Source organism: Paracoccus sp. SCN 68-21 (genome assembly GCF_001724535.1).
Lineage (GTDB): Bacteria > Pseudomonadota > Alphaproteobacteria > Rhodobacterales > Rhodobacteraceae > Paracoccus > Paracoccus hibiscisoli.
On sequence record NZ_MEES01000033.1, the window covers coordinates 1 to 46,652 of the forward strand.

A 46,652-nucleotide genomic window follows, 5' to 3' on the forward strand; every position below is an offset into this window, starting at 1 on the left:
TCTGCGCGTCGGTCAGCCAGTAAAGATTGCTCATCGATCGGGTCTCCTTGCGGAGCCTGAATCACGACAAATGCCTGAAATCAATGGGTCTGGAACCTAAGCCCCTGCGCGACCCCCGCGCGCAGGGGCAGCGCAGAGATGCGGTCAGACCATGCCCAAGGCGGCCTTGTACATGTCCAGGATCGCCTCTTCCTCGGCGATGTCGTCCTTGTCGCGGCGGCGCAGGGCGATGATCTGCTTCATCACCTTGGTGTCATAGCCGCGGGCCTTGGCCTCGGCCATCACCTCTTTCTGGCGTTCGGCGATGTCCTTCTTTTCGGCCTCCAGCTGCTCGAACTGTTCGATGAACTGGCGCAGCTCGTCTGCCGCCACTCCATAAGCCTGATCGTCCTGCATCGGATTCGTCCCCTCTTGCGCATGTGCCCCGCGTGTTAGGCGGTCTTGTCGGGCGGTGCAATCGCCGCTAGGGGACGGGCGCGGCACCCCGCCTGCCTGTCGCCAAAGGAGACGACCATGACCCTGTTCGACTGGATCATCTGGACCGGCGCCGCGCTGACGCTGCTGGGCCTGGGCGCGCTGGTGTGGTGCATCTGGACCGTCAGCCGCGCCCGCGCCAAGGGCCTGGACGACGAGGCTCTGCGCGTCCGCATGCGCGGCGTCCTGGCGGTGAACATGGCGGCCCTGGCCGCATCGGCCATCGGCCTGATGATGGTGGTGATCGGCATCATCCTGGGCCGCTGAGCTCTGGGACCGGACTTGCCGGCCGCCTAAGCCTTGACACATTCGCGAATTGGAATACATCCTGTCCAGGCGACGGGATGAAAGGACACATCATGAACCCGGACTGGATCCTGGGACTGATCGGCGGGCTGATGATCGGCGCGGCGGCGGCCCTGTATATGCTGGGCAACGGACGCATCATGGGGGCCAGCGGCCTGCTGGGCAGCGTGATCGACGGCACGGGCCGCGCCAACCTGGCCGAGCGGCTGATCTTTCTGGCGGCACTGGTGGCCGTCCCCGCGGTGATGGTCGGCACCGGCGCGGCCGAGGCCTCGGCGCCCGTGGCGGGCCTGGGCATGCTGGCGCTGGCGGGGCTGCTGGTGGGCTTCGGCACGCGGCTTGGCAGCGGCTGCACCTCGGGGCACGGGGTCTGCGGCATCTCGCGGTTGTCGCTGCGGGGGATCGTGGCGACGCTGATTTATCTGGGCACGGGGGTGGCTGCGGTGCTGATCGCGCGCCTGATGGGGGGTGCGGCATGACGCGGCTGGTGATCGCCGCCCTGTCGGGCGGGCTGTTCGGCGCGGGGCTGGTGGTGTCGGGCATGACCGACCCGGCCAAGGTGCAAGGGTTTCTGGACCTGTTCGGTGCCTGGGACCCGACGCTGGCCTTTGTCATGGGCGGCGCGGTCGTGGTGATGTTTCTGGCCTGGCGCATCGCCGCAGCCCGCGACCGGTCGGTCAGCGGCGCGCCGCTGCCCGCGATGCCCGAACAGCGGCTGGACGGGCGGCTGATCGGGGGGGCTGCGCTGTTCGGCCTGGGCTGGGGTCTGTCGGGCCTGTGTCCGGGCCCGGCGATGGCGTCGCTGTCCTTCGGCGGGCCGTCGGTCTGGGTGTTCTTTGCCGCGATGGTGGCCGGCATGGCGCTGTTCGGCCTGTGGAGCCGCCGCGCATGAGGGTTCTGGTCCAGCGCGTCGCCCAAGCCTCGGTCTTGGTCGATGACCAGGTCGTGGGGCGCACTGGGCCGGGCCTTCTGGTGCTGGCCTGCGCGATGCAGGGCGACGACCCCGCCACGGTGGACCGGATGGCCGGGCGCATCGCGCGCCTGCGCATCTTTCGCGACGATCAGGGGCGGATGAACCGGTCGCTGCTGGACACCGGCGGGGGCGCGCTGGTCGTTAGCCAGTTCACCCTGGCCGCGGACACACGCAGCGGCAACCGCCCCGGTTTCTCTGCCGCAGCCGACCCCGACACGGGCCGGGCGCTGTATGAACATCTGGCGCAGGCACTGCGCGATCTGGGGATCGCCACCGAAACGGGGCGCTTTGGCGCCGACATGCAGGTGTCGCTGACCAATGACGGTCCGGTGACGATCTGGCTGGACAGTGCGGATCGGGGTTGACTTTCGCGTCATTCTGCCCCATCTCACCCTCATCGCCGTCCGCTGCCGCGTGAGCAGCCCTTGGGCATAGCCCGAGACGCCGACACCCATTCCAGTTTCCCATTCACGCGGGGAGGCAGCAGGCATCCTCGTATCGCGCCTGCACCCCTGCCATTGGCTGCGCGCTGTCGTGCGGCCCCTGCCCTTGCGTCCGATACGGGGGACGCATGGGGACGAAAGATCCTATGGAACAGAACAATACCCGCCTTCGCCCGAATCGTGGTGGCAAATCGACTCCCGCCCGTGCGCCGATCCAGGCCAACGAAGGCCGCCGCGCCCCCGCGCGCGAACCGGTCATCACCGGACCCTTTGCCGATATGGGCATCGACCACCGCATCAACGCGAACATCATCGCGATGGGCCTGACCACGCCTACGCCGATCCAGGAACAGGGCATCCCCGCCATCGTGCAGGGCCGTGACGTGCTGGGCCTGGCCCAGACCGGCACCGGCAAGACGGCGGCCTTCGGCCTGCCGATGCTGACCCGCCTGATCAACTATGGCAAGAAGCCTGACCCCAAGACCTGCCGCGCGCTGATCCTGGCGCCGACCCGCGAGCTGGCCACCCAGATCGCGACGAACATCGACGCCTATGCCGAAGGCACCCCGATCCGGTCGTTCCGCGTCGTGGGCGGCGCCTCGATCAACACCCAGACCGAGCGTCTGTCGCGCGGCGTGGACGTGCTGATCGCGACGCCGGGCCGCCTGATGGACCTGATCGAGCGTCGCGCGATCAGCCTGGAGGCCACCACCTATCTGGTGCTGGACGAGGCCGACCAGATGCTGGACATCGGCTTCATCCACACCCTGCGCAAGATCGCGCGGATGCTGCCGCGCGAGCGTCAGACGCTGATGTTCTCGGCCACGATGCCCAAGCTGATGTCCGAGCTGTCGGACACCTATCTGACCAACCCGGTCAAGGTCGCCGTGAACCCGCCCGGCCAGGCCGCCAAGAAGATCGACCAGGGCGTGCATTTCGTCAGCCAGGGCGACAAGGCCAAGCTGCTGGCCGAATACATGTCCAAGCACACGCAGGAAATGGCGATGGTCTTTGGCCGCACCAAGCATGGCTGCGACAAGCTGGCCAAGCTGCTGGACAGCTGGGGCTTTGCCGTCGCCGCGATCCACGGCAACAAGTCGCAGGGCCAGCGTGAGCGCGCCCTGGAGGCGTTTCGCAAGGGAGAGACCAAGGTCCTGGTCGCCACCGACGTGGCCGCCCGCGGCCTGGATATCCCTGACGTGGCGCATATCTATAACTACGACCTGCCCAACGTGCCGGAAAACTATGTCCACCGCATCGGCCGGACCGCGCGTGCGGGTCGTGACGGTCGCGCCGTGGCCTTCTGCTCGCCCGCCGAGTTGGGAGAGCTGCGCGCCATCGAAAAGGCCATGAAGAACACCATCCCCGTGATCGGGGGCGATGTGCCTTCCGCGGCGGCAGCCGCTGCGGCCGGTCCCGCAGGCGGCCCGCAGCGCGGTCGTGGCAAGCCGATGGACGGGGGTGCGCACAAGCGCCCGGCCCGCCGCCCGTCGCGCGCACCCAAGAGCCGCACGGCCTGATCCTCGCCGCGAAGGCGATCCCAAGACAGCCGCCGGGGCGCGATCCCCGGCGGCTTTCGCTTGTGGCGGGGCTGTCGCGCGGGTATGGCCCACGGCGTCATGGCAAAGCTCTATTTCAACTATTCGACGATGAACGCCGGCAAGAGCACCTTGCTGCTACAGGCATCCTACAACTATCGCGAACGCGGCATGGACACGCTGCTGCTGACGGCGGCGCTGGACGACCGCGCGGGCCAGGGCCGCATCGCCAGCCGCATCGGCATCGCGGATGAGGCCGCCTCGTTCGACAGCGCGACCGACCTGATGGCGCTGATCGCGGCCAGCCTGCCGCGCCCGGCCTGCGTCTTTATCGACGAGGCGCAGTTCCTGACCCGCGACCAGGTTTGGCAGCTTGCCCGCGTGGCCGATGATCTGGGCATTCCGGTCATGTGCTATGGCCTGCGCGTCGATTTCCGCGGAGAGCTGTTCCCCGGATCGGCGGCCCTGCTGGCCCTGGCCGATGACATGCGCGAGGTCCGCACCATCTGTCATTGCGGCAAGAAGGCCACCATGGTCATCCGCCAGGACGATCAGGGCCGCCCCATCACCGAAGGCGCGCAGGTGCAGGTCGGCGGGAACGAGACCTATGTTTCTCTGTGCCGGCGTCATTGGCGCGCGGCGGTGGGGGCCTGATCACGTTTTTCGCGGCGCTTTCAACGCGCGTTGCGGGCACGCAGAGGTTGATGTAACCATTGCGGAAAACAGGCAAGGGGACACATCATGCGCACATTCCTGATCTGGATCGCCGCGGCGCTGGCCATGGCGGCCCCCGCGCGGGCCTTTGATACCGCGGCCACGTCGGCCTGGGTCTATGACGTCCAGTCGGGAACGGTCCTGATGGAAAAGAACGCCGACGTGCCTCTGCCCCCGGCCTCGATGTCCAAGCTGATGACGCTGACCATGCTGTTCGAGGCCCTGCGCGACGGTCGCGTGGCGATGGACACGACCTTTCCCGTTTCGGAAGAGGCATGGCGGATGGGCGGCTCCAAGATGTTCGTCGAACCCGCCGACCGTCCCACCGTCGAAGAGCTGATCTATGGCATCATCATCAACTCCGGCAATGATGCCTGCGTCGTGGTGGCCGAAGGGCTGGCCGGCAGCGAGGACGCCTTTTCCCGCCTGATGAACGAACGCGCCGCCCAGCTGGGCCTGACGCATACCACGCTGACCAACAGCTCGGGCTGGCCCGACCCCGGCCACCGCATGTCGATGGAGGATCTGGGGCTGCTGGCGGATTACATGATCCGCGAATTCCCGGACCTCTATCCGATCTTCGCGATGACCTCGTTCAACTACAAGGACCGGGTGCCCTCCAATGCCCGCAACCGCAACCCGCTGCTGGCCATCGGGGCGGCGGACTGGACTGCCGACGGGCTCAAGACCGGGCACACCCAGGAGGCCGGATACGGTCTGGTCGGCTCGGCCATCCAGGACGGGCGGCGGGTGATCTTCGTCATCAGCGGGTTGCAATCGGACCGCGCGCGGGCCGAGGAATCGGAACGTCTGGTCAATTGGGCGTTTCGCCAGTTCACCATGCAGAGCCTTGTTCCTGCAGGGGAAACGGTGGTCAGCGCGCCCGTCTGGCTGGGCACCGCCAGCCGCGTTGGCCTGACCACCGCCAATGGCGTGAACGTGCTGGTCCCCGCGGGCGTCCAGGACAAGGTCCGGGTCGAGGTCGTTTATGACAGCCCCATCCCCGCCCCCATCGCGCGCGGCGACCGCTTGGGCCAGCTGGTCGTGACCATCCCCGGCACCCGCGACACGGTCACGCCGCTGATCGCCACCCAGGACGTTCCCGAGGCGGGCTTTCTGGGCCGCATGAAGGGCGCCGTGATGCAGCTGGGTCAGCGCGCCATCACCGCCGTCACCGGCTGATGCTGATCAGCCTGGAAGGCATCGACGGCTGCGGCAAATCCACCCAAGCCCGCCTGCTGACCAACGCGCTGCGCGCCGAGGGCCGCGACGTGGTGCTGACCCGCGAGCCCGGCGGCAGCCCCGGCGCCGAGGAGATCCGCCGCCTGCTGGTCGAGGGTTCCGGCGAACGCTGGTCGCCCGAGACAGAATGCCTGCTGTTCACCGCCGCCCGCCGCGATCATCTGGAACGCACCATCCGCCCCGCGCTGCAGGCTGGCCGCGTGGTGGTGACCGACCGCTTTGCCGACAGTACCCGCGTCTATCAGGGCGCGGCGCGGGGTGATCTGCGGGACATGGTCGACCGGTTGCATGCGCTGATGATCGGGGTCGAGCCGGACCGGACCTTCGTCATCGACATCGACCCTGCGACGGGGCTGGCGCGGGGCAACGCGCGTGGCGGCGCCGAGGATCGGTTCGAAAGCCTGGGCCTGTCGTTCCAGCAGCGTCTGGCGACGGGGTTCCGCGCGCTGGCCGCCGAATATCCCGACCGCGTGCGCCTGATCGACGGCAGCGGCAGCGCGGATGACGTCTCCGCCCGCATCCTGGCCGCGCTGTGAAGACCGCCCCCGACGACATTCCCGAACCCGACCGGGTTCCCGGCGCGCCCCATCCACGCCACGCGCCCCGCGTGATCGGGCAGGATGCAGCGGTGGCGTCTTTCCTGCAGGCCGCACAGGGCGAGAGGCTGCATCACGCATGGCTGCTGACCGGGCCGCGCGGCGTGGGCAAGGCGACGCTGGCCTGGGCCATCGCGCGCTGGCTTTTGGCCGATACCGGGCGGGCCGATCTGTCCGTTGACCCCGACACCCCCGAGGCCCGCCGCATCGCCGCCCTCTCCGAGCCGCGCCTGGCCCTGATCCGCCGCCCCTGGGACGACAAGACCAGCCGCCTGCGCGCCGAGATCACCGTGGACGAGATCCGCCGGCTGCTGTCCTTCTTCCACCTGTCGGCCGCCGAAGGGGGGCGCCGCGTCGCCATCATCGACGCCGCCGATGAGATGAACACCGCCGCCGCCAACGCCCTGCTGAAGGTGCTGGAGGAGCCGCCCTCCGACGCCCTGATCCTGCTGATCGCGCATCAGCCCGCGCGGCTGCTGCCCACGATCCGGTCGCGCTGCCGCACGCTGCGCCTGTCGCCGCTGCCGCCGCGCCAGATGTCCGCGATTCTGTCCGACATGGGCCTGAACGAGGATGCCGAGGCGCTGTCGGCCCTGTCCGACGGATCGGTCGGAGAGGCGCTGCGGCTGGCGGGTCAGGGGGGGCTGGACCGCTATCAGGCGCTGGTCGATCTGTTCGTGACCCTGCCCCGGCTGGACCGGGTGGCCGCGTCGAAATTCGCCGACGGCGCAGCGGGGCGCGCGGGCGCCGATGGCGATCCGTTCGACCTGACGATTACCGTGCTGGACCGCTTCGTGACACGGCTGGCGCGCGCGGGTCTGATGGGCGCGCCCCTGCCCCAGGCCGCGCGCGGCGAGGGTGCGCTGATGGCGCGCCTGTCGCCCGACGATCACGCCGCCCGCATCTGGGCCGAGGCGCAATCCCGCCTGTCGGCGCGCGCCCGCACGGGTCGGGCGGTCAACCTTGACCCTGCCGCGCTGGTCATGGATATGGTGCTGGAACTGGCGCAGCTGCCGCCCGCGCAAGCGTCCCTGACCAAGGCCTGACCGATGACCGATGCGGCCCTCCGGCTGACCGACAGCCATTGCCACCTGGATTTTCCCAATTTCGACGGCGAACATTCCGCCCTGATTGACCGCGCCCGCGCCGCGGGCGTCGGGCGCATGGTCACCATCTGCACCCGCCTGCGCCAGGAGCCCGCCGTCCGCGCCCTGGCCGACGCCCATGACGGCGTCTTCTACGCCGCCGGCACCCACCCGATGAGCGTCGCGTATGAGCCAATGGCCACTGTCGATCAACTGGTGGCCCTGGCCGAACACCCGAAATTCGTGGCCATCGGGGAAACCGGGCTGGACTATCACTATACCGCCGACAGCGCGCAGGCCCAGCAGGACAGCCTGCGCATCCACATCCAGGCCGCGCGCCTGACCCGCCTGCCGCTGATCATCCACGCCCGCGACGCCGATGACGACATGGCGCGCATCCTGGCCGAGGAACACCGCGTGGGTGCCTACAGCTGCGTCATGCACTGCTTCAGCTCGACCCCGGTGTTGGCACAAGCCGCGCTGGATCTGGGGTTCTACCTGTCGATGTCGGGCATCGCAGCCTTTCCGCGGTCGCAGGATCTGCGCGACATCTTCAAGGCCGCGCCCCTGGACCGCATCCTGGTGGAAACCGACAGCCCCTATCTGGCTCCGCCCCCCCATCGCGGGCGCCGGAACGAGCCCGCCTATGTCGCCCATACCGCCGCCGTGGGCGCGGACCTGTTCGGCCTGACCCTGCCCGATTTCGCCGCCCGGACCGAGGCGAATTTCGACCGCCTGTTCTGGAAGGCCGCCCGATGACCGACACGATCCGCGCCACGATCCTGGGCTGCGGATCGTCGGGGGGCGTGCCGCGCCTTGGCAACCGATGGGGCGATTGCGACCCGGCGAACCCCCGGAACCGCCGCCGCCGCTGTTCGCTGCTGGTCGAACGCGACGGGCCGGGCGGCACCACGCAGGTGCTGATCGACACAGGCCCCGATCTGGTGCCGCAGATGCTGGACGCGGGCGTGGCGACGCTGGATGCGGTGGTCTATACCCACGCCCATGCCGACCATGTCCACGGCATCGACGACCTGCGCCAGTTGGTCTTCAACGCCCGCCGCATCCTGCCGCTCTGGGCGGACGACCCCACGGCCGAGGCGCTGACCACCCGTTTCGGCTATGTCTTCCAGACGCCCGAGGGCAGCCAGTACCCCCCCATCTGCGCCCTGCACCCCATAACCGGCCGCATCACCATCGACGGGCCGGGCGGCGCGATCACGCTGATCCCCTTCCGTGTCCAGCACGGAGAGATCACCGCCCTGGGCTTTCGCATCGGCGGGCTGGTCTATCTGCCCGACGTGTCCGACATACCCGACACCGCCTGGCCGCTGATCCAGGACGCGCCGGTCTTCGTCATCGACGCCCTGCGCCCCGAGCCTCATCCCAGCCACGCCCATCTGGACCTGGCGCTGAACTGGATCGCCCGCGCCCGCAGCCCGCGCGCCGTGCTGACCAACATGCATATCGAGATGGACTACGCCGCCGTCGTCGCCCGGACCCCGCCCCATGTCGAACCCGCATTCGACGGCATGCGGATCGTGACCACCGCCCACAGCCCCGACCTGCCCCCCGCCGCATGAGCGTCCTCTTCACGATCATCCTGCCGGTCTTCCTGATCGTGGGCTTCGGCTATCTGGTGACCTGGCGCGGCTGGTTCAGCGCGGCGGGCGTCGACGGGCTGATGAGCTTTGCCCAGAATTTCGCCGTGCCCGCGCTGCTCTTCGTGTCGATGGCCCGGCTGGATCTGGGGACCGAATTTCGCGCCCAGCTGCTGATCCCCTTCTATGCCGGGGCCTTCGCGGCCTTCGGTGCGGGCTGGGCCGGGGCGCGCTGGCTGTTCCGCCGCCCCCCGGTCGATTGCGTGGCGATCGGCTTTGTCTGCCTCTTCTCGAACACGCTGCTGCTCGGGGTGCCGATCACCGAACGCGCCTATGGCCCCGACGCGCTGGCGGGCAATTGGGCCATCATCGCGCTGCATTCGCCTATGCTCTATACGTTTGGGATCACGGTGATGGAATTCACCCGCGCCCGCGGCAGCGGCCTGTCCGTCGGACGCGTGGCGCTCAAGGCGCTGACGGGGGTGCTGCGGACGTCCCTGGTGATCGGCATTCTGGCGGGGCTGTCGGTGAACCTGCTGATGCAGGCAGGCCTGGCGCTGCCGCAGGGGTTCTGGGACGCGGCCGACATGATCGCCCGCGCGGCACTGCCTGCGGCGCTGTTCGGGCTGGGCGGCGTTCTCTATCGCTATCGCCCCGAGGGCGACATGGCGACCATCGCGATGTGCTGCGCCGCCTCGCTGCTCGTCCACCCGGCGATCACCTTCGGCACGGGATGGCTGCTGGGCCTCGACCGCGACGGCATGCGCTCGGCGGTGCTGACCGCGTCGATGGCCCCCGGGGTGAACGCCTATCTCTTCGCCAACATCTACGGCGCCGCGCGGCGGGTGGCGGCCTCCAGCGTCCTGATCGCCACGGCCCTCTCGACCCTGTCCGTCTGGATGTGGCTGGCGCTTCTCCCTTGACATGACGCGGGGGTCCGGGTGGCCGCAGGCTCCCCGGCGGGGGGTGCGGGGGGCTGGCCCCCCGCCGTCGGCACGCGCAACGCCCCCAGAGGCTCCTCCAACGCCCGCTCCTCATAGCCGAAATGCGACCGGATCGCCCGGTCCAGCACCGCGAAATCCGCGGCGCAGCGTGCGAACCCCTCCGCCCCCGGCGACGCCGCCAGATCGCGCGCCGCCTCGTGCAGGGCGCCGATCAGCCCGTGGATCACCGCATGCTCGGCCTTCAGCCGCGCGATGACCGGCGCCAGAACCGCGCCGCCCCGATCGGCCAAGGCGGGGAACATCCACTGCTCCTCAATGTCATGGTGGTTCTGCAGCAACGCGCAATCACGCCCGCAGGCGGTGCCGAACAGCGCCATGTTGCGCGCCAGCTGCGTCCCCGCCACTGCCGGTGCCAGATCGGCGGCATTCCCGCTGCCCGCCCTGATCGCATCCAGCAGCCGTGCCACCGCGTCCAGCTCGGCCCGATACATGTCGTGGATCGTGGCCAGACGGCGGCCATGGGCGCGCTCGGCCCGCGTGATCGCGGGATAGACGGGCGGCGCGGGCCGCGCGTCCTCGTCCTCCAGCTCCTCGGGCGTCATCGCGGCGTGACGCCCCGGATGCGCTCGGACCGGCGGCGCAACAGCTCGACCGTGGTCAGAAGCGCGATCGAAAAGATCACCAGCAGCGTCGCCACCGCCAGGATGGCAGGGCTGATCTGCTCGCGGATGCCGTTCCACATCTGCCGTGGAATGGTTTGCTGCTCGGGCCCGGCGATGAACAGCACCGCCACCACCTCGTCGAAGGACGTCACGAACGCGAACAGCGCCCCCGACACCACCCCTGGCAGGATCAGCGGCATCGTCACCTTGAAGAACGTGGTCCGCGGATTGGCCCCCAGGCTGGCCGCGGCCCGGTTCAGCGACTGATCGAAGCCAACCAGCGTCGCCGTGACCGTGATGATCACGAAGGGAATGCCCAGGGTCGCATGGGCCAGGATCACCCCCAGATAGGTGCCCGCCAGCCGCCCGCATTGCGGGTCCAGCCCGATCAGGGTCAGCAGCTCACAGGGGTTCGAGTAGAAGAAGAACATCCCCGTCGCGGTGATGATCAGCGGGACGATCATGGGCGAAATCAGGATCGCCATGATCGCGCGGCGGAACGGCATCTCCGGGCGCGACAGGCCCAGGGCCGCCAGCGTCCCCAGCACCGTGGCCACGATGGTCGAGAACACCCCGATGATGATCGAGTTCTTGGCCGCCTTGATCCAGTTGGCGTTGTTCCAGGCATCCGACCAGAAGGCCCAGCCCTCGGCCTGCGGGTTCTGCATCCCGAAGGTCAGCAGGCTGGAATACCACCGGGTGCTGTAGCCCTCGGGGTCAAAGGACAGCATCCGGTCGGTGAAGGTGAAATAGGGCTCGGCATTGAAGGACAGCGGGATGATCACGATGATCGGCGCGATCAGGAAGACAAAGATCAGCGCGCAGATCGTCAGGCGGGTGTAATGCCACAGACGCTCCAGCGGGCTGGCATAGGTCGGAACGGCCATGCGTTTACCCCAGTTTCAGGTTGTCGACGCCGACAAGGCGATCATAGAGCCAATAGAGCACCAGCACCGCGCCCAGCAGCAGGGCTGCCAGCGCCGCGGCCATGGACCAGTTCAGCGTGCCCGTCATATGCGAGGCGATCATGTTCGAAATCAGCTGCCCCGACGATCCGCCGACCAGCGCGGGCGTGATATAGTACCCGACCGCCAGGATGAAGACCAGCATGGCCCCCGCCCCCAGCCCCGGTAAGGTCTGCGGGAAATAGACGCGGCGGAACGCGGTCCAGCTGGTCGCCCCCAGGCTGCGCGCCGCGCGGACATAGGACGGGTTAATCGTGCGCATCACCGAATACAGCGGCAGGATCATGAAGGGCAGCAGGATATGCGTCATCGCGATGATCGTGCCGGTCTGGTTATAGATCATCTGCAACCGCTGCCCGCCGCCGATCACGCCCATCCAGACCAGGATGTCGTTGATCACGCCCTGCTGCTGCAGCAGAACCATCCAGCTGGTGGTCCGCACCAGCAGCGACGTCCAGAAGGGCAGCAGCACCAGGATCATCAGCAGGTTCGACTGCCGCATGGGCAGCGTCGCCAGCAGGTGCGCGATGGGAAAGCCCAGAACAAAGGTCAGCGCGGTGATCACCGCCGACAGCCAGAAGGTCCGCCAGAACAGGGTCACATAGATCCGCTGCTGTTCGGCGACCTGCTGGACGCGGCCCTCATCGTCGCGGGTGCGGTCCACGGCGGCCAGATAGAAATTGGCGGTGACGGGGGTCGAGGCCTCGCGCATCACCGACCACAGGCGCGGATCGCCCCAGGTCTCGTTGATCTCCAGCAGGGCCTCGCGGTAGGGGGGCTCCAGCCCGCCGCGGACCTGGCGGCCCGTGGCGGTGAACAGCGACCGCGTGCCCGGCATGTCGTAATTGACCCGCGTGCCCACCACGCCGATGCTGCGCGCGTCGGCGCTGGCGACCAGATCCTGGGCCAGCGCGGCCCACGCCGCGTCGTTGGGGTCGGTGCCGCGTTCGGTGGCCGCGAACCAGGCTGAGACCTGGGGCATATTGGCCGAGAATCCGTCATTATAGAAGGACCGCTGCAGCATCTGCCCGATCGGCACCACGAAGGTGATGACGACAAAAGCCAGCAGCGGCAGGACCAGCAGAAAGGCCCGCCTGCGCGCGCGGCGCTGGCTGCGCACCAAGGCGCGGGCCAGCGGCTTGCCGTCGGCGGTGGTCAGCAGCCCCTGCCCCACCCCGGATGCGGTGGTCGCGATGGCGGCATGTGGATCAAGTGCGGCGTTCGCCATGTCGTCCCCGGCAGTCAGGGCCGCCACCCCTTGATGGGGCGGCGGCGTTTCGGATCAGGAGGAGGCCAGCCAGCTGTTGAAGCGTTCGGTCAGCTCGGCGGCATGATCGGCCCAGAATTCCGGGTCGTCCATCACGGCATTGGCCAGCGCCTCGGGGCTGGTGGGCATGTGCGGGCCCATCTCGGTCACGCCGTCCTGATAGAGACCGACCAGCGAGGCCGAGGATTTCCGCGCCGGACCATAGGCGATATAGCGCGCCTGATCGGCCAGCCGCTGCGTGTCGGTGGCGAATTTCAGGTATTCCATCGCGGCTTCGGGATTGGGCGCATCGACCGGGATCACGAACATGTCCATGTCCATGTACTGCCCGTCCCAGATGATCTCGAAGGGCTGGTTCTCGGCCACCATCGCGTCAAAGACGCGGCCGTTATAGACGGTGGTCATGCTGACCTCGCCATCGGCCAGCAACTGCACGGGCTGGGCGCCGGCCTCCCACCAGACAGTGTCGGCCTTGATCGTGTCCAGCTTGTCGAAGGCGCGCTGCACGCCCTCATCCGTGGCCAGCTGGTCATAGACCTCGGCGGCGGGGACGCCATCGGCGATCAGCGCCAGATACAGCGTGCGCTTGGGGTTTTTGGGCAGGCCGCGCTTGCCGGGGAAGGTCTCGGTGTCGAAGAAATCGGCCGCCGTGGTGGGCGCGTCGCCCTCGAACTTGGTGGTGTTATAGCTGATGACCGTGCCCCAGACGATGTTGGCCACGGCGCAATCCAGCAGCGCGCCGGGCACGAAATCGTCCACCGCGGGGGTTCCGTCAGGGGCGGCGGGCAGGCTGGCGGGGTCGATCTCGACCAGCGCGCCCTCGTCGCACAGGCGGATCGCGTCGCTGACCTCGACGTCAAAGACGTCGCCGCTGACGTTGCGCGCCTCGACCTGCGCGCGCAGCGGCGTGGCGGGGTTGTCGGCGGCGAGCATGTTGACGCGGATGCCCGTCTCGGCGGTGAAGGGCTTGTTATAGGCCTCGACCTGGCTGACCTCATAGGCGCCACCCCAGGAGACGACATTGACCTCCTGGGCGGTGGCTGCAAAGGCGAACCCGCCAAGGGCGGTCGACAGAATAAGCGTGGTTTTCACGGTGGTTTTCTCCCGGTTGGATGGTCTCGGGCTGTTGCGCCCGTTGTCATTGGCCCCCTGCGGGGCGATCCGGGCGGCGCGTGGCCGCCCGGGACAAGGCGGGATCAGCTGGCCAGCCAGCTGTTGAACCGCTCGTTCAGCTCGGCGTCGCGGTCGACCCAGAATTCCAGATCGGAGCCCAGCGCGCCTTCCATGTTCGCCTCATAGGTGGGCAGGTTCGGGCCCATCGGCTGATCGGTGCCCTCGATATTGCCGACCATCGCGGCGGCCGACCGACGCGGCGGGCCATAGCTGATGAATTCGGCCGCGCGGGCCTGGGGTGCGGGGGCGGTGGTCCAGGCGACGAATTCCAGCGCCTGTTCCAGGTTCGGCGCGCCGGTGGGGATCACCCAGCCCTCCATCTCGTAGATCTGGCCGTCCCAGATGATCTCGAAGGGCTGCCCGTCGGCCTGGGCCGCGTTGAAGATGCGCCCGTTGAAGGCATAGGCCATGCTGACCTCGCCATCCGCCAGCAGCTGCGGGGGCTGGGCGCCGGCCTCCCACCAGATCACGTCGGTCTTGATCGTGTCCAGCTTTGCAAAGGCGCGATCCACGCCCTCAGGAGTAGCCAGCACCTCATAGACCTCGGCGGCGGGCACGCCATCGGCCATCAGCGCCAGCTCCAGGTTGAACTTGGCGCCCTTGCGCATGGTGCGCTTGCCCGGGAAGGCGGCCGTGTCAAAGAAATCCGCGGGGCTGGCGGGCTTGGCCTCGGGGAATGCGCTGTCGTTGAAGGCCAGGACCATCGAATAGACGTCCGTGCCCACAAAGCACTCGGTCACCGCGCCCTCGATGAAATCGTCCATCGCCGCGGTGCCGTCCTCGGCGGGCAGCAGGATGGCGGGGTCGATCACCTCCAGCGCGCCCTCGTCGCACAGACGCACCGCATCGGCATATTCGACGGATGCCACGTCGATGCTGACATTGCCCGCCTCGACCTGGGCCTTGATGGGCGTGGCGGGGTTGTCGGCGTCGGACATGACGACGCTGATGCCGGTTTCGGCGGTGAAGGGCTTGGCATAGGCCTCCAGGTGGCTGTTGCCATAGGCACCGCCCCAGGACAGCAGGTTCACATCAGCCAGCGCCGGTCCGCCGACCAGGCCGATCGCGGTGCTGAGGGCCAGAAATCGTTTCATTGCAAGGTCTCCGCTTGGACAGTCAGATCGGGTCGAGGGCGCGGGCATCCTGCGGATGCCAGCCGATGCGGATCACCTGGCCGGGGTCCAGACGGGTCTGGCCGATGGTGTTACGCATCTTCATGACGAAATTGTCGCTGCCCGCCACCTTCAGGCGGGCGCGCAGGATGTCGCCCATATAGATCACCTCGACCACATGGGCCTCGATGGTATGGGCGCCGGGGGGCATCATCTCGGGCTTGAACTCGACCCGCTCGGGGCGGATCGAGACGGTGGTGCGCTGACCCTTCTCGCGGATGTTCACGGCGGTGGCGTCGATCACCCCGCCGCCGTCCAGCCGGACCAGGGCCTTGTCGCCGTCCAGCTGCTCGATCACGCCGGGCAGGGCGTTGTTCTCTCCGATGAAGCTGGCGACAAAGCTGTTCTCGGGGCGCTCGTAGAGGTCCGAGGGCGCGGCCAGCTGCTGGATGCGCCCGTCATTGAAGACGGCGATGCGGTCCGACATAGTCAGCGCCTCGCCCTGGTCATGGGTCACATAGACCACGGTGATGCCCAGCCTTTCGTGCAGATGCTTGATCTCGAACTGCATATGCTCGCGCAGCTGCTTGTCCAGCGCGCCAAGCGGCTCGTCCATCAGCACCAGCTCGGGGTCAAAGACCAGCGCCCGGGCCAGGGCGATGCGCTGCTGCTGGCCGCCCGACAGCTGGGCGGGGCGGCGATTGGCGAACTTGCCCATCTGCACCATGTCCAGCGCGCGGGCGACGCGCGTGTTGCGCTCGGCCGAGGACATGCCCCGCACCTCCAGCGGAAAGGACAGGTTCTCTCCGACAGTCATGTGGGGGAACAGCGCATAGTTCTGGAACACCATGCCGATGCCGCGCTTGTGGGGCGGCACCTGGTTGATCGGGCGCCCATCCAGGCGGATCTCTCCGTGGGTGGCGGTCTCGAAACCCGCCAGCATCATCAGGCAGGTCGTCTTGCCGGAACCGGACGGTCCCAGCATGGTCAGGAACTCTCCCTTGGCGATGGAAAGATTCAGGTCTTTGACGACAAGCGTCTGTCCGTCATAGCTTTTTTGCACATGCTCGAAGGCGACGAAAGCGTCGCCGTGGCGGTCGTCCAGCAAAAGGCGCTCTCCCTGTTGTCGTTGGTTATTCAGCGCAAGGGAGAGGTTACGCGCCGCCATCCGCGGCTGGCAACACCAATTACGACATTCCATGACGCGAACGCGTCGCGCCCGGCAACCCCGGGGGGCGCACCGGGCGCGGACCTGCACGACATGCAGGGAAGCCGGGGCGCTGCCTGTTAATCAGGCAACGCGCAAAGCTCAATCGGGGCGCTTGGGGCCCTTGCGATGCGGCTTGGCGGCCGGGGCCTTGTCGGCGCGCGGCTTGGCCCAAGCCGGTTTCGGGCCTTTGGCGGCGCCGGCGGCGGCGGGCTTCTTCTTCCAGGCTTTCACGGCGCCATGGGGTCCGGCGTCGCGCGGGTCGGCGGCGGGGGCCTCATCAGGGACCCAGCCTCCGCGCGCGGCCTTCACCCGGCTCTGATGGCCCTCGTCCGACGCGACAGGCTTGGCGCGGGGCGCGGGCTTGCGGCCTTCGGACCGGTTGTCGGTGCGCGGTGCGCGCGGGGCGCGTTCGATGGGCGCATCCAGATCCGGGGCGCCGTCCATGCGGCGCATGGTGACCTCGTCGCTGATCTCGATGAAATCGCCGAACCGGCTGGCCTGGTCGGCCGCGATCTGGACATAGGACAGGTCCTGCTTGACGCGGATCGCGCCGATGCCGTCGCGGGTGATGCCGCCCGCATCGCAGATCTTGGGCAGCAGCCAGCGTGCCTCGGCCCGACCCGAATGGCCGACCGACAGCGTGAACCAGACCGATGGTCCGAATTCGCGCTGCGGCCGCGGCGCCATGGGCGTGGGCGGGGCATGGGCCTCGGACAGCTCCTCGGCGGCGGGGCGGCCTTCGCGCCACATGCGCAGGAAGGCGGCGGCCACCTGCTCTCCGCCGAACTGCTCCAGCAGCTGGGCGGCCAGGGGCGCATCCTCGCCCGCGGGCTCGTGCAGGCCGGGGTGGTCCAGCATGCGCTGATCGTCGCGGGCGCGCACCTCATCCGCGGTGGGGGCATCCAGCCATTCGGCGGTCACCTTGGCGTTCTGCAGCAGGCGCTGCGCCCGCCGGTAATCGGCCGAGGGCACGATCAGCGCCGAGATCCCCTTGGACCCCGCGCGCCCCGTCCGGCCCGAGCGGTGCAGCATCGTGTCGGGGTTGGTCGGCAGATCGGCATGGATCACCAGCTCCAGCCCCGGCAGGTCGATGCCGCGTGCGGCCACGTCGGTGGCGATACAGACCCGGGCACGCCCGTCGCGCAGCGCCTGCAGGGCGTGGGTCCGCTCCTGCTGGGACAGCTCACCGGACAGGGCCACGCATTTGAAGCCGCGGTTCGACATGCGCGCCAGCAGGTGGTTCACATTGGCCCGCGTCTTGCAGAAGACGATGGCGGTCTGCGCCTCATGGATGCGCAGCAGGTTGAAGATCGCAGGCTCGCGGTCGCGGGCGGTCACGGTATAGGCGCGATAGGCGATGTCGCCGTGCTGGCGCGCCTCGCCCATGGCGGCGATGCGCAGGGCGTCGCGCTGGAAATCGCGGGCCAGCTTTTCGATCGCCGAGGGCACCGTGGCTGAGAACATCAGCGTGCGGCGTTCGACCGGTGCGGCGCCCAGGATGAACTCCAGGTCCTCGCGGAAGCCCAGGTCCAGCATCTCGTCGGCCTCGTCCAGGACGGCGGCGCGCAGGTCCGACAGATCCAGGCTGCCGCGGTCGATATGGTCGCGCAGGCGGCCCGGCGTGCCGACCACGATCTGCGCGCCACGCTGCAGGGCGCGCTTTTCGTTGCGGTAATCCATGCCGCCGACGCAGGTGGCGATCTGCGCGCCGGTCCCGGCATACAGCCATTCCAGCTCGCGCGCGACCTGCAACGCCAGTTCGCGCGTCGGCGCGATGGCCAGCGCCAGCGGCAGCTGACCCTCGATCATGCGCGCGCCGTCCAGCAGATCGGCGCCGATCGCCAGGCCAAAGGCCACGGTCTTGCCCGATCCGGTCTGCGCCGAGACCAGCACGTCGCGGCCCGCAGCCTCCGGCGCCAGAACGGCCGTCTGCACGGAGGTCAGGCTCTCATAGCCCTTGTCGGCCAGCGCCGCCTGAAGGGGCGCCGGGATATTCAGTTCAGTCATGTGATTCGCCAAATGCGGGGACGCCTTGATCGGCATCCGGTGAGCGGCACCCAAAGTCGCTGCGACCGGCCCACCCTGCACCCGCCGCCCCGGACAAGCAGGGCCAAAGGCGGTCTGTTACGCCACCCGCGCGCCAAAGTCCACGCCCAATCACGGCCCGGTCGACGCGGCCTCCTGGCGGGCCGCGATCTCGCGGCGCATGGCGCGACGCACCTCGGCCGCGCGCCAGCGGGCGCGGTCCAGATCGTCCTGCGGATCGGCGGGCGGCACGGGCAGCGGCCTGCCCCGCTCATCGACCGCGACCATGGTGAAATAGCAGGAATTGGTGTGCCGCCGGGTGCCGCGGCGGATATGCTCGGCCTCGACCCGGATGCCGACCTCCATCGACGTGCGTCCGGTATGGTTCACACGGGCGCGGAACGTGACCAGTTCGCCCACATGGATCGCCTCCTTGAAGGTGACCTGATCGACTGACAGGGTGACGGCGTATTCCCCCGACCAGCGCGACGCGCAGGCATAGGCGACGCGGTCCAGCAGCGCCAGTAGGGCTCCGCCATGCACCTTGCCGCTGAAGTTCGCCATGTCCGGCGTCATCAGCACCGTCATCTCCAACCCGCGTCTGTCCATCTTCGGCCCCGTGGCAACCCTGCGCCCGCATCCTGAAACAGCAACGCGGCGCATGCCAGCGCAAATCCGGCCCTTACGGATGAAGCGCCCGATCCTGCGCCAGCATCGCGGCCTGGGGGCGGTTGCGGGCGCCCAGCTTGCGGCACAGGGTCTTGACGTGCAGCTTGATCGTGACCTCCTGGAGGTTCAGATCGTTGGCGATTTCCTTGTTGGACTTGCCTTCGCACAGGCCCGACAGCACCTCTGATTCGCGCTGCGTCAGCCCGTCGGCGGGGCGCGACGGGGCGGCGGCCATCAGGTCATAGGGCGCAAACACGCCGCCCGCGGCGATGAACTGGATCGCCGCGGCCAGCGACTTGGCCGACAGGGTCTTAGGCAGAAAGCCCCGCGCCCCCGCGTCCAAAGCCTGCCGCGCCACCGCCGGAGAGGCAGAGCCTGTCAACATCGCCACAGGCCGCGCGCCCATGGCGGCACGCATCCGCGACAGGCCGTCCAGCCCCGGCATGTCGTAATCAAGCAGCACCAGATCAAAGGGCGCATCATCGGCCACCCGGTCCAGCGCCTCGTGCAGCGAGCTGACGCCCGTGACATCCTCGAACCCTTCGGCGGTCAGAAAGGCGCAGACGGCCTCGCGCACGAGGCTGTGGTCATCGGCAAGCAATATCCTCATGTCATCCTCGCTGCTGTCGGGCGGGCCTCGGGACCGCCCATGCGCCCGCCCATCTTACGGACCGGCGCCCGCCTGTCGACGCGGTTCAGCCTCCGGCACGACCGTTTCGGGCGCATAACTGTCAAGCATTTGCCGAAACTTGCGCAGATCTGCGGCAATCTGACCGCTGGCGCATCCCGCGGTCAGGTCACGTTCCAGCGCGATCAGACCTTGATGCATCTCGGCCAGCCCCAGCACCGCCGCGCTGCCCGCAAGGCGGTGCGCCAGGGCGGCGCCGCCCCCGTCTGACAGCTGGTCCAACCCCTCGCGCAGCTCGGCCACGATACGCTGGCGCAACGACCCCGGATCGCGGCCCGATGCCACAATCAGGGCATCCAGATCATCCGCAGGGGGCGCGGGCCGCAGCCCTTCGATCATCGAGACCAGATCGGCGCGCGACAGCGGCTTGACCAGGGCGCGGTCCATGCCCGCCTCGCGAAAGCGGGCCAGATCTTCGGGCATGGCATGGGCGGTCAGGGCGACGATGGGGCTGTGCCGGTTGGCCCCCTCGGCCCGGATTTGGCGGGCGGCGTCGATGCCGTTCAGGCGGGGCATGCTGATATCCATCAGGATCAGGTCGAACCGCTCATCCTGCGCCATCTGCACGCCGACCAGGCCGTCCTCTGCCTCAAGGACATGGCACCCCTGCCGACGCAGCATCTCCCGGGCGACCAGGCGGTTGATAGCGTTATCCTCGACCAACAGGACCTTGAGATCGCCCGAGGCCACCGGGGCAGGCGCGGGCAGGTCGGGACGCTGTGGCTGGGCCTTGGCTGGCGGCAGATGCAGGCCGACACGGAATGCCGTGCCCTGCCCCGGCTCACTGGCCACGTCGATCTCTCCGCCCATGGCATCGACGAGGCCCTTGACGATGCTGAGACCCAGCCCCGTCCCCTCGACCTTGCGGTCAAAGGTCGACCCAAGGGTGACGAACTCGTCAAAGATGCGGCCCAGATCCTCCTCGGGGATGCCGATGCCGCTGTCGGTCACGCGCAGCTCGATCTGGCCCGGAGGGCCGGTGCGGTCCAGATCGACCCTGATCGTGCCGTTCTCGGTGAACTTGATCGCGTTCCCGACCAGGTTCACGACGATCTGCTCCAGCCGTGCGGCGTCACCCACCACCAGGCCCTGATCCGCCCCCTGACAGTCCAGTGTCAGGCAGTTGCCCGCCGCGCGCGCCTGCGCCTGAAGGCCATCCACCGCCGCCGCCACCACCGCCCGCAGATCCACCGGCGCCGCCGCCAGGACCAGCCGCCCGCCCCGCGCCCGCGACGTGTCCAACACGTCGTTCACATGGCCCAGCAGCATCCGGCCCGAATGCTCCATCGCCTGCAGATACTGGCGCTGGCGGTCGTCCAGCGGGGTCAGGGACAGCAGGTCCAGAAGGCCCAGGATGCCGTTCAGGGGGGTGCGCATCTCATGGCTCATGACGGCGATCATGCGGGTCTTGGCCTGCTCTCCGGCAACGGCGCGGTCGCGGGCCTCGATCATTTCCGCCTCCTCGGCGGCGCGGCGCGACACGTCGCGGACAAAGCCCACCAGCAGCGGCCCATCCTCGCCCTCGGCGACCGAGATCGACACCTCGACCGGGATGATCCTGCCGGATTTGTGCCGCGCGGTCGCCTGGATGATGTCGGGGCCGCCATCGCGCGGGCGGGCGCGCCGGTCGCGCACCTCGGCCAGCAGCGCGCGCACCGCCGCGCGCTGATCGCGGGGGGTCAGCAGATCGACCATGTCGCTGCCCATCGCCTCGGCCGGGGAATAGCCATAGATGCGCTGCGCGGCGGCGTTGAAGCCCAGGATACGCCCATCGGGTCGGGCCACCAGAATGGCGTCGATCGACGCCTCGAACAGCGACTGCATCCGGCTGCCGACGGCTGCGATGCGGCGGTTGCGTGTATCCGCGGCACGCACCATCAGCGACAGGATGACCACGCTGAGGGCCAGCACCAGAAACAGCGGCACGACCAGCAGCGACAGCGTGGTCATGGCCCGGGCCACCCCCTCGCGGCGTTCGGCGGACTTGTCTGCAAAGATGCGCACCCCCTCCAGCGAGACGTGCCGGATTTGCGCAATGCCCGGACCCATCGCTGCGCCCATTACGGGCAGGGCCGCGCGCAGGGTGGCGTCGTCGCCGTCGATCGCCGGGATCTGGGCGTCCAGCATGGCCTGCAGCCCGGCCAGCGCCTCGGCCATGCCGGGCTCATTGCGCAGCCGCTGATAGGTGCGGCCGCTGCGCAGGGTTTGGATGCGCGGATAGAAGATGTCGAAACGACGGCGCAGATCGCGGGCCAGCGCCGGATCACCGGTGGTATCCACCTCCATCAGCAGGATCGCACGCTGCAGGGCCAGGGCCTCGACCTCGGACTGGGCCAGGAACCATTGGGTGCTGTCCGTGGCGGCGGTGCCCATCTCCTCGATCTGGGCGCGGGCATCCTCCTGCAGGGTCCAGACGGTCACCCCCATCGCCAGGATCACCAGCGCAAAGACCGCGGGCAGCAGCCGGACGCAGCATCGCATGCGTGGCACCTGCACATCCCTGCCCACGGCGTCGATCATCTGGACACCGACAGCCGGTCCAGTTGCCAGATGCTGCGGGAATAGACGACCTCGGACTGCAGAGCGGCGTCCGAATCATAGGGATAGACCACCCAGAGCGGCCCCTTGTCGCGCACGGACATGACCTGGCCGTCCACGTGATAGGCCACGATCGGGTATTCGGCGGTGACCTCGTCCACAGGGATCTGGACGGCGTAATCGTTGATGGCGGTGGCGGCGACGACCCCGTCGGTGATGCCCGCATCGTCCAGCAGCGCCTGCAGCGGCACGCCGGTGAAGGTCGGCGACCCTTCGGTCCAGATGGTCGAGGTCGCAAAGCTGACCGCGCCCAAGGCCTCCAAAGCCGCCAGGTCATAGCCGCGGCTGCCCTCGGGCCCCGTGACGGTCAGCATGGGTTCATCCGCCAGGGCGGGGCCGGTCAGGGCCAGCAGCAGGGAGAGGGTCAGTCGCTTCATCGGTAAGCCTCATGATGCAGGGTTTGGACAGCCCCCAGTCTGGCACGCAGACCGTCCCCGGCGGTCGGAGCGTCGCATAGTGTCCTATCCGAAAGGATAGTTTGCCACGGAAAGCTTTCTAAAATCCTAGCGATCGCGGCCCGCTGGAGGGCGTCCTATCCGATCGGATAGGGGCTATCCCTTCGTCGTGATCAGCTGCGCCTTTTGCACCCCGCCACCATGCTTCCGACAGCGGGACCGGCGGGGCGCGATCTGCCACAAGGGGGCAAGACCGCAGCAGGAGTGACGATCATGATCCACCAGCTTCCCCATCAGGCCTTCCGCCCGGCCCTGTCGGTGCGCCCGCTTCCGGTGATCTCGGTCCTGGGGCTGGGCCGGCAGGGGGTGATGACCGCGGCCATGCTGGCCGATCTGGGCCATCATGTCATCGGCGTCGATGTCGATCCCGACCGGGTCGAGATGCTGGCCCAGGGCCGCATCGCCCATATCGAACCCGCCCTGGCGGCGCTGGTCCGTCGCGGCGTCCTGGTGGGGCGCATCCAGGCATCGGACGACATCCTGCCCGCGGTGCTGGCCAGCGACGTGACCATCGTGACCGGCGGCTGCGACATCGCCGAGCCGGGCCAGAGCAGCTGCCACGCCCTGCAGGCCACCGGGCGCACCCTGGGCCAGATCCTGGCGCTGAAGGACGGGTTCCACGTCGTCATGCAGCAGGCGCCGGTCCTGCCGGGCACCATCCGCGGGGTCCTGCAACAGGCGATCCAGCAGGTGTCGGGCCTGACGGCGGGCCGCGATTTCGGCATCTGCCACTGGCCGGCGCGCCCCTCGAACAGCCCCGTCGGAGGAGAGATCCGCATCCCCTCGGGCAATGTGCTGGGGGTCGGCGACCGCCGGACGGCGTTGCGGATCGGCGCGATTCTGGCGCAGCTGGGCGTGCAGCCGACCGTCACCTCGATGGAGGTGGCCGAGATGGCCGGCCATGTCGGCTTTGACGCGCCCGAGGCACCGGGTCGCGACGCCCCGGCCCATCGCGGCGCGCCGATGCTGGACGCGCTGGCGGGCCTGTGCGGGGTTCCGGCCTGATCAGACCGGGATCAGCCGGTCCAGCAGGGCCGGTATTTTCTGACCGACCTTGAAGAACCCCGCCGTGGCCAGCGGCCAGACCGCCGCGTCCCAGTCCCGGCGCGCCTCGGACAGCACGATGCCCTGCGCCGCCAGATGGTGCCGCGCCGCATCCAGCCAGTCCCGCACCGGCCCATGCGTGACAAAGGGCGTCGCGATCTGCGTCACGCCCGCCCGCAGCGCCCACTGCGCCAGGCCCGCGGGGTCCTCCGCCGGCAGCGGATCGGCCCGCATCCCGGCCCGTGCCGCCGCATCCGCCAGCGCGACCGCATCAAAGGCCAGCACCCCCTCCGACACCGCCAGCGGCGATCGCAGATGACCCGCCGACAGCGCGACCGCCGCGCGGATGTCCAAGCCCTGCGGCAGCACATCCCCCGGACAGCAATCGTCATCGGTGATCAGCAGCGCCGTCGGGCGCCCCGGTTCGGGCGGGACGACCCTGCGCAGCGGTTGCGTGGGCGGCAGGCCATCCGGTTCGGTCGCCTCCAGCCCCTGCGTGACGGTGGCCAGATCGCCGGGCGCCGGGGCAAAGCGGCCGCCGGTCAGCCGGGCGATGTTGTCGGCCTGCGCCTCATAGGGCTTGCCGCGCGTGTGCAGGCCCGCCACCCACCGCCAGCTGAGCGTGTTCGACGCCGCATCGCCGTCCAGCAGGTGGCGCAGAAAGAAATCGGCCCCCACCCGCCACGGCAGCCGCAGCGTGAAGATCCAGATCGAGGCGAACCACATCCGCGCGTGGTTGTGCAGATAGCCCGTGGCGACCAGCTCTCGCGACCAGGCATCGAAACAGTCCAGCCCGGTGCGCCCCTCCTGCGCGCGCAGGACCGCATCGCGCAGCGCATCGTCACGCTCCAGCGCCGCCAGATCGGCGCGCAGCCCCCCGCGATAACTATCCCAGACCTGCGGGCGCAGTTCCAGCCAGCCCTTGAAATAGCTGCGCCAGACGACCTCCTGGATGAACTTGGCGGCGCGGTCGGGGCCGTGGGCCGACAGGGCTGTGGCGATCACCTCGGGCTCGGTCAGCAGGCGGCGGCGCAGCCAGGGCGACAGGCCCGACACGTCACGATGCAAGCCAGGCCCGTGATCCATGTTGCGCGCTTGGGCATAGCGCAGGCCCATGCGCGGCTGGAATGCGCGCATCCGCTCCAACCCCGCCGCGCGGGTCGCCGTCAGTTCCATGTCCACCACCCCCTATCCGTTCGCGCGCAGCATATCCCGCGGGCGGGGCGCGGCAACGCGGCGCGGTGTCCCCCCTTGCGGCCCCTGGCGGCGGCGTCTAGGCTGACCGTGCAAACCGTTGGGGTGTCCCGTCACAGGGGCTGAGAGGCGACAGCCAACCCATCGAACCTGATCCGGGTCATACCGGCGGAGGGAACGGTGCAGATGCTTGCGGCCCCATGCCGCCTTTTGTCCCCCCATACGCCCGGTCCCTGCCCCGCCAGCCATGCGGAGGGACGACGTGACTGCACCCATTGCCCTGACCATCGCCGGGTCCGATTCCGGCGGCGGCGCCGGGATCCAGGCGGATCTCAAGACATTCTCGGCGCTTGGCTGCTATGGTGCCAGCGTGGTGACGGCGCTGACCGCGCAGAACACCCGCAGCGTGGCGATGGTCGAACCCGCCAGCCTGGCGATGATCGCGGCGCAGATGCGCGCGGTCTTCGACGATCTGGACGTGCGGGCGGTCAAGCTGGGCATGCTGGGCGGGGCTGACGCGATCCGCACCGTCGCGCAGGGTCTGGAGGGGTGCGGCCTGCCCGTGGTGCTGGACCCGGTGATGGTGGCCAAGTCGGGCGACCGGCTGCTGCCCGATGAGGCGATGGCCGCGCTGCGCGGGCTGCTGCCCCGCGCGACGCTGCTGACCCCGAACCTGCCCGAGGCCGCCTGCCTGCTGGACTGCGCCCCCGCCACGTCCGAGGATCAGATGGCCGACCAGGCTGCGGCGCTGCGCGATCTGGGTGCGGGGGCGGTGCTGATGAAGGGTGGCCATGCCGACGGCCCCGTCTGCACCGACCTGCTGGTCACCGCTGCGGGCGTCACCCGCCTGACCGCACAGCGACAGGTGACGCGCAACACCCACGGCACTGGTTGCACCCTGTCGGCGGCCATCGCGGCGGGCCTGGCGCAGGGCATGGACCTGCACCGGGCGGTTGCGCGGGCGCATCGCTATCTGCAGGGCGCGATCGCGGCGGCCGACGGGCTGGGCGTGGGGTCGGGCCACGGGCCGGTGCATCATTTCCACGCAGTCTGGCCCCCTGTCGGATGTCATCATGGCTGACGTGACCATCATCGGCGCCGGCGTGGCGGGCCTGTTCGCGGCTCATGTCCTGGCCCTGCGCGGGATCACGCCGCGCATCCTGGACCGCAACGGGCCGCCGGGGCCGCATGGCTGTTCCTGGTGGGCGGGCGGCATGCTGGCGCCCCAGTGCGAGGGCGTGACCGCCGAGCCCGTCATCACCCGCTTGGGACAGGACGCGGCGCGGGCCTGGTCCGCCGTCACGCCCGTCACCCATCGCGGCACGCTGGTGGTGGCGCTGGACCGCGACCGGGCGGAGCTGGCGCGCTTTGCCCGCCGCGCGGGCGACCACCAGCCGTGCGACAGCGCCACGCTGGAGCCGGACCTGCCGCCCCGCCCGGGCCTGTTCTTTCCGACAGAGGCGCATCTGGACCCCCGCCGCGCGCTGACCGACCTGCTGGCTTGGCTGGCAGTACGCGGCATCACGGTCGAACGGGCCGAGGCCGATCCGCAGGACATCCCCGGCCCGGTGATCGACGCGCGCGGCCTGTCCGCAGCCCTGCAGGGCCTGCGAGGCGTGCGCGGAGAGATGGCCGTCCTGCACGCCCCCGAGATCACCCTGACGCGCCCGGTCCGCCTGCTGCATCCGCGCCACCCGCTGTATATCGTGCCGCGCGCGGACGGGCTGTTCATGCTGGGCGCAACCCAGATCGAAAGCGCCAGCCGCGCGCCCGTCACGGCACGCTCCGTGCTGGAGCTGCTGTCGGCCGCCTATGCGCTGGACCCGCGTTTTGCCGAAGGCTCGGTCATGGAGCTGGGCACCGACCTGCGCCCGGCCTTCGCCGACAACATCCCCCGCGTGACGGTGCGCGGGCGGGTCCTGCATCTGAACGGGCTGTTCCGCCACGGCTATCTGATGGCCCCCGCGCTGGCGCAACAGGCCGCCGACTATCTGACCGACCGCATCAAGGGAGAACTGATCCATGAGGATTGAGGTCAACGGCACCCCCCGCGACATCGCCGCCACCACGCTGGAGGCCGCCCTGATTGAGCTGGGCTGGCGCGATGCCCGCGTCGCCACCGCGCTGAACGGGGATTTTGTGCCCTCATCGGCCCGCGCGGGCCAGGCGCTGCGCGACGGCGACCGGCTGGAGGTTCTGGCCCCCATGCAGGGAGGATAGGCGATGCGTGATTTCTATGGCGTGACGCTGCCCAACGCGCTGATGCTGGGCACGGCGCAATATCCCTCTCCGGCGGTGCTGGCCGATGCGTTCCGGGCCAGCGGTGCGGGCGTGGCCACCGTGTCGCTGCGCCGCGAGGCGGGTCAGGGCCAGGCCTTCTGGTCGCTGATCCGCGATCTGGGGGTGCGCGTGCTGCCCAACACCGCCGGCTGTCACAGCGCCCGCGAGGCCGTGACCACCGCCCGCATGGCGCGCGAGCTGTTCCAGACCGACTGGATCAAGCTGGAGGTGATCGGGCATGCCGACACGCTGCAGCCCGACCCCTTCGGCCTGCTGGAGGCCGCGACGGTGCTGTGCGCCGAGGGCTTCCAGGTCTTCCCCTACACGACCGAGGACCAGGTCCTGGCCGCGCGCCTGCTGGATGCGGGCTGCAGGGTGCTGATGCCCTGGGGCGCGCCCATCGGGTCGGGTCTGGGGCTGAACAATCGCCACGGGCTGCGCATGCTGCGCGCGGCCTTTCCCGACGTGCCCATGGTGATCGACGCAGGCCTGGGCCTGCCCAGCCATGCGGCGGAGGCGATGGAGATGGGCTTCGACGCCGTCCTGCTGAACAGCGCCGTGGCGCAGGCGGGCGACCCGGTCGCCATGGCCCGCGCCTTTGCCCTGGCGGTGCAGGCGGGCGCGCTGGCCCGCGACGCGGACCCGATGGGCGTGCGCGACATGGGCGTGCCCTCCACCCCCCTGATCGGAAAGGCCTGGTTGTGATGCTGCCGCGATTCTATCCCATCTTTGACGATGCTGCCTGGCTGGCGCGCGCCCTGCCCCTGGGCGTGCGACTGGTCCAGCTGCGGCTCAAGGACCGGGCGCCCGACGATCTGCGCGATCAGGTCCGGCGCGGGCTGGCGCTGGCCCGCGCGCATGGCGCGGCGTTGGTGGTCAACGACCACTGGCAGATCGCCATCGACGAAGGCGCCGACTGGCTGCATCTGGGCCAGGAGGATCTGGACGGGGCCGACCTGCCCGCCATCCGCCGCGCCGGGCTGAGGCTGGGCCTGTCCACGCATGACCACGCCGAACTGGACCGCGCACTGGCGCTGTCGCCCGATTACGTGGCGCTTGGGCCGGTCTGGCCCACAATCCTGAAACAGATGCGCTGGCACGAACAGGGGCTGGACCGCGTCACCGAATGGAAACGGCTGGCGGGCGACGTGCCGCTGGTGGCCATCGGCGGCCTGACCCCCGAACGGGGCGCGCAGGCGCTGGCGGCGGGCGCGGATGTCGTGTCAGCGGTCACCGACATCACCCTGAACCCCGACCCCGAGGGTCGGATGCGCGACTGGCTGGCGGTGACGGCATGAGCCGCTATGCCCGCCAGATGGTCTTACCCCAGATCGGGCCGCAGGGTCAGGACCGGCTGGCGCGGGCGCATCTGCTGGTGGTGGGAGCGGGGGGGCTGGGCTGTCCGGCGCTGCACTATCTGGCGGCGGCGGGCGTAGGGCGCATCACCCTGGCCGACCCCGATTGCATCGACCAGACGAACCTTCACCGCCAGCCGCTCTATCGCACTGACCAGATCGGCCAGCCCAAGGCGCAGGCCGCCGCCGCCGCCCTGGCCGCCCTGAACCCCGACGTGCTGGTGACCCCCGTTACCGACTGGCTGACCCCGGCCAATGCCCCCGCGCTGGTGGCCGGGGCCGATCTGGTGCTGGACTGCGCCGACAGCTTTGCGGTCAGCCTGACCCTGTCGGATGCCTGCGTGGCGGCGGGGCGGCCGCTGATCACCGGATCGGCGCTGGCCCTGTCGGGCTATGCGGCGGGCTGCTGCGGCGGGGCGCCCAGCCTGCGCGCGGTGTTCCCCGACCTGCCGCTGCAGGCCACCAGCTGCGCCAGCGCGGGCGTTCTGGGGCCGGTCGTGGGCATGATCGGCGCGCTGCAGGCGCAGATGGCGCTGGCCGTGGTGCTGGGGCTGGACCCGCAGCCCCTGGGGCGGCTGGTCAGCTGGGATGCGGGCAGCTGGCGGATGGGCGGGTTCCGCTTTGACCGCGCACCCGAGCCCGCGCACCCCCTGCCCTTCATCGCCTTTGGCCAGGTCCGCCCCGACGATCTGCTGATCGACCTGCGGACCGAAGCCGACCCCGTCATGGGCGCGCGCCACCTGCCCCCCGACCGCATCGCCGAACTGGACCCCGGCCCCGCACCGCGCGTGGTGCTGGCCTGCCGCACCGGGCTGCGCGCGCAGAATGCGGGCCAGCTGCTGCAATCCCGCTGGCCGGGGGACATCGCCCTGCTGGCCCTGACCGATGATGACCTGAAAGGACGCCCATGAAGACCCTGACCCTGTCGCTGGCGCTGCTGGCCCTGCCCGCCCATGCCGACACAGAACTGACCGTGATGCTGGACTGGTTCGTGAACCCCGACCACGCCCCCATCGTGCTGGCCCAGGAGCTGGGCTATTTTGCCGACGCCGGTCTAGCCGTGCAGGTGGTGACGCCTGCGGACCCCAACGATCCGCCGCGCATGGTGGCGGCCGGGCGCGCCGATCTGGCCGTCAGCTATCAGCCGCAGCTGCACCTGTCGCGCCATCAGGGCCTGCCCGTCACCCAGGTCGGAACGTTGGTCGAGACGCCGCTGACCTGCCTGGTGGTGCTGGCGGACAGCGGCATCGACACCCCGGCTGATCTGGCGGGCCGCCGCGTGGGATTCGCGGTCGCGGGCGTGCAGGAGGTGATGCTGGACGCCATGCTGGCCGATGGCGGGCTGGCCCCGGACGACGTGGAACAGATCAACATCGGCTGGTCGATCGCGCCGGCGCTGATGTCGGGACAGGTCGATGGGGTGATCGGCGCGTTCCGCAATTTCGAGCTGAACCAGCTGCGGCTGGAGGGGTTCGAGGGTCGCTGCCTCTACCCTGAGGCCCACGGCATCCCCGCCTATGATGAGCTGATCTATCTGGCCGACCCCGCCCGCATGGACCCCGCCGCCATCAGCGCGTTCCTGGAGGCCACCGAACGGGCGACGGCCTTCATCAAGAACGACCCCGATGCCGCCTGGCAGGCGTTTTCCGCCACCGCCGCCGAATTGCGCACCCCCCTGAACGAGGCCGCCTGGCACGACACCTGGCCCCGTTTCGCCAGCCGCCCCGCGGCGCTGGATGCGGGCCGCATCCAGCGGTTCGAGGCGTTCCTGGCCGACCGCGGCGCGACGTCCGGCGGGCTGCCGCTGTCCGACCTGGCCATCGACGTGAACGCCCCATGAGCGCCCCGGATTACGGTCGCGCCTTTGCGCTGTGGCGGCAGGCGGCGGACCCCCATTGGGACGCCTATGTCGGCCACGCCTTCGTGCGTCAGCTGGCGGGGGGAACCCTGCCCCGCGAGAACTTCCTGCATTACCTGCAGCAGGATTACGTGTTCCTGCTGCATTTCGCGCGGTCCTGGGCGCTGGTCTTTGCCAAATCGGACCGGATGTCGGAAATGGCGCTGGCCTCCTCCATCGCGCACGGGTTGCTGAACGGAGAGATGCCGCTGCATGTCGAGATCTGCGGCCGCGAGGGGATATCCGAGGACGCCCTGCAGCAGACCCCGGAATCGCCCGCCAACATGGCCTATACGCGCTTCGTGCAGGCCACCGGCTATGCGGGCGACATGCTGGACCTGCTGGCGGCGTTGGCGCCCTGCGTCTTCGGCTATGGCGAGATCGGGCTGATCCATAAGGACAGCGGCGGGCCTTACGGCGAATGGACCGCGACTTATGGCGGGGCCGATTACCAGCGGGTCTGCCACGATGTCGGCGCGCTGATCGACGGCGCGCTGGAGGCGCGGCTTGGCCCCGACTGGCCCTCCCTGCCCCGGGCCGAGACGCTGGCGCGGCACTTTACCCAGGCCACCCGGCTGGAGGTCGGGTTCTGGCAGATGGGCCTGGACCGGACATGATCCGCGTCTTCGGCGATCTGTGGCTGGAGGACCGCCCCCTGGCGCGCGGGCTGGACCTGACCTGCGCGCCGGGGACCTGGACGGGCATCCTGGGCGCGTCGGGGGTGGGCAAGTCGACCCTGGGGCGGATCGTGGCGGGCCTGCCCGTTCCGGCCCGCCTGCAGGGGACCGCCGATGTCTCAGGCGCCGTCACGCTGATGGGGCAGCAGGATCAGCTGCTGCCTTGGGCCAGCGCGCTGGACAATGTCACCATCGGTGCGCGGCTGCGCGGCCAGCCCCCCGACCGGGATCGGGCCCGCTCCCTGCTGGCGGAACTGGGTCTGGCCGGGCTTGAGGGCCGCCGCCCCGCGCATCTGTCGGGCGGCCAGCGCCAGCGCGTGGCCCTGGCCCGCACCCTGATCGAGAATCGCCCCGTCATCGTCCTGGACGAGCCCTTCTCGGCGCTGGATGCGGGCACGCGGGCGCAGATGCAGGACCTGGCAGCGCGTCATCTGGCGGGGCGGACGGTGATCCTGATCACCCATGACCCGCTGGAGGCCGCGCGCCTGTGCCACCGTGCCGTCCTGATCACCCCCGCGGGCAGCCGCGCCTTGCCCCTGCCCGCCACCGCGCCGCCCCGCGCGTTGGACGACCCGGCGGTGCTGGCCGCGCAGGCGGCGCTGTTCGCGACATTGGTTCGGCCATGCGCGGTGTGAGCCTGGCGCTGGTGCCGCTGATCGCGCTGGCCCTGTGGCAGGGGGTGGTCTGGGCTGCGGGCGTGCCGCCCTTCATCCTGCCGGGGCCGTTGCGGGTCGCGCAGGCGCTGGCGAGCAATGCCGCGATGCTGGCAGAACAGGCGCGGTTCACGCTGGCCAATCTGGCGATGGGGATGAGTGCCGGGATCGTGCTGGGGGTCGTGACCGCGATCAACCTGGCGCTGTCGCCCGCCGCGCGCTGGCTGATGCGGCCGATGCTGGTGGCCGCGCAGGCGGTGCCGGTCTTTGCACTGGCCCCGGTCCTGACGCTGTGGCTGGGCTACGGCGCGCCCAGCAAGGTGGTGATGGTGGCGCTGGTGGTCTATTTCCCGGTGGCCTCGGTGCTGTTCGACGCGCTGATGCGCCCGCCGCCCGCGCTGGCCGATCTGGCGCGCGCGATGGGGGCGCGACCGTGGCGCGATCTGGTGCTGATCCGGCTGCCCCATGCGCTGCCCGCGCTTGGATCGGGGCTGCGGCTGGCGGCGGTACAGGCGCCCTTTGCGGTGATCGTGGGGGAATGGGTCGGCTCCAGCCGGGGCTTGGGGCATCTGATGCTGATGGCCAACGGGCGCGGCCAGACCGACCTGATGTTCGCCGCACTCGCCCTGCTGGCGGCGATGGGACTGGCGCTGTTCGCCTTGGCGGGCGCGGTGCAGCGCCTGACGGAACGGGGCCGCGGCTGAACCGCGGCCCCTTATGCGTCACCAGGAGGTGATGACCGCGCCTTCGTATTTCTCGTCGATGAAGGCCTTGACCTCGGGCGACTGATAGGCATCGACCAGGGTCTGGACCCAAGGCTCGGCCTCGCGGCCTTCCTGCACGACCAGGATGTTGACATAGGGGCTGTCGGCCTTTTCCATCGCGATGGAATCGCCACGCGGCGACAGGCCCGAGGCCAGCGCATAGTTCGTGTTGATGATCGCGATATCGGCATCGGCCAGCGTGCGGGGCAGCTGCGCCGCGTCCAGCTCCAGGAACCGCAGCCCCTTGGGGTTGTCGGCGATGTCCAGCGGGCTGGGGACCAGGCCCGTGCCCTCGGTCAGGGTGATGATCCCCAGATCCTGCAGGATCAGCAGCGCGCGCCCGCCATTGGTCGGGTCATTGGGGATCGCGACCTGCGCGCCCTCGGGCAGATCGGCCAGATCCTCGATGCGGTCGGAATAGACGCCCATCGGCGTGGTGATCGTGGTGCCGACCTCGACCAGGCCAAAGCCGCGGTCGTTCATCTGGTTCTCCAGATAGGGGCGGTGCTGAAAGCTGTTGGCATCCAGATCGCCATCGGCCAGCGCCTGGTTCGGCACGACATAATCGGAAAATTCGATGACCTCGATGTTCAGGCCCAGGGGGGCGGCGACCTCGGCCACCTTCTCCATGATCTCGCCATGTTCGCCGGGAGAGACGCCGACGGTGATGTCCTCGGCCATGGCGGCGGTGGACAGGGCGATGGCGGAAACGAAAGTTGTCAGACGCAGCATGGGATTTGTCCTTTCTTGTCTGCGGAAAATTCAGGCGCCGCGGTTGCGGGGCGCGCGGCGATCGACGCGGGCCGCGATCCATTCGCCAAGCGACTGGACCAGCTGCACCAGCACGATCAGGATGACGACGACGGCGGCCATGACCTCGGGCATGAAGCGCTGGTATCCATAGCGGATGCCCAGATCGCCCAGGCCCTGCCCGCCGACCGCGCCGACCATCGCGGAATAGCCGATCAGGCTGACCACGGCCAGGGTCAGGCCCAGGGTGATGCCGGGCAGCGCCTCGGGGATCAGCACCTTGCGGATGATCTGGAACGGCGTGGCGCCCATGGCGCGGGCGGCCTCGATCAGGCCCTGATCCACCTCGCGGATGGCGTTCTCGACCAGGCGCGCGATGAAGGGGACCGCGGCCAGGGTCAGCGGCACGATGGCCGCGTTCGTCCCGATCGAGGTGCCGACCACCGCCCGCGTGAAGGGGATGATCGCCACCACCAGGATGATGAACGGCACCGAGCGCGTGGCATTCACCACCAGCCCCAGCACCTTGTTGATCCACGGCGCGGACAACAGCTCGCCTCGCTGCGACGTGGCAAGGAACACGCCCAGAGGCAGCCCGCCCAACGTGCCCAGGATCGCCGAGATGGCGACCATGTACAGCGTCTGCATCGTGGCGTCCCACAGGATCGGGATCAGGTTAGCGGACATGGCCCAGCACCTCCGTGGTCAGACCGTGTTGGCTCAGGAAGGCGCGGGCCTGATCGCCCCGGTCATGGGGGACGGAAATCAGCAGATTGCCGAAGGGCTTGGTGCCGATCTCCTCAATGGTGCCGCCCAGGATGTTGGCGCTGATGCCCAGATCGGTCGCCAGCCGCGCCAGCATCGGGTCGGTCGCATGCGCGCCCGCGAATGTCACGCGGATCACCTGATCGCCCGGCGGATCGGCCTGCAGCCGCGCCGCGACGAAGGCGGGCAGCGTGGCCCCGGTCACGCCCGACAGGAACCGCCGGGTGGTGGCGTGCTGGGGCCGGGCAAAGATGTCATAGGTGGCCCCGGATTCCACGATGCGCCCGGCCTCGATCACCGCCATGTGGCTGGCGATGTCGCGCAGCACCGCCATTTCGTGCGTGATCAGCAGGACGGTCAGCCCCAAATCGCGGTTGATCTGCGCCAGCAGGTCCAGGACGGTCTGCGTGGTCTCGGGGTCCAGCGCGCTGGTCGCCTCGTCGGACAGCAGGACCTTGGGGCCGGTGGCCAGGGCGCGGGCGATGCCCACACGCTGTTTCTGCCCGCCCGACAGCTCTGCCGGATAGCGGTCGGCCAGCGGGCCCAGGCCCACCTGGTCGATCAGCTGGTCGACGCGGGCGCGGATCTGGGCGCGCGGCGTGCCTGCGACCTCCAGCGGCAGGGCCACGTTGCCGCGCACGGTGCGCGAGGCCAGCAGGTTGAAGTGCTGAAAGATCATCCCAACGTCGCGCCTGATCGCGCGCAGCGCCCCGCCCCGGGCCGCGCCCACGTCATGGCCCGCGACGATCACCCGCCCCTCGGTCGGCCGCTCCAGCCCGTTGACCATGCGCAGCAGGGTCGACTTGCCCGCGCCGGACCGGCCGATGACGCCGGTGATGCTGCCCGTGGGCACGTCCAGCGTGACATCGGCCAGCGCCGTCACCTGGCCGCCCGCCTTGGGATAGGCCTTGCCCACGCCCTGGAATGAGATCGCCGCGCCCTGCGCCGTGCCGGTCATGATGCGTCCCCGAATGGCCTGTCGAAAGTCAGGGCGCGGTCCTGCCCGAAAGCGCCGCCGGGCGAAACGCCCGTTCGCCCCGCCCCGCGCCGGAAGGAACGGCGCGCAGGGGCGGCGGGGCCGCGCGGAACAGGGGGGCGGCGCGCCCCCGGCGGGGCGGAATGGGCGTCCTTATCGCGCGCCGGTCATTCGGCGGCGTCGGGCAGGCCGCGCGCCAGCAGCGCAGTCAGGATGCCGCGCAGCATGTCGGGGCGGAACGGCTTTTCGATCAGCGGCGCATGGTCAAAGCCCTGCGGCAGATGTTCGCGCCCATAGCCCGAGACAAAGCAGAACGGCACCGACAGGCCGTCCAGCACCTGCGCGACCTCGTCCACCGGTTCTCCCTTGAGATTGCCGTCCAGCAGCACCAGGTCGATCCCGCCGGCCTGCGCGGCGGCGACGGCGTCGGCCACGGTGCGGGCGATGCCGGTGATGGTGGCGCCCGCATCCTCCAGCTCATAGCGCAGGTCCAGCGCGACCAGCGGCTCGTCCTCGACCAGCAGGATGCGCGAACCTTCCAGCGTGGCGGGGCGGCGCGGACCGTCGGCCACCGGCGCGACATCGGGGCTGGGCGGTCCGGCCAGCCGCGTCACCCCCTCGGCCAGGCGGATGGTCCAGACGACGCCCTCGGGCCGCCAGTCGGCCAGCGCGGCCGAAGCGTCCCCGCCCCCCGCGGCCCCGATCAGCGTGGTGCCAAAGCCGCTGCGTTCGGGGGGAGTGACGGGGGGGCCGCCGGTCTCGCGCCAGGTCAGCTCCAGGCAGGGGCCGTCCAGCCGCCAGGACAGCGCGATCCGTCCCTGCGGCACCGACAGCGCCCCGTATTTCGCGGCATTGGTGCCCAGTTCGTGCAGGGTCAGCGCCAGGCGCAGCATGGTGTCGGGCGACAGCTCGACCGGGGGTCCGTCGCGGCGCAGCCGGTCGCCGTCCAGCGTACCCGAGCTGATCTGGTCGTCGATCAGCTGGTCCAGCGGCGCGCAGGCCCAGGTCGCATCCGACAGGATCGAATGCGCGCGGGCCAGCGCCTGCAACCGGCCGCCAAAGCTGACCTCGAAATCGGCCAGGCTGCCCGATTGACGCAGGCTTTGGCGGGCGATGGCCTGCACGTTGGCCAGCGTGTTCTTGATGCGGTGGTTCAGCTCGCCGATCAGCAGGGCGCGGACCTCTTCGGATTGCTTGCGTTCGGTGATGTCCTGGACCTGCAGGGACAACGACTGCCGCCCCGCCCCCTCGGACAGGACCGAGCCATAGACCTCGCAGCAGATCGGGCCGATATCGGCGTGATCCAGGCTGATCTCGGCGGAAAAGCGCGGCGCGCCCTCCTGCTGGCTGTCCAGCCAGCCGGTCAGAAGCGCGGCCCCCTGCTCGTCCAGCCAGCCCGCCGCGACCGCCGTCATGCCCAGCAGATCGCCCGCGGGGCGGCCGAACATGCGCTCCGCGCCCTTGGACCAGCTGCGCACGCACAGGTTGCTGTCCAGCGTGACGAAGGCCAGCGGCGAATTGTCGGCATGCGCCTTGAGCTGCGCCATCACGCGGTCGCGGTGGCGGGCGATGTCCTGCATCTCGTCGCGCTGCCGCTCCAGCTCCTTGGCCTGGCGGCCGATGCGAAAGAACACCTCGGCCTTGGATTTCAGCACCACCGGGTCGATCGGCTTGAAGATATAGTCGACCGCGCCCGCCTCATAGCCGCGGAACCGGCGCGCCTCGTCCATCTCGGCGGCGGTGACGAAGATGATCGGCACGCCCCGCGTGCGTTCGGTCGACCGCATCAGCTCGGCCAGCTCATAGCCGTCCGTTTCGGGCATCTGCACGTCCAGAAAGGCCAGCGCATAGTCGTGGCGCAGCATCAGCTCCAGCGCCTCGGCCGCAGATTGGGCGCTGTCCACGATCAGCCCGTCGCGGCGCAGCAGCGCCTCCAGCGCCATGATGTTCTGGGCGGTGTCGTCGACGATCAGGAAACGGATGGGTCTGTCAGGCATTGTCTGTCCCTAGGGCTGCGGTGCGGCGCCAGATCCGGTCAGGTTCCGCAAAGGCGGCGAAGGCCGTGGCGTGGGTGGAAAAACGCAGGGTCTCGTGAGAGCCGAGGCCCAGGAACCCGCCGCGGGCCAAGGCCTCGGCGAACAGGCCCACGGCCCGGTCCTGGAGGGTGTTGTCGAAATAGATCAGCACGTTGCGGCAGGAAATCAGATGAACCTCGGAGAACACCTGGTCGGTCGCCAGGTTGTGTTCCGTAAACACCGTGCGCGAGCGCAGCCGCCGGTCAAAGGCCGCGCGCCCATAGGCGGCGGTGTAGTAATCCGACAGCGACCCGCGCCCGCCCGACCGCTGATAGTTCTGCGAAAAGACCGGCAGGCGGGCGATGTCATAGACCCCGGCCTCGGCCCGGTTCAGGGCGCGGCGGTTGATCTCGGTCGCATAGAACAGGGTGCGGTCGAACAGCCCCTCCTCCTGGAACAGGATGGCCAGCGAATACAGCTCCTCTCCGTCGGCGCAGCCCGCCACCCAGACCTTGAGCGAGGGGAAGGTCGACAGATGCGGCAGCACCTCGCGGCGCAGCGCCAAATAGTAATCCGGGTCGCGGAACAGCTCGCTGACCTGCACCGTCATTGCGTCGATGATGTCGGGCAGCACGCTTGGGTCATGCAGAAGGCGGCCCTGCACCTCGGACAGGGTGGCGCAATCCAGCCGCTCGCGGGCCAGATCGGCCCGCCGCGCCAGGGAACTGCGCGAATAGGACCGGAAATCATAGTGATACCGCCGGTTCAGCGCCTCCAGGAACAGGTCCAGCTCGATCGACTCGGGGGGACGCAGGGGGATGGGCTCAACGCTCATCTGGGCATCCAGACGCGGGTCAGCGACAGCAGCTTGTCCACGTCCAGCGGCTTGGGAAGATAGTCGTTGGCGCCTGCCGCCAGGCACTGGTTCTGATCCTCGGCCATGGCCTTGGCGGTCAGCATGATGATGGGCAGCGTCTTCCAGCGGTCGATCTTGCGGATCTCTCGCGTGGCGGTCAGGCCGTCCATCTCGGGCATCATCACGTCCATCAGGACCAGATCCACCTTGGGCGCGGCCCCGTCATTGATGCGCCCCAGGGCCTCCAGCGCCTCGCGGCCGTTGCGCGCGATCTGGACGGTCGCGCCATGCGGCTCGAACACGCCGGTCAGGGCATAGACGTTGCGGATGTCATCCTCGACCACCAGGATGCGGCGGCCCTCCAGCTGGGCGTCGCGATTGAGCGAGGCCGCCAGCATCTCGCGCTGCTTGTCGGGCAGGTCGCTGACCACCTGATGCAGAAACAAGGTGACCTCGTTGATCAGGCGCTCGGGCGATTTCGCGCCCTTGATGATGATCGATTTCGAATAGCGGCGCAGGCGCTGTTCCTCGGCCTCGGACAGGGCGCGGGCGGTATAGACGATGACCGGCGGAAAGGACGCCGTCCCGTCCTGGTCCAGCCGCTCCAGCACGTCGAACCCCGACGCATCGGGCAGCGTCATGTCCAGCACGATGCAATCGACCGTCTGCGTGCGGCAGATCTCCAGCGCGGCGGCGGCGGTGCCCGCGCCCACCGTCTCGACCTCGTCGCTGGACAAGAGCGCCTTGAGGCCCAGCATCTGCGCGGGGTCGTCCTCGACGATCAGCACCCGCCGCAGGCGCTGCTCCAGCCGCGATTCCAGGTTGCGGATCGCGGTCGCCAGATGGTCACGCTGGACCGGCTTCATCATATAGCTGATCGCCCCCTGGGCCAGCGCCTCCTGGGTGTAGTCGTCGGCCGAGACCATGTGCACGGGGATGTGGCGCGTGGTGGTGTCGCGTTTCAGCCGGTCCAGCGCGGACAGGCCGGAATGGTCGGGCAGGCCCACATCCATCACGATGGCATGCGGCAGGAAATGCCGCGCCGCGCGCACCGCGTCATCGGCGCGCCCCACGCAGACGCAGCGGAACCCCAGCTCCTGCGCCAGACCGTAAAGAACCTGCGCAAAGGCCGGGTCATCCTCCACGACCAGCATCACCCGCTCTCCGGGGGCGATGCGGGCGCGGTCGTCGGTCAGGCCGGGCAGCGCGTCCAGCATCAGCGCGCTGTCCTCTGCCGGGGCGGGCAGGGCTGCGGGCGCGGCAGCACGGCGCGCCGGGGCGGGCGACTGCCGCGCGGGCGTCGCGGGCAGCGTCAGCGTGAAGGTGCTGCCCTTGCCCGGCTGGCTGGACAGCGAGATGCGCCCGCCCAGCAGATCGGCCAGCTCACGAGAGATCGACAGCCCCAGCCCCGTCCCCCCGAACCGGCGCGAGATCGTGCCGTCGGCCTGGCGGAACGCCTCGAACACGGCCTCCTGCTGCGTGGTGTCGATGCCGATGCCGCTATCCTCGACCGCAAAGTCGATACCCTGCGGGGCGGGCGTCACATGCAGCGTCACATGCCCCTTTTCGGTGAATTTCAGCGCGTTCGAGATGAAGTTGCGCAGCACCTGCTCCAGCCGCTGGCGGTCGGTCTCGAAGGGGACGGCGGCGGGGGCCACGCGGGCCTGCAGGGTCAACCCCTTCTGGCGGGCCTGCGCCTCGAAGGCGCGCACCACCTTGTCGGCCAGCGCCTGCGGGTCGACCGTGTCGCGCGACAGCTCCAGCTTGCCCGACTCGATCTTGGACAGGTCCAGGATGTCGTTGATCAGCGCCAGCAGATCCTTGCCCGAGGATTCGATGGTCTCGGCCCACCGGACCTGCTCCTCGGTCAGGGTGCGACCGCGGTTCTCGGACAGCAGGCGCGACATGATCAGCAGCGCGTTCAGGGGGGTGCGCAGCTCGTGGCTCATGTTGGCGACGAATTCGGACTTGTAGCGGCTCTCGCGGGCCAGCTCCTCGGCCTGATCCTCCAGCATGCGGCGCGACCGGGCCAGGGCGTCGCGTTGCTCCTCCAGCTCCTGGGTCTGGCCCTCCAGCTGGGTGTTCTGGCTCTCCAGCTCGGCCTGCTGGGCCTCCAGGCGACGCTGGCTGTCCTGCAGGGCGCGGGTCTGCTCCTCCAACTCCTCGTTCGAGGCGGCCAGCTCCTCGCCATGGGCGCGCAGTTCCTCGGCCTGGTGGCGGGTCTCCTCCAGCAGGTCGCGCAGCTGCTGGCGATACTGGGCCGACCGCAGCGCGATGCCCAGATTGTCGCCCATCCGCTCGAACAGGTCCAGCACGCGCGGACAGGCAGGGCCGTCCAGCCCGAATTCCAGCACGCCGTTGACCGCCTGCCCATCGCGCATCGGCACGATCAGCGCATGGGGCGTGCGCCCGCGCGCCAGCCCCGTGGCCCAGCCCAAGGCCTGATCGGGTGCCAGCGAAAGCTGCAGCATGCGCCCCTCGGTGACGGCGCGGCCCAGATGGCCCTGTTCGGCATCGGTGCGGTCCGCCAGCGTGGTGCCATCCGTGCCCCATTGCGCCAGCAGTTGATGCCCCTGCCCGTCACGGGCATAGACCACCGCCGCCCGCGCGCCGATCCGCTCGGCCAGAACCTGCAGCATCTGGCGACCCAGACGGTCGGCCGACATCTCGCCCTGCAACGCGCGCGACACGGCGACCTGCGCGCCGGTGATCCAGTCGTTGTCCGTCAGGCGTCGACGGTTCAGGATCAGGCTGCGCCCGATCAGCCCCAGACACAGATAGACCAGCCCCGCCAGCCCGCGATTGATCGCGGCGACCGTCGGGTCGATGCCGGCATTGTCCTTCTGGAAGGCCATGACCATCGCCAGGCACACGGCGACGGCCGTCACCACCGGCAGGGCCGGCCAGCGCCCGAACATCGCCAGGGCCAGCGGCAGGATGTAGATCAGCCAGACCGCCGTCCCCAGGGGAACCATCATGTCCAGCAGGAAAACACCGCAAAGGGCGGCCGCGATGACGACCGGTATGGTCACGTCTAGGGTCTTGGGCACGGAGTCTCCTGGCGGGCGAAGGTCACTGATGAACTCGACGGTACCGTCGAACGCCCGGCGATGAGAATTTGTTCAACGGGACGTGATTGATTTTTGAATGATCGTCGCCGAACGGTGGAACCCGACCCTCGGCGCGGACCCGCCATAGCGAAACCACGCGCCCCTGTCGAGAGGGCAGACCCACCGTCACCCGGTGCCCCCCGCCTGCTCACCGCGCGCGCGGCGGCCAGATCCGCCGCCAGATGCCGTCGCGCCGGATCAGCGCGTGGTTAAGCGCCGCCGCGACATGCAGCGCCAGCACCGCGATCAGCGCCCAGCCCGCCGCCTGGTGCAGGCTGCTGGCCGCATCGGCCAGCGCCTTTGATCGCGGGATCAGCGCGGGCAGGCCCATGGCGTCCAGCGCCTCGATGGGAAAGCTGCCCGCCCGGACCCGGACATAGCCAGACAGCGGCATCACCACCATCAGCGCATAAAGCGCGCCATGCGACAGCCCCGCCGCGCGCCGCTGCCAGGGGGGCATGGCCGCGGGCAAGGGCGCGGGCGGATGGGTCAGCCGCCACACCAGCCGCAGCGCGACCAGCACGATCAGCAGGCTGCCCACGTTCTTGTGAAACAGATACAGCGCGTCGCCCAAGGCGCGTTCCAGCCCCGGGCGGACCATCAGCAAACCGACCGCGATCATCGGCACGATCAGCGCCGCCACCAGCCAGTGCAGCACGCGCGCCGTCGTGCCATAGCCCCTGGCCGGGTCCGTGGGTCGGTCCGTCATGCGCAGCCCCTCCTGTTTTCACACGATAGCGGGATGGCGCAACGGGACAAGCCCCCGCGATGTCCGCTTGACGCGTCATACCCCTGTCATATGTTCAGCCGATGCAGATATCGCGCCCCGAGCTTGCCGCACCCCGGCCCGTCCCCCGAACCCGCCCCCTGCCCGAGGGGATGATCCTGGCCCTGCCCGCAGGCCTGGCGCTGAACCTGGGGGTCGGAGTGCTGGTCCTGGGCCAGGGCACCGGCGCGCTGGTCGCGGGGGGGGCCTATCTGGCGGGCGCCGTGCTGGTCTGCGTGGCGATGCGCAAGCACTACCCGCACACCAGGCTGGGCGCGTGCAATGCCGTGACGCTGATGCGGCTGGCGCTGACCGCCGCGTTGATCGCGCCGCTGGTCGGCGGACAGGCGGCGGGCTGGGCGGTGGCGGCGATCGCCACGATATCGCTGACGCTGGACGGGGTGGACGGTTATCTGGCGCGGCGCAGCGGGCTGTGTTCCGATTTCGGCGGCCGCTTCGACATGGAGGTCGACGCGGCCCTGGCCCTGGTGCTGGCGCTGCACGCCCTGTCGGGCAGTCCCGTGGGCTTTGAGGTGCTGATCCTGGGGGTCATGCGCTATCTGTTCGTGGGCGCCGGGCTGATCTGGCCTTGGATCATGGCGCCCCTGCCGGTCAGCTACTGGCGCAAGGGGGTCTGCGTGCTGCAGCTGGCGACGCTGATCGCGCTGCAGATCCCCCTGATGCCGCAGGATCTGGGGATCATGCTGGCGCGGGTGGCCTCGGTCGCGCTGATCTGGTCCTTTGCGCGCGACGTCGTGTGGCTGGGGCGCAACCGGTGATCCGCCGCGCGCTGACCGTCGCCGCCGCCCTGGCGGTCCTGCATGCGCTGATCGCGCTGCCGCCGCGCCCCGACCAGCTGGGCTGGCTGGCCTGGGCGCGCCCCACGCCTGAACTGGCGGTCCTGCTGCTGCTGGCGCTGGCCGTGGGGCGCGGCCTTGCGGGGACCGTGCTGCGGCTGGCGGTGACGGCGGTGCTGGGGCTGGTCAGCGTCCTCAAGGTCGCCGATCTGGCCATGCTGGAGAGCTTGGGCCGACGCTTCAACCCGGTGGCGGACCTGCCGCTGATCGACGCCTCGGTCCGGCTGATCGCGGGCAGCATCGGTGTGCCGGCGGCCACGGCGGCGGTCGTGGGCGCGGTTCTGGCCACCCTGCTGATCGCGGTGTCGCTGTGGTGGGCGATGGGCGTCCTGCTGCGGCTGGCGCCGGCGCGCATCGGCCTGCGCGGGGTGGCGCTGGCCTGCGGGGTGCTGGCGCTGGCGGCGATGGCCACCGTGCCGCGCCACGGCATCGCGGCGTTTGCGCCTGCCACGGCCAGCTTTGCCATCGACCGGACCCAGCTGGCCAACCGCACCATCACCGAACTGCGCCGGTTCCGAGAGATGGCGCTGGTCGATGACACGGCGGGCCTGGCCGATCCCTTGGGGCTGATCGACCGCGACGTGCTGATCATCTATCTGGAGAGCTATGGCCGGTCCAGTTTCGACACGCCGATCTTTGCCGATCTGCACCTGCCCACCCTGCGCGCGGCCCAGACCGTGCTGGAGGCGCGGGGCCTGGCCATGGCGTCGGGGTTCATGACCTCTCCGACCCATGGCGGGCAAAGCTGGCTGGCGCATGGCACGCTGTCCAACGGGCTGTGGATCAACGACCAGACCCGCTATCAGGCGGCGCTGGCCAGTGGGCGGCAGACGCTGTTCCACCGCGCGGCGCAGGCGGGGTTCCGCACCGCCGCCGTCATGCCCGCCATCGTCCGCCCCTGGCCCGAGGCATCCACCATGGGCTTCCAGCGCATCCTGGCCGCCCCCGATCTGGGCTATCGCGGGCTGCCCTTCAACTGGGTCACCATGCCCGACCAGTTCACCCTGGCCGCCACCGACCGGCTGCTGCGCGACGGCAGCGACCCGCGTCGTCTGTTCGCCCAGATCGCCCTGATCTCGTCCCACGCGCCCTGGACGCCGGTGCCACGGATGCTGGACTGGGACCAGCTGGGCGACGGCACCGTCTTCAACGAGATGGCGCAGGAGGGCGACCCCCCCAACGTGCTGTGGCGCGACCGCGACCGGGTGCGCGAACATTACCGCGACACCATCGACTATACGCTGCAGGCGGTGCTGGATTACGCCGCGCGCCAGGGCGACACGCCGCCCTTGATGCTGCTGGTGGGCGATCACCAGGCCGCCAGCAGCATCGGGCTGGACGACCGTCGGCAGGTGCCGATGCATGTGATCGGGCCACCGCATCTGGTCGAACGCACCCTGGGCTGGGGGCTGACGCCGGGTCTGATTCCCGACCCGGCCAGCCCGGTCATCGACATGGAACGCCTGCGCGACATGTTTTTGCGCAACTTTACCGGGGGCGCGGACGTAGCTCCTGCATGACAAAGTTTCGCGCCGTGCAAATTCTGGTCGCCCTTGGGGTGATGTCTCTGTTGTGGTTCGGCCTGGACGGCCAGCAGGCGCTGCGCCTGCTGGCGCGGGCTGATCCGATGTGGCTGGGGGCGGCGATGCTGGCGCTGACGGCGCAGACGGTGCTGTCGGCGCTGCGATGGCGGCTGACCGCGCGGCAGCTGGACCAGTCGATCCCGCTGACCCATGCCATCGGCGAATACTACCTGGCCCAGGTGGTCAACCAGTCGCTGCCGGGGGGCGTTCTGGGCGATGCGGGCCGCGCCGTGCGGGCGCGCCATCAGGCGGGCCTGCGCCGCGCCGGCGCCGCCGTCGCGATCGAGCGTCTGGCCGGTCAGGTCGCGCTGTTTCTGGTGCTGGCCTCCGGTGCGCTGGCGGTGACGGTGCTGCCGGGCGTGCTGGCCCTGCCCAACTGGGTGCTGGGGCTGATCGGGACGCTGCTGGCCGGAGGGTTGGTCGTGGTGGTGGCCCTGGGCGGCGCGGGGCAGCTGCCCGGTCGTGCGGGCACCGCCGCGCGCGATCTGCGCGGCGCGCTGCGCGTCACGCTGCTGGCGCCCGGTGCGCTGCCGCGGCAGGCGGCGCTGAACCTGGCGATCACGGCGGCGAACCTGGCGGCCTTCGCCTTTTGCGCCCGCGCCACCGGCACCGCGCTGTCGGTGACAGAAACTGCCGTGCTGGTGCCGCTGATCCTGCTGACCATGATCCTGCCGCTGACCGTCAGTGGCTGGGGCCTGCGCGAAGGGGCCGCGGCGGGCCTGTTCCCCCTGGTCGGCGCCAGCGCGCAGGCCGGGCTGGCGGCCAGCCTGGCCTTTGGGCTGATGTTTCTGGCCAGCACCCTGCCCGGCCTGCTGGTCCTGCTGGCGCAGCGCCACGACCGGCGCGCGCCCGTTCCCGTCCCCGTTTCCGCAACAACCGCACAGGCCGACCCGTGACCGACCCCCGCACCCTGGCCTTTGCGCTGCCCGGCGACATCACCACGCTGACCGGCGGCTATATCTATGACCGCCGCCTGGTCGAGGGGCTGCTCGCCCAGGGCCGCAGCGTCCGAGTCATCGCCCTGTCCGAAGCCTTTCCGACCCCCGACGCCGCGCAAATGACCCAGGCTCTGGACGCGCTGCAGGCCCTGCCCGCCGATCAGCCGGTGATCATCGACGGGCTGGCCTTTGGCGCGCTGGACCCCCAGGGCGTGGCCGCCATCCGCGCGCCCATCGTCGCAATGATCCACCATCCCCTGGCGCAGGAAAGCGCCCTGCCCGCCGATCTGGCCGATCATCTGTGGCGGACGGAACGCGCGAATCTGGCCCATGCCCGCCACATCCTGGTGCCCAGCCCGCATACCCGCCAGATGCTGATCGACCGCTATGACGTGGCCCCCGCCCGGATCACGGTGGCGCGCCCCGGCACCGACCGCCAGCCGATCCCGCCCGCGCCCGCGCCGGTCGATCCGCCGCTGATCCTGTCGGTGGGCATCTTGCATCCGCGCAAGGGGCATGACGTGCTGATCGCGGCGCTGGCGCGGCTGGCGGATCTGGACTGGCAGGCGGTGATCGTGGGCAACCCCTGGGACGCGGCGCATGTGACCGACCTGCAGGCGCAGATCGCGGCCTCGGGGCTGTCCGCGCGGCTGGAGCTGGCGGGCCGGGTCGAGGCGGACCGCCTGGCGCAGCTCTATCGCCGCGCCTCGGTTTTTGCGCTGGCGACGCGCTACGAAGGATACGGCATCGTCTTTGACGAGGCGCTGTCGCATGGGCTGCCCATCGTCAGCACCCGGACGGGCGCAGTGCCCGACACGGTGCCCGCCGATGCGGGTCTGCTGGTGGCGCCGGACGACGCACCCGCCCTGGCCCAGGCCCTGCGCCGGATGCTGAGCGACCCCCAGGACCGCGCCGCCCGCGCCGCCGCCGCCGCCCGCGCCGGCGCCGCCCTGCCCGGCTGGCCCGACACCGCGGAGATCGCAGGCGAGGTTCTGGACGGGCTGATCTGACAGATCGCTGGAAAACCTGGCTCTGGACCCGGTTTTCGGAGCATGACTCATCCTTGGCACGACAATGGCGGGGGTGACGATACGCGAGGCGGACAAGACGGCCGCACCGCCGTTCAGCCATGCCCCCCCCCTGAAAGCACGCGTTCCTGCGAGGCACCCGGCGCGCGCAGGGTCCGGCGGGTGGTCAATGATGCGCTGGACAGTCGCGATGCAGAGTTCGAGTGGCTCCACGCGCCCCTTGGTCGCGCCTCGATCGCGCCGCAGCGGCTGATCCGGGCCAGCCTTATCCCAAAGTTTTGCGACCGAAGCTTTGGTAGCTGACCGGCGTTGTTGCAAAACTCGGCGTGCCGCGGGATTCACGCGGCTGGCCTGGTAGGGTAAGCGCTTCGGCATGAGCAAACCTGAGGCTGCGCGCTACCGCA

Annotated in this window: 47 protein-coding genes, 1 pseudogene and 1 riboswitch; of the genes and pseudogenes, 28 read left to right on the plus strand and 20 right to left on the minus strand. The window is 69.7% G+C overall.

Annotated features, from left to right (window positions below; genetic code table 11):
• Positions 1–144 precede the first annotated feature (144 nt).
• Positions 145–396, minus strand: coding sequence for a DUF2312 domain-containing protein (locus tag ABS73_RS10750; RefSeq protein ID WP_042248738.1), 252 nt, complete (start codon positions 394–396; stop codon positions 145–147).
• Between the two features lie 117 nt (positions 397–513).
• Here ABS73_RS10750 and ABS73_RS10755 point away from each other — a divergent pair, with 117 nt between their 5' ends.
• From ABS73_RS10755 to ABS73_RS10810, 12 genes are all read left to right on the plus strand, one after another.
• Positions 514–741, plus strand: coding sequence for a hypothetical protein (locus ABS73_RS10755; RefSeq protein WP_277019558.1), 228 nt, complete (start codon positions 514–516; stop codon positions 739–741).
• A 92-nt stretch (positions 742–833) separates the two neighbouring features.
• Complete coding sequence (locus ABS73_RS10760; RefSeq protein WP_277019557.1) at positions 834–1,259, plus strand: YeeE/YedE family protein; 426 nt, start codon at positions 834–836, stop codon at positions 1,257–1,259.
• The gene (locus ABS73_RS10765) at positions 1,256–1,672 is read left to right on the plus strand and encodes a DUF6691 family protein (protein ID WP_277019556.1); all 417 of its coding nucleotides are present in this window, start codon (positions 1,256–1,258) and stop codon (positions 1,670–1,672) included. Before ABS73_RS10760 ends, ABS73_RS10765 begins: the two co-directional genes overlap by 4 nt.
• Positions 1,669–2,118 carry a D-aminoacyl-tRNA deacylase gene (dtd, locus tag ABS73_RS10770; RefSeq protein WP_277019554.1) on the plus strand — a complete coding sequence of 150 codons (450 nt, stop codon included), beginning with the start codon at positions 1,669–1,671 and terminating at the stop codon, positions 2,116–2,118. The genes ABS73_RS10765 and dtd overlap by 4 nt, the downstream gene beginning before the upstream one ends.
• 224 nt (positions 2,119–2,342) lie before the next feature.
• Complete coding sequence (locus ABS73_RS10775; protein ID WP_423805159.1) at positions 2,343–3,716, plus strand: DEAD/DEAH box helicase; 1,374 nt, start codon at positions 2,343–2,345, stop codon at positions 3,714–3,716.
• Positions 3,717–3,815: 99 nt separating this feature from the next.
• Positions 3,816–4,388 carry a thymidine kinase gene (locus ABS73_RS10780; protein WP_136856814.1) on the plus strand — a complete coding sequence of 191 codons (573 nt, stop codon included), beginning with the start codon at positions 3,816–3,818 and terminating at the stop codon, positions 4,386–4,388.
• 87 nt (positions 4,389–4,475) lie between these two features.
• On the plus strand, positions 4,476–5,630 hold the full coding sequence (locus ABS73_RS10785) for a D-alanyl-D-alanine carboxypeptidase family protein (RefSeq protein ID WP_277019551.1): 1,155 nt from the start codon (positions 4,476–4,478) through the stop codon (positions 5,628–5,630).
• Positions 5,630–6,226, plus strand: coding sequence for a dTMP kinase (tmk, locus tag ABS73_RS10790; RefSeq protein ID WP_277019549.1), 597 nt, complete (start codon positions 5,630–5,632; stop codon positions 6,224–6,226). Before ABS73_RS10785 ends, tmk begins: the two co-directional genes overlap by 1 nt.
• Complete coding sequence (locus ABS73_RS10795; RefSeq protein ID WP_277019547.1) at positions 6,223–7,332, plus strand: DNA polymerase III subunit delta'; 1,110 nt, start codon at positions 6,223–6,225, stop codon at positions 7,330–7,332. Before tmk ends, ABS73_RS10795 begins: the two co-directional genes overlap by 4 nt.
• A gap of 3 nt (positions 7,333–7,335) precedes the next feature.
• Positions 7,336–8,130, plus strand: coding sequence for a TatD family hydrolase (locus ABS73_RS10800; RefSeq protein ID WP_277019545.1), 795 nt, complete (start codon positions 7,336–7,338; stop codon positions 8,128–8,130).
• Positions 8,127–8,954 (plus strand): MBL fold metallo-hydrolase, encoded by an 828-nt coding sequence (locus ABS73_RS10805; protein ID WP_277019543.1) that lies wholly within the window; start codon positions 8,127–8,129, stop codon positions 8,952–8,954. The genes ABS73_RS10800 and ABS73_RS10805 overlap by 4 nt, the downstream gene beginning before the upstream one ends.
• A complete protein-coding gene (locus tag ABS73_RS10810; protein WP_277019541.1) occupies positions 8,951–9,895 on the plus strand; it encodes an AEC family transporter in 945 nt (314 codons plus the stop codon). The genes ABS73_RS10805 and ABS73_RS10810 overlap by 4 nt, the downstream gene beginning before the upstream one ends.
• On the opposite strand, the gene ABS73_RS10815 is transcribed toward ABS73_RS10810, so the two are convergent.
• The 11 genes from ABS73_RS10815 to ABS73_RS10865 form a co-directional block, all read right to left on the minus strand.
• Entirely contained in the window at positions 9,799–10,518 is a 720-nt protein-coding gene (locus ABS73_RS10815) for a hemerythrin domain-containing protein (protein ID WP_286693454.1), read from the minus strand. The two genes, ABS73_RS10810 and ABS73_RS10815, sit on opposite strands and share 97 nt — an antisense overlap.
• Complete coding sequence (locus ABS73_RS10820) at positions 10,515–11,465, minus strand: ABC transporter permease (protein WP_277019538.1); 951 nt, start codon at positions 11,463–11,465, stop codon at positions 10,515–10,517. The genes ABS73_RS10815 and ABS73_RS10820 overlap by 4 nt, the downstream gene beginning before the upstream one ends.
• Before the next feature lie 4 nt (positions 11,466–11,469).
• Complete coding sequence (locus ABS73_RS10825; RefSeq protein WP_277019537.1) at positions 11,470–12,771, minus strand: ABC transporter permease; 1,302 nt, start codon at positions 12,769–12,771, stop codon at positions 11,470–11,472.
• A 54-nt stretch (positions 12,772–12,825) separates the two neighbouring features.
• Entirely contained in the window at positions 12,826–13,902 is a 1,077-nt protein-coding gene (locus tag ABS73_RS10830) for an ABC transporter substrate-binding protein (RefSeq protein WP_277019535.1), read from the minus strand.
• 104 nt (positions 13,903–14,006) lie between these two features.
• Entirely contained in the window at positions 14,007–15,077 is a 1,071-nt protein-coding gene (locus ABS73_RS10835; RefSeq protein WP_277019533.1) for an ABC transporter substrate-binding protein, read from the minus strand.
• 22 nt (positions 15,078–15,099) lie between these two features.
• Complete coding sequence (locus tag ABS73_RS10840; RefSeq protein WP_277019531.1) at positions 15,100–16,203, minus strand: ABC transporter ATP-binding protein; 1,104 nt, start codon at positions 16,201–16,203, stop codon at positions 15,100–15,102.
• A gap of 201 nt (positions 16,204–16,404) precedes the next feature.
• Complete coding sequence (locus ABS73_RS10845) at positions 16,405–18,312, minus strand: DEAD/DEAH box helicase (protein WP_277019530.1); 1,908 nt, start codon at positions 18,310–18,312, stop codon at positions 16,405–16,407.
• Between the two features lie 150 nt (positions 18,313–18,462).
• Positions 18,463–18,939 carry an acyl-CoA thioesterase gene (locus ABS73_RS10850; RefSeq protein ID WP_277019528.1) on the minus strand — a complete coding sequence of 159 codons (477 nt, stop codon included), beginning with the start codon at positions 18,937–18,939 and terminating at the stop codon, positions 18,463–18,465.
• Between the two features lie 73 nt (positions 18,940–19,012).
• Positions 19,013–19,609 carry a response regulator transcription factor gene (locus ABS73_RS10855; protein WP_277019526.1) on the minus strand — a complete coding sequence of 199 codons (597 nt, stop codon included), beginning with the start codon at positions 19,607–19,609 and terminating at the stop codon, positions 19,013–19,015.
• Positions 19,610–19,663: 54 nt separating this feature from the next.
• On the minus strand, positions 19,664–22,168 hold the full coding sequence (locus ABS73_RS10860) for a hybrid sensor histidine kinase/response regulator (RefSeq protein ID WP_277019524.1): 2,505 nt from the start codon (positions 22,166–22,168) through the stop codon (positions 19,664–19,666).
• 35 nt (positions 22,169–22,203) lie between these two features.
• On the minus strand, positions 22,204–22,662 hold the full coding sequence (locus tag ABS73_RS10865) for a putative pterin-binding protein (protein ID WP_277019523.1): 459 nt from the start codon (positions 22,660–22,662) through the stop codon (positions 22,204–22,206).
• 291 nt (positions 22,663–22,953) lie between these two features.
• Here ABS73_RS10865 and ABS73_RS10870 point away from each other — a divergent pair, with 291 nt between their 5' ends.
• Positions 22,954–23,745 (plus strand): Rossmann-fold NAD(P)-binding domain-containing protein, encoded by a 792-nt coding sequence (locus tag ABS73_RS10870; RefSeq protein WP_277019521.1) that lies wholly within the window; start codon positions 22,954–22,956, stop codon positions 23,743–23,745.
• Here the strand turns inward: ABS73_RS10870 and ABS73_RS10875 are convergent, their stop codons facing one another.
• Positions 23,746–24,960, minus strand: coding sequence for an FAD-binding domain-containing protein (locus tag ABS73_RS10875; RefSeq protein ID WP_277019520.1), 1,215 nt, complete (start codon positions 24,958–24,960; stop codon positions 23,746–23,748).
• A 109-nt stretch (positions 24,961–25,069) separates the two neighbouring features.
• A riboswitch (TPP riboswitch) is annotated at positions 25,070–25,172 on the plus strand.
• Positions 25,173–25,225: 53 nt separating this feature from the next.
• Here ABS73_RS10875 and thiD point away from each other — a divergent pair.
• Genes thiD through ABS73_RS10925 form a run of 10 tightly spaced genes read left to right on the plus strand, consistent with a single transcriptional unit; the run spans position 25,226 to position 32,544 of the window.
• A complete protein-coding gene (gene thiD / locus ABS73_RS10880; RefSeq protein WP_277019518.1) occupies positions 25,226–26,059 on the plus strand; it encodes a bifunctional hydroxymethylpyrimidine kinase/phosphomethylpyrimidine kinase in 834 nt (277 codons plus the stop codon).
• Entirely contained in the window at positions 26,052–27,011 is a 960-nt protein-coding gene (locus tag ABS73_RS10885) for an FAD-dependent oxidoreductase (RefSeq protein ID WP_277019517.1), read from the plus strand. The genes thiD and ABS73_RS10885 overlap by 8 nt, the downstream gene beginning before the upstream one ends.
• A complete protein-coding gene (thiS, locus tag ABS73_RS10890) occupies positions 27,001–27,198 on the plus strand; it encodes a sulfur carrier protein ThiS (protein WP_277019515.1) in 198 nt (65 codons plus the stop codon). Before ABS73_RS10885 ends, thiS begins: the two co-directional genes overlap by 11 nt.
• A gap of 3 nt (positions 27,199–27,201) precedes the next feature.
• Positions 27,202–27,963 (plus strand): thiazole synthase, encoded by a 762-nt coding sequence (locus tag ABS73_RS10895; RefSeq protein WP_277019513.1) that lies wholly within the window; start codon positions 27,202–27,204, stop codon positions 27,961–27,963.
• The gene (locus tag ABS73_RS10900) at positions 27,960–28,556 is read left to right on the plus strand and encodes a thiamine phosphate synthase (RefSeq protein WP_277019512.1); all 597 of its coding nucleotides are present in this window, start codon (positions 27,960–27,962) and stop codon (positions 28,554–28,556) included. Before ABS73_RS10895 ends, ABS73_RS10900 begins: the two co-directional genes overlap by 4 nt.
• Positions 28,553–29,524 carry a HesA/MoeB/ThiF family protein gene (locus ABS73_RS10905; protein WP_277019510.1) on the plus strand — a complete coding sequence of 324 codons (972 nt, stop codon included), beginning with the start codon at positions 28,553–28,555 and terminating at the stop codon, positions 29,522–29,524. Before ABS73_RS10900 ends, ABS73_RS10905 begins: the two co-directional genes overlap by 4 nt.
• Positions 29,521–30,453, plus strand: coding sequence for an ABC transporter substrate-binding protein (locus ABS73_RS10910; protein WP_277019509.1), 933 nt, complete (start codon positions 29,521–29,523; stop codon positions 30,451–30,453). The genes ABS73_RS10905 and ABS73_RS10910 overlap by 4 nt, the downstream gene beginning before the upstream one ends.
• On the plus strand, positions 30,450–31,127 hold the full coding sequence (locus ABS73_RS10915) for a TenA family protein (RefSeq protein WP_277019507.1): 678 nt from the start codon (positions 30,450–30,452) through the stop codon (positions 31,125–31,127). Before ABS73_RS10910 ends, ABS73_RS10915 begins: the two co-directional genes overlap by 4 nt.
• Positions 31,124–31,822: an ATP-binding cassette domain-containing protein gene (locus tag ABS73_RS10920; RefSeq protein WP_277019506.1), complete on the plus strand. Its 699-nt coding sequence runs from the start codon at positions 31,124–31,126 to the stop codon at positions 31,820–31,822. Before ABS73_RS10915 ends, ABS73_RS10920 begins: the two co-directional genes overlap by 4 nt.
• Positions 31,810–32,544, plus strand: coding sequence for an ABC transporter permease (locus ABS73_RS10925; protein ID WP_277019504.1), 735 nt, complete (start codon positions 31,810–31,812; stop codon positions 32,542–32,544). Before ABS73_RS10920 ends, ABS73_RS10925 begins: the two co-directional genes overlap by 13 nt.
• Before the next feature lie 18 nt (positions 32,545–32,562).
• Here the strand turns inward: ABS73_RS10925 and ABS73_RS10930 are convergent, their stop codons facing one another.
• The 7 genes from ABS73_RS10930 to ABS73_RS10960 form a co-directional block, all read right to left on the minus strand.
• A complete protein-coding gene (locus tag ABS73_RS10930; protein ID WP_277019502.1) occupies positions 32,563–33,336 on the minus strand; it encodes a MetQ/NlpA family ABC transporter substrate-binding protein in 774 nt (257 codons plus the stop codon).
• A gap of 30 nt (positions 33,337–33,366) precedes the next feature.
• Complete coding sequence (locus ABS73_RS10935) at positions 33,367–34,041, minus strand: methionine ABC transporter permease (RefSeq protein WP_277019501.1); 675 nt, start codon at positions 34,039–34,041, stop codon at positions 33,367–33,369.
• Complete coding sequence (locus tag ABS73_RS10940; protein WP_277019499.1) at positions 34,031–35,077, minus strand: methionine ABC transporter ATP-binding protein; 1,047 nt, start codon at positions 35,075–35,077, stop codon at positions 34,031–34,033. Before ABS73_RS10940 ends, ABS73_RS10935 begins: the two co-directional genes overlap by 11 nt.
• A 185-nt stretch (positions 35,078–35,262) precedes the next feature.
• Positions 35,263–37,092 carry a response regulator gene (locus tag ABS73_RS10945; RefSeq protein WP_277019778.1) on the minus strand — a complete coding sequence of 610 codons (1,830 nt, stop codon included), beginning with the start codon at positions 37,090–37,092 and terminating at the stop codon, positions 35,263–35,265.
• Positions 37,085–37,945 carry a CheR family methyltransferase gene (locus ABS73_RS10950; protein ID WP_277019777.1) on the minus strand — a complete coding sequence of 287 codons (861 nt, stop codon included), beginning with the start codon at positions 37,943–37,945 and terminating at the stop codon, positions 37,085–37,087. The genes ABS73_RS10945 and ABS73_RS10950 overlap by 8 nt, the downstream gene beginning before the upstream one ends.
• Positions 37,942–41,016, minus strand: coding sequence for a response regulator (locus ABS73_RS10955; protein WP_277019775.1), 3,075 nt, complete (start codon positions 41,014–41,016; stop codon positions 37,942–37,944). The genes ABS73_RS10950 and ABS73_RS10955 overlap by 4 nt, the downstream gene beginning before the upstream one ends.
• 208 nt (positions 41,017–41,224) lie before the next feature.
• Positions 41,225–41,785, minus strand: a complete 561-nt coding sequence (locus ABS73_RS10960; RefSeq protein ID WP_277019773.1) for a cytochrome b — start codon at positions 41,783–41,785, stop codon at positions 41,225–41,227.
• 101 nt (positions 41,786–41,886) lie between these two features.
• Here ABS73_RS10960 and ABS73_RS10965 point away from each other — a divergent pair, with 101 nt between their 5' ends.
• The 5 genes and pseudogenes from ABS73_RS10965 to ABS73_RS10985 all read left to right on the plus strand — a co-directional run.
• The gene (locus ABS73_RS10965; RefSeq protein WP_277019772.1) at positions 41,887–42,621 is read left to right on the plus strand and encodes a CDP-alcohol phosphatidyltransferase family protein; all 735 of its coding nucleotides are present in this window, start codon (positions 41,887–41,889) and stop codon (positions 42,619–42,621) included.
• Positions 42,618–44,219: a sulfatase-like hydrolase/transferase gene (locus ABS73_RS10970; protein ID WP_277019770.1), complete on the plus strand. Its 1,602-nt coding sequence runs from the start codon at positions 42,618–42,620 to the stop codon at positions 44,217–44,219. Before ABS73_RS10965 ends, ABS73_RS10970 begins: the two co-directional genes overlap by 4 nt.
• Positions 44,216–45,178 carry a lysylphosphatidylglycerol synthase transmembrane domain-containing protein gene (locus ABS73_RS10975; RefSeq protein ID WP_277019769.1) on the plus strand — a complete coding sequence of 321 codons (963 nt, stop codon included), beginning with the start codon at positions 44,216–44,218 and terminating at the stop codon, positions 45,176–45,178. Before ABS73_RS10970 ends, ABS73_RS10975 begins: the two co-directional genes overlap by 4 nt.
• Positions 45,175–46,230, plus strand: coding sequence for a glycosyltransferase family 4 protein (locus ABS73_RS10980; protein ID WP_277019767.1), 1,056 nt, complete (start codon positions 45,175–45,177; stop codon positions 46,228–46,230). The genes ABS73_RS10975 and ABS73_RS10980 overlap by 4 nt, the downstream gene beginning before the upstream one ends.
• Positions 46,231–46,360: 130 nt before the next feature.
• Positions 46,361–46,518: pseudogene (locus ABS73_RS10985) on the plus strand (IS5/IS1182 family transposase); the annotation flags it as partial.
• Between the last annotated feature and the right edge of the window lie 134 nt (positions 46,519–46,652).

Bases quoted from the DNA above. Each gene is read 5' to 3' on its own strand.
- ABS73_RS10750 (WP_042248738.1), bottom strand. From the start codon at position 396: ATGCAGGACGATCAGGCTTATGGAGTGGCGGCAGACGAGCTGCGCCAG.
- ABS73_RS10755 (WP_277019558.1), top strand. From the start codon at position 514: ATGACCCTGTTCGACTGGATCATCTGGACCGGCGCCGCGCTGACGCTG.
- ABS73_RS10760 (WP_277019557.1), top strand. From the start codon at position 834: ATGAACCCGGACTGGATCCTGGGACTGATCGGCGGGCTGATGATCGGC.
- ABS73_RS10765 (WP_277019556.1), top strand. From the start codon at position 1,256: ATGACGCGGCTGGTGATCGCCGCCCTGTCGGGCGGGCTGTTCGGCGCG.
- dtd (WP_277019554.1), top strand. From the start codon at position 1,669: ATGAGGGTTCTGGTCCAGCGCGTCGCCCAAGCCTCGGTCTTGGTCGAT.
- ABS73_RS10775 (WP_423805159.1), top strand. From the start codon at position 2,343: ATGGAACAGAACAATACCCGCCTTCGCCCGAATCGTGGTGGCAAATCG.
- ABS73_RS10780 (WP_136856814.1), top strand. From the start codon at position 3,816: ATGGCAAAGCTCTATTTCAACTATTCGACGATGAACGCCGGCAAGAGC.
- ABS73_RS10785 (WP_277019551.1), top strand. From the start codon at position 4,476: ATGCGCACATTCCTGATCTGGATCGCCGCGGCGCTGGCCATGGCGGCC.
- tmk (WP_277019549.1), top strand. From the start codon at position 5,630: ATGCTGATCAGCCTGGAAGGCATCGACGGCTGCGGCAAATCCACCCAA.
- ABS73_RS10800 (WP_277019545.1), top strand. From the start codon at position 7,336: ATGACCGATGCGGCCCTCCGGCTGACCGACAGCCATTGCCACCTGGAT.
- ABS73_RS10805 (WP_277019543.1), top strand. From the start codon at position 8,127: ATGACCGACACGATCCGCGCCACGATCCTGGGCTGCGGATCGTCGGGG.
- ABS73_RS10810 (WP_277019541.1), top strand. From the start codon at position 8,951: ATGAGCGTCCTCTTCACGATCATCCTGCCGGTCTTCCTGATCGTGGGC.
- ABS73_RS10815 (WP_286693454.1), bottom strand. From the start codon at position 10,518: ATGACGCCCGAGGAGCTGGAGGACGAGGACGCGCGGCCCGCGCCGCCC.
- ABS73_RS10820 (WP_277019538.1), bottom strand. From the start codon at position 11,465: ATGGCCGTTCCGACCTATGCCAGCCCGCTGGAGCGTCTGTGGCATTAC.
- ABS73_RS10825 (WP_277019537.1), bottom strand. From the start codon at position 12,771: ATGGCGAACGCCGCACTTGATCCACATGCCGCCATCGCGACCACCGCA.
- ABS73_RS10835 (WP_277019533.1), bottom strand. From the start codon at position 15,077: ATGAAACGATTTCTGGCCCTCAGCACCGCGATCGGCCTGGTCGGCGGA.
- ABS73_RS10845 (WP_277019530.1), bottom strand. From the start codon at position 18,312: ATGACTGAACTGAATATCCCGGCGCCCCTTCAGGCGGCGCTGGCCGAC.
- ABS73_RS10850 (WP_277019528.1), bottom strand. From the start codon at position 18,939: ATGGACAGACGCGGGTTGGAGATGACGGTGCTGATGACGCCGGACATG.
- ABS73_RS10855 (WP_277019526.1), bottom strand. From the start codon at position 19,609: ATGAGGATATTGCTTGCCGATGACCACAGCCTCGTGCGCGAGGCCGTC.
- ABS73_RS10860 (WP_277019524.1), bottom strand. From the start codon at position 22,168: ATGCGATGCTGCGTCCGGCTGCTGCCCGCGGTCTTTGCGCTGGTGATC.
- ABS73_RS10865 (WP_277019523.1), bottom strand. From the start codon at position 22,662: ATGAAGCGACTGACCCTCTCCCTGCTGCTGGCCCTGACCGGCCCCGCC.
- ABS73_RS10870 (WP_277019521.1), top strand. From the start codon at position 22,954: ATGATCCACCAGCTTCCCCATCAGGCCTTCCGCCCGGCCCTGTCGGTG.
- ABS73_RS10875 (WP_277019520.1), bottom strand. From the start codon at position 24,960: ATGGAACTGACGGCGACCCGCGCGGCGGGGTTGGAGCGGATGCGCGCA.
- thiD (WP_277019518.1), top strand. From the start codon at position 25,226: ATGCGGAGGGACGACGTGACTGCACCCATTGCCCTGACCATCGCCGGG.
- ABS73_RS10885 (WP_277019517.1), top strand. From the start codon at position 26,052: ATGGCTGACGTGACCATCATCGGCGCCGGCGTGGCGGGCCTGTTCGCG.
- thiS (WP_277019515.1), top strand. From the start codon at position 27,001: ATGAGGATTGAGGTCAACGGCACCCCCCGCGACATCGCCGCCACCACG.
- ABS73_RS10895 (WP_277019513.1), top strand. From the start codon at position 27,202: ATGCGTGATTTCTATGGCGTGACGCTGCCCAACGCGCTGATGCTGGGC.
- ABS73_RS10905 (WP_277019510.1), top strand. From the start codon at position 28,553: ATGAGCCGCTATGCCCGCCAGATGGTCTTACCCCAGATCGGGCCGCAG.
- ABS73_RS10910 (WP_277019509.1), top strand. From the start codon at position 29,521: ATGAAGACCCTGACCCTGTCGCTGGCGCTGCTGGCCCTGCCCGCCCAT.
- ABS73_RS10915 (WP_277019507.1), top strand. From the start codon at position 30,450: ATGAGCGCCCCGGATTACGGTCGCGCCTTTGCGCTGTGGCGGCAGGCG.
- ABS73_RS10920 (WP_277019506.1), top strand. From the start codon at position 31,124: ATGATCCGCGTCTTCGGCGATCTGTGGCTGGAGGACCGCCCCCTGGCG.
- ABS73_RS10925 (WP_277019504.1), top strand. From the start codon at position 31,810: ATGCGCGGTGTGAGCCTGGCGCTGGTGCCGCTGATCGCGCTGGCCCTG.
- ABS73_RS10930 (WP_277019502.1), bottom strand. From the start codon at position 33,336: ATGCTGCGTCTGACAACTTTCGTTTCCGCCATCGCCCTGTCCACCGCC.
- ABS73_RS10935 (WP_277019501.1), bottom strand. From the start codon at position 34,041: ATGTCCGCTAACCTGATCCCGATCCTGTGGGACGCCACGATGCAGACG.
- ABS73_RS10940 (WP_277019499.1), bottom strand. From the start codon at position 35,077: ATGACCGGCACGGCGCAGGGCGCGGCGATCTCATTCCAGGGCGTGGGC.
- ABS73_RS10945 (WP_277019778.1), bottom strand. From the start codon at position 37,092: ATGCCTGACAGACCCATCCGTTTCCTGATCGTCGACGACACCGCCCAG.
- ABS73_RS10950 (WP_277019777.1), bottom strand. From the start codon at position 37,945: ATGAGCGTTGAGCCCATCCCCCTGCGTCCCCCCGAGTCGATCGAGCTG.
- ABS73_RS10960 (WP_277019773.1), bottom strand. From the start codon at position 41,785: ATGACGGACCGACCCACGGACCCGGCCAGGGGCTATGGCACGACGGCG.
- ABS73_RS10965 (WP_277019772.1), top strand. From the start codon at position 41,887: ATGCAGATATCGCGCCCCGAGCTTGCCGCACCCCGGCCCGTCCCCCGA.
- ABS73_RS10975 (WP_277019769.1), top strand. From the start codon at position 44,216: ATGACAAAGTTTCGCGCCGTGCAAATTCTGGTCGCCCTTGGGGTGATG.